Here is a 57,671-nt window from a genome sequence, read left to right as displayed (position 1 = left end):
CGGTTATTTATTTCCGAATACTGCTTACGCGAAATTGAATACAGGGATCTCAACTGAGGTCCTTTGGTTGTACGGGATTTCCTATTTCCAGAATTCGTTTCGCTGGGATCTTTTTTCTTCTCTACTCATTTTTGTCGCAGTCTCTATCCTTCCTTGGTTGGCTTGGAAGAAGAAACCGGGGCATCTTTCCGTCAGTCTAGGAATTCTACTCTATCTTCTCTATGTTTGCAGCATAGGCGGAGATTTCATGGCGGGAAGGTTTATCGCTCTTCCTTTCGTAATTTCTGTTTTTCTGATCTCGGACCTGTTTTCTCCATTTTTACCCAGGATCGCTCTTTTGTTCTTTGTCGCCTTTTCGTTGTTAAACCAAAATTCACTTCTTTATGTGACTAAGGACTATCTTAGGATCCGAAGTGATGAGGAGATCCAAGATGAGAAGGGAGCTTATTTCCGTTCTACAAGCTTCTTGCAGTCGTTTTATGTTTCTGATTTTCCTTCTCATGGTTGGGCAAGATCAGGCAGAGACTATAGAAAGAAACAAGCGGATAAGGGAGCAACAACCTGTGCCACTCTGAACATAGGCTTCTACGGATACTTTGCAGGGCCGGAGCGTAGGATCGTAGATGTTTTTGCCTTAACAGATCCTTTGTTGAGTAAACTACCTACTGTTTCTAATTGGAGAGTAGGACATTTTGCTCGCAATATTCCGAAAGGTTATATGCAGTCGGTTTCTTCTGGAGAGAATCGGATAGAAGATCCGGATCTTAAAGTATACTATACGCGTCTGAAATTGTTAACCGAATCAGCAGATCTCTTCTCAAAAGAGAGACTTGCTGAAATTTTGCGCGAGAACTTGGGCAAAAATCGATCTTTGCTTTCTTCTAACATGACTAAGACTGCTTGGGAAGGAATTCCAGAAAAATTCTACTGCGGTTTAGGTCCAGGTTATTAAGTAATACCTAATTTACCTTGCTCATTCTTCTTTTATTCTTTCTAGCAACTGTTTTCATTTTAATTTCTTGATCCTGTTTATAGGACCTTGATTTTGTTGTTAAGAATGAATGAAGGAAGAAGTTCTTGGAGCGCATCCAAATGGAGAGAATGGTTTTCTGAAGGAGAAACCATCCCTTACTTCCAGCCCATTCTTTCGGTCGAAAAAGATTCTATCTTCGGTTACGAAGCTCTTGGTCGTTTCTTAGACAAGAGCGGTCAAGTACACAGCCTCGGTCCCTTCTTCTTATCCGATATTCCTCACTCACTTTCTTTGTCAGAACGAGAAGAGTTCATAGCATTAAAACTAGAGATAGACAGAAGTATCAGAAAGAAAGCCGTAGAAAAGATCAGTAAGACACAGAGCATTGATCCTAAGGCAAAACTTTTTCTAAATATCTCTCCTTCCTTCATGCAAGACTATCTTGTTTCAAGATCGGATGAGGATCCGTTCACTCTTCAGATCGTAAAGAATTCAGGTATGGATCCTAAGAGGATCGTGATTGAAATGGTGGAGGAGCATTTTGCCGGAGAAATAGAGCAGCTCAAACCTTTGATCAATCTATATAAGAGATCCGGGTTTCTAGTCGCGATTGACGATCTGGGTTCTAAGTCCTCCAACCTGGATCGGATTGGTGCTTTGCATCCCGATATTATCAAAGTGGACTTAGGACTGATTCGTAGCTCTGTTGCCTCCAGAAATTTCCAAGAGATTCTATTTACTCTTTCCAGATTGGCGGAAAGCCTGGGCTGTTCTCTTCTCTTTGAGGGAATAGAGACGGAAACGGAGCTATACAATGCTCTTACTTACGGAGCAAGATTCTTGCAAGGGTTCTATTTTGCGGAGCCAAGCCCGGATTTAATGGATATCAACGGCCTAAGTATTCGTTTCTCCCAATTACATGAGCTATTCTTTAATTATAAAAAGTATCAGTTGCTAAGAAGGATCAAAAAGGAAAGGGAGCTTGAGGACAGACTCGAGTCTTCCGGAATAGAAGTGCTCTCTAATGGAGAGGAGAAGGTCACAATCACTTTAAGAAATTCTTATCTTCTTGAAAAATCCGTCTTTAGAATGTACGTCACAAATAATGAAGGAAGACAACTTTCTCCTAATTATTCCGCGATCTCAGAATCAGGAATGCTCGAAGACGATAGCTTTGTAGGAAGGAACTGGAGTTGGAGGCCTTATTTCCTGGAACAGTTCTATAAGAATGCAAAAGATACTTCCGGAAATTGGTTTGCTAGCAACCCGTACTACGATCTGGAAAGCAATCTGCTTTTAGTTACTTATTCTAAACGATTGCAAGAAGGAAATGTAATCTTTGTAGATGTAAGAATGTGGGACTTCCCGTAAGGAAATTCAATTCGGATTTACTTTCGCGCCGGCATCCGCTAAGAGTCTGTTCACATTGTCGATGAATCTCTTCTTCTCTCCCGGTCTTGCAGAGTTTCCTTCCAAGGACAATCCGATGTATAAATTTCCATCCATATCTTTTGCTACAGATCGGACCACTCCGTATGCGGTAATCGGAGATTGCATCTTGAAGAAGATATCGAAGGTGAATCCTTTTCGTCTTGGGATCTCGCTATTTAGATCCGGATGATTGATCTTTACTCTAAGGCCGCCGGTAGAAAGATCTAAAACAGGAAATCTTTCTTTCACTAGAATGGTATTGGATTCTCTAATCCGATCCACCATATCGAAGGTAAGAGTCTTGATCTCCATCACTTCACTTAAGTCGATCTCTCTTGTTCTATTCTGAGCATGTACATATCCGATAGGGATCGCTTGCTCATCATGATTGATATAAATAACAGGAACGATTAGCTCGGATTTGATCTTTTGATTGGCGTATTCTATGATCTTCTTGCGAACATCGTCCTCGTCGCCTAGCTCGTGTTCGTAATCTATGAAGCCGCTCGGATCAGAAGACTTATAGCTTTCTGGTTTTTGAGTATTAGGAATAAATAATATTTTTCCTGTCTTCTTTACCAGATCGAATTTATCCCCTATGGAATTGAATACGTCTATTTTGATGATATCGTACTTTGGTTTTAGGGTTCTTTCTGTGTCCGCAAAATTCACTTTTACGGATGTAGGAATATTGAACAGATTTGCATCGATCGTAGTTCTACTAGTTCGTAGATTGGTGATCCAGACACTTCCATCTGGAGGCTTGATTCTGGCAAATTTTCTCTCTCTGCTCGCGATAGAAACCGCGTCTACGTTCATAACAAACTGATTATTCGGTCTCTCTTCCATGACCTCGCATTCTAGTTCGACGTATCTCGCGAGCAGTTTGTATAAAACAATATGGGAACCGAGCTTAAATTGTTCTGACATTCGACCTTGGACTAGGATCTTGGTCGCGTCTTTGCTGACGGAAAGCAATTGCACGGAATCGTGACCGTCCGTGTCCCTTACGAGTAGCTCGGTTTTTAGAAGAAATTTTCCAATGAGATGGAGTTTTTTTCCCTCTTCAGTAATGAACTCTTTGTCTCTTTGCTTCCTTTGAACCTTTTCCATTAAATTCCTAGGTCGATCGGATTCCGGCGGAAATTTATCTTGATTCCAGCCTTTGGCTTCGTTTTGATGTAATAGGTAAGGTACACTAATGTCAAACCAATCTTACCGAGACTCCCAATTTTTAGACGGCCTATCCGGCGAAGAACTCTTCAGCATGCAAATCGGGCTTACTTATCGGGACTTTTTAGTCCTGCCCGGTTTTATCGACTTCAATCCATCCGAAGTCGAGTTAGAAACTAGATTCACAAAGAACATAAAACTCAAACGACCTTTCGTTAGTTCTCCTATGGACACTGTAACTGAGTCTTCGATGGCGATCGCACAAGCCCTTATGGGAGGGATTGGGATCATCCATTACAATAATACGATCGACCAGCAAGTATCCGAAGTAAGCAAGGTGAAACGCTTCGAGAACGGATTCATCTCCGATCCGGTAGTGCTCGGACCTAAAAACACTCTGCACGATCTGGACCATATCAAAGAGACCCAAGGTTTTACCGGAATTCCTATCACTCAAGATGGAACAAGACATTCTAAGCTGATCGGGATCGTTACTAATAGGGACATCGACTTTGAAAGAGATAGATCCATCCCTGTAGAGAGAGTAATGACTACTGAAGTGATAACTGGCAAAGCAGGGATCACTCTCAAAGAAGCAAACGACATCATTAAGAAAGAAAAAATCGGAAAACTACCTATCCTAGACAAGGACGGAAAATTGGTCTCCTTGGTGAGCCGCTCCGATCTAAAAAAGAATAAGGACTTTCCGGATTCCTCCAAAGACGAAAACAAAAGACTGAGATGCGGTGCTGCAGTTTCTACTCTTCCGGAATCCAGAGAACGGGTCGCCGCACTCTACGAAGCCGGAGTAGACGTGATCATCATCGACTCTGCACAGGGGAACTCCATTTACCAGATCGAGATGCTTCAATTCATCAAGGCCAATTTCAAAAATCTTGAAGTTGTCGGAGGGAATGTAGTCACCCGAGGTCAAGCGGAGAATTTGATCCGCGCCGGAGCCGATGGGCTCAGGATCGGAATGGGACCAGGATCCATTTGTATTACCCAAGATACCATGGCTGTCGGAAGAGCGCAAGCTACCGCGGTCTACCAAACTGCCGCTCACGCAGCGAAATATGACGTTCCTGTTATCGCAGATGGTGGAATTTCTAATATTGGGGACATCGCAAATGCTTTGGCAATCGGAGCATCGGCCTGTATGATGGGATTTATGTTTGCCGGAACTTCTGAGGCGCCTGGCGAGTATTTTTATGAGAATGGAATTCGTCTCAAGAAGTATAGAGGAATGGCGAGCATTGAAGCCATGAAGGCCGGCGGAGATAAGAGATATTTCAACGAAGGCCAAAAAGTGAAAGTGGCCCAAGGGGTAAGCGGTTCCGTTGTGGATCGCGGTTCCATCTTGAATTTTATTCCTTATTTGAGCCTGGGCCTAAGACTATCCTTCCAAGACATGGGGTTTAGGACGGTCCAAGACTTGCATAAGGGACTGAGAGAAGGTAAACTTCGCTTCGAAAGAAGAAGTGAATCTGCTCAGGCCCAAGGTTCCGTTCATAGCCTTTACTCTTACAGTGCGCCGAGTCTAAGAGCAGAATAAAAAAGGGAAGTTCTCACTTCTTGCCGGGAAGGGAAGGTCTTTGAGACAAATTCGATCGATTCTAGTGATCCTGGTCTTTCCGATCCTACTTGGTGGGGAGATCTCCTATGCGCAGGCTCCTGAAAAGGCGAGGGTCGCTCAGGAATTGGTCGCTCGACTAGACCAAGCCTTACTCAAGTCGGATGGTCTAGTAAAGGCAAATCTAATTCTGATCAAGAGAACTGGTGATTCTTGGACCTGGGACATGAGTGTGTTTCGAAAGGGAGAAGATTCACTTTCCCTTTTCGAAAGTAAAGGACGCGGTCTAGAATATAAGATTTTATTCAAAGAGGATGGAGAGTTGATCTACGCATTCAACGCTCTTTCCAGAAAGATCTTTCGAAAGAACGACGAAGAGAAATACGAAAACCATCTGAATACAGGTTTTAGTTTTGTGGATCTCGCGGGAACTTCCTACCAAGCAAATTATAATCCAGTAGTGCAAAGTGATCTAGACGTTGGCGGAAAGAAGATGAAGAGAGTCGCTCTTCGTCCGATCGTGCCTTATTTTTATTCCAAGCTGATCCTTCTCTTGGAACCGGATACTCTTAGGCCAGTGCGTTTGGACTTTCATGATAAGGATGGGATCCTTTACAAGACCATGAACATTAAATATGGTCCGGTGAAAGTGAAGGCAAAGCAAAAGGTAGGCAAAGAAGATCTGGCGAGTCGTCTCGAAATGTTGGATCTGAACACAGGTGCAATCAGCGTATTAGAATACGTAGAAGTGGACCGAGATGTAAAACCGGATCCTTCTCTCTTCGAATTGGATAATCTAAACCGACTCTAAGATGTCTCTGGAAGAGATTGTATTCTTTCGACCAGGCTTTGTTCCTTCTCCCGAGCTTAAGCTTGAAGGAGAAGAGATCTCTCACTTAAAAGCCTTCCGTGTCTACTCCGAAGAAAAGATTGTGATCCTCAAAGATGGATCCGGAGCAAGTGCTTATTATTCTGTTCCAAGCTCTTCCAAGTCAGGTTCTCTTGTCAGAACGGAGAAGAAGGAAAGACCGAAGCGAGTCTCTGCGATTGCAACGGCTATTCCGAAAGGCAATCGATTGGAATGGTTGATCCAAAAAGGAACAGAGCTTGGGATCACTCGATTTATATTTTTAGTCTTTGCTCACTCCGATAGAAAAGATTTAAATCCGGAAAGGCTTTTGAAAGTTGCAGCAGAAGCTTGCTCTCAATCCAATCAGGATTTTCTACCAGAGATCTTAGGTCCTTATACTCTTCAGAAATTTGTGGAGTCTTCTTCCGATCCGAAAGAAGAACTACTTTTATTGGATCCTAGATCCGAGATTCGAATCGACCCGAAGAATATCGAGAACAAGACCATACTGATCGGGCCAGAAGGTGGCTTTCGTTCAGAAGAATTAGATTTTTTGAAGAAGTACTCTGTGCCTGGAGTGAATCTAGGAGAGTCTATTTTGAGAATAGAAACCGCAGGAATTTTTGCGGCTTCTTTATTTCGATTGGGAAACTTAGACTAAGTTTATTGGCCTACGCCGGAAAGGCCTAGGATCAGAACGCATTCATTCAGATAACTCTTGCAATTGCTCTTGCAACCTTGTTGCATCTGAGCGCAGAAAGTTGCAATGTTGCAGCTAGTCGCACATCCGCTGATGCAAGTGTTGAGTAGAGCAACGTTATCTGGATCCACGGAACTTCCATACTTATTCTCGCAGGTATGTTTGCATGCAGTGTATCCGCCACCCACGCAGTTCGCTACATAGGATGACATTGCATTCCCTTGTACGTCTCTTTCGTGGTCGCAGGAGATCAGTCCGAATACTGCAAAAGCCAATAAAATAAGAAGGAAACGGGTCATATAGGTAAATCGTTTTTGCCCACGGCGGAATGGCAAATCAAAAAACATTCGACTTGCAAGCATTGGAAAATGGAATGAATTGTAATCGACCGAGGTACATGGAATGAAAGTGAATGGAAGAGACCTTTTGCTAGACGAACTTTCTTCTCCCAGCGTATTTGCACTTTTGGAAGCCTTGCGCTTAAAGCCGGAAACAGTCGCCATTCAAAAGAATGGAGAGATCCTAAAACGTGATACATGGTCGGGTATTATTCTAAACCAAGAAGATAAAATAGAAATCCTAAAATTCGTGGGCGGGGGCTAAAGTTCTTGGCTTTTCACCAGAGAAAGAAACACCCCGAGATTTGGAAGGCTCCTGCGTTATACCCCATTTTAGATCTGGAATACTGTTCTAAATTCGAAAAAAATCCTCGCGATCTAGTTGAGCTTTGGAATCGAAACAGGACTTGGATTCCGTTCTATCAGCTTAGAGCTAAGAAAGAAGAAATTTCCAAGATCCGGGAGATTTATAAAAGTTTGATACAGGAATTTCCGGATTTTCCTTTGATATTGAACGATTACTGGAAGGAGGCCTTGGAATGGGGTTCTTTCGGTCTGCATATCGGAAAGGAAGATTACCAGGCTCTCTCTTCTTCGGAAAAGGATCGTTTGCGAAATAGCGATCTGTATCTAGGCACTTCCTGTCATACTTGGAAAGATGTCGAGGAACTGGAGCCAGAGTTCTGGGATTATACCGGTCTAGGTCCCATCTATTCCACTGATTCAAAACAGACTGAGGATCATCCGGTGGGCCAAGAAGGATTGAAAGAAGCGCTAAGGTATGCTAAGATCCCGATCGTCCCAATCGGAGGAATTGGCCCTAAAGAAATAGGAGAACTTTCCGTCCATGGAGCCTTCTTGTATTCTATGATAGCAGGGGCTTCGGATAAGGATCGTTTCGGAGAAGTAATCTCAGTGCTAAAAGATTTGCCTGTTCTTTCTTAAAGGTCTTCCTACGTTTAAATCTAAGTTTCAATTGACTCACAAATTATGTCCAATAAGATGATCCCTATGAAGCAACCAGGGGAAATACGCCATTTATCCGCAAAGGATGATCGCGATTACCTTCTAGATTATCAAACCCTGAATGTGGACGATCTAGAAAAGGCTCCTATTTTAGGAGTGCCTTTCGACAACGCGAGCCTAGACGAGGCGGTCGCAAAGATCTACCATCTCATGGAGGAGAAGGTAAGATTCCATCATGTTCTTCTGTTGGACCCGATCAAGACTATGGCCTTGCGCAAAGGCAAGAAATTGCATCGAATCGCTCAAAAGGCCAGCCTCATTCTTGCAGAAGGAGCCGGACTCCAGTGGGCCGCTAAGAAGCTCGGTGGTGAACTAAAGGAAAGAATTCCTACCATCGCCCTCATGATGGACCTGGTCCGACTCTGCGAGCTCCGAAATTATTCCATCTTTCTACTCGGCGGAAAGGAAGAGATCGTCGAAAAAGTATATTTCAATCTTTCTAGACATTTTCCTGGAGTACGTATCGTCGGTAGACATGCCGGTTACTTGAATACTCAAAGAGAATTACTCGTCAAAGAATCGATTCGTAAGACTAGTCCGAATATTATATTTCTTGCAATGGATTTTCCGGAGCAAGAGATCTGGGTTGAGAATAATACTGCCTTCTTTGGTCATGCAGTGGTGATCGGAGTAGGCGGAGCAATGGATATTCTCTCCGGAAAAGTGAAGAAGGCGCCTAATGTCTTTAAGCTGAAAGGACTTACCTGGTTCTGGAGAATTATTGTCCGCCCATGGAGATTGATCCGCATGAGCCGAATGTTCGGTTTCTTTATTGTAGTCTGGATCAAATCTCTTTTCGTTAAGAAGAAGAAATAATCGTATTTATTTACGAACCAGGTCTTTGATCGATTCAAGCGTAGGAGAAACCCAATCTTCTAAGAGAGGTTCTCTTTTGAGAGCTTCTTTCTTGAATAAAAGGTCCTTATTCGATAAGGAAATCTCGCTTGCCTCGTTGATCTTACGAGATGTCTCTATCGCCTTCCAATAATGTTGCAGAGCCTGCGCGGTATAATTCTCCGCTTCTTGCGCTCCTGCTTTCTTAGAAAGTGTCTCGTAACAAGCCCCAATATTATTATAAGCTGCGATCAATGTCTGGTATACTTCTTGGTGATACGGATCTTCCGTTTTAGGTGAACTCATCTGAGGAAGCTTTTCTTCCATATCGTCTTTTACTCTTAGGAAATAACCCAGAGCAGTTTTGGTCTGTCCAGTATAGAAGAATGCGTTTCCTTTTCCCATGAGAAGAGTAGGATTATAATATTCATCCTTATCTTCGAACCCGGTCCAATCCGCAAGGGCTTTGTCGAAGTCTGAATCCATGTATTCCACCCAGCCCTTATAGAATTTCATTTCACGTAGAAGACTGGACGGAAGTTCTCTTCTCCATTTACGGATGAGATCGAACTGAGGTTCTTCTGCATCTACTAAAGAGAATTCTTGCAATGAATTGCGAAGCTCGTTCCTGCGATTTCGTTTTTCTTCTTCTTCTTTCAGGACAGAAAGGCTTTTGCCATCGGATTCTGAACGGGAGCGGAAAGGATAGATCTTTCTGCCAGGGAATTCCTTCAGAGAATCTTTATCGGAAAGTCCAGCGGATAACAGATAACGTATCTTACCCAGATCAAAATGAATTCGAGCAGGGTTTCCTTCATACAGGGTTTCGTCCTCATCCTTGGAACCGAACCAGCGCATACTTGCCAGATAACGAGAATCCGCTTCTTTCAGTAGATCCTTAGCTTCTTCGAAATTTCCGACTCGAATGGAATGCTCTGCTAGTTCCAACACTGCAAGCCAATGTTTCGGATCTAGAGTAGCCGCTTTCTCAAAGAATCTTCTCGCTTGGATATTTTCCTTTTGAGAAAGATAATATTGCCCTCGTTGGTAATAACCTTCTGCGTAATCCTTTCCTTCGATCTCGGTTCCGGTTCTTTCGTCTTCCATAGATCTTCTGTAGATCGTATCTAAAAGTCGGATTGCGCTTTCTTCTATCTCAATGCCGGAAACTTGATCCACAGGATTGATATTGTATTTAATTCTAAGTTCCTGAGGATCAATGCTCGCATAAAAGGATGCCAGTTTTGAGAGAGTATAGAAGGGGAGTTCAGACTCCATATCCAGGTTATTTCTAAGAAGTCGATGGTGGTTCAGAACGAATTGTGGATCCCCGCTTTCCTTCCACATTTCCAGATAGGTGGAGATCAAACCGGATTGACCTGGAACACTTTTAGGATTCGCTTCTACAATCCTATTATAGAAGGATGCTGCCTTTCCGAATTCTCTACGATTATAATAGATCTTTGCGATCCCTGCGGTAGAAAGCTCGTCATACGGACTTTCTCCGTCTGTGAATACTTTGCTATAATAATCCACAGACAACGCGTCGTTTTTATATCTTCCTTTCTTGCCTTCGCTAGGTTCTGCGAAATCCGGCATGATCTGAGAATGGAACCAGCCTAGATTTCGATACGTATTATTATCATGAGATTTTTCTCTCAATCTCATGACTAAGAAGGCTCCAGGGACAACGACCTTTCTTGCGGTTTTCTCTTGGTCTAAAAGGAATTTAACTCCTTCTTTTCCTTGGTTTACTACCGTGCTGGTCTTGAATTTCTTGTCGCTCCAAGATTCTCCTTGGGCTAGGTGGACCATAGGAGCCTGTTCTCTTTTATTCCAAGAATCTAATGTTCCTGCACCCAGATCAGGCTCTATTCTTCCGAATAATTTTTCGAAAGATAGTTCGTATTCGCCTGCACGGCTGTATTCCACTCCGTATAGGTTCATATATTTCAGATTGTAAGGATCGATATCGAATCCTTTATCATAGGAATCTTCTATGCTAGTAAGATATTTCTTGCGATCTTCTTCACCCAGGCTTCCTGCGAATTTCTTCGCACCCATTTCTCTGATCTGTTCTAGACCAGCTTCATAATTTTGAGCGGCCTGTCTAGGAAGAATGATATGCTTGTAAGTAAAGTATCCCCCGAATCCAAAAAGAAGTGCCGCTGCTACAGCGTAGAAGGTTCTGCGGATCTTCTTTCTTCTTTCTAGATAACCTTCTCTGGTGTAGATCGGGTCGGAGGTAATGATCGGAACTCCGTCCGCCGAGTAGGCACCTGTCTTGTCAGTAAGTGTGACTGGTACTCCAAGTGCAGAAGAAAGGAAGGCAGCAACTTCGTCAGGAGTGCTTTCTACTTTAATGAGTTCTAATAGATCTCTTTGAGCCTTTTTAGAAAGGCGATCCTGGACGATGGATTCGATTACCGTCCTGCGGAGAAGAGGAGGGTAACGTAGGATCTCCTTCTGGATGATCGCAAGCTCTTCGTCCGTTAAGGATTTATCTATATCTTCTTTTTCTTCTCCGCCTAGGGATCTAAGATCCTCTTCGAAAGCGGCAGAGCCTAGATCCGTATCTGTGTCAGCATCCAAGTCCGGTGAGAAGCTTGTGAAATCAGCAGATTCAGGTACGGATTCCATTTCCATTTCGCCGGCAGGTTCTGCGGAGAAGTCTGCGAATGGATCCGATTCTGGCACGGAGGTTGCGCTTGAAAGATCGGAGAATGGATCATGAGCTCCACCTGCAACCGGAGCGAAGTCTGCAAAAGGATCACTATCTCCTGTAGGAGCTTCATCAAAAGAAGAACTGCCTACATCCGAATCGGAAGAGGAATCGTCAAAGCCTAGATCGCCGAAATCAGTTTCACCGGCAGGTGCCGCTCCGAACGGATCTCCTTCGCCTAAACCGAACTCGTCTCCAGGGCTGTCTTCCATTCCCGAAGCATCGAATCCGGAGAAAGGATCTTCTCCTGTAGGAGCTCCTCCACCGAAATCACCTAAATCTTCCGAGACAGAAGGAGAATCTTCTTCTCCCAATCCTCCGAAAGGATCCGAATCGGAATCAGCAGGAGGAGCGCCCAGATCATCCATATTGAAATCGGAAGAGTCACCGAAATCGTCGGAAGCTGCAGGCGTAGGTGTATCAAAATCTTCTAATGGAGAATCTAAGGCAGGACCGGAGTCCAAACCACCGAAAGGATCGTCTCCTCCGAAATCTCCTGTGTCGGCTGGAGCGTCTGTACCAAGATCAGGGGCGCCGAAATCATCCATGCCGGAACTGGAGAATGGATCTTCTTCAGTGGCCTCAGGTTCCGGACTACCAAAATCGCCGAAATCGTCGGAGGCAGGAGGATTTTCATCAAAGCCACCGAATGGATCCTCGCCTGCATCAATGCTTGGCGGTGCATCCTGGGAAGATGGCTCGGTTAATAGTTCGTCTAGATCGATATCATCGTCTTCTGAGAAAGAGAGGGGCTTGGGTTTTTGAATAGGTTCAGGCGCTTCTTCATCGTCTCCACCTAAATCGAATGAATCTTCATCCGAAGTTTCTCCCGAATCAGCGTCCTCATCCTCGATATTGATGGGAACACCGTATCCCATCTTTTCGCGAAATGCGGACAGCATCGGATTCAGGTCTTCCGAAGATTCCGGGTTTTTACTCAATGGTTCTAAGATGGAGCGGATCTGCTCCAACTCTTGATCCGAATAATTTGAAGAAGGCTCGGCCATAAAGTCCTTCCAATAGTATCGGCCGATCCCAGAAAGATCAAAGATTTTTTCCTTATGTCGGATGTAGGAGTTCCTACCAGAAATGCGCTTAGGCTTTCCGGGAAATCCTACGACAATCGGTTTAGTATATGTTTCCGGTAAAGAAAGCCAAGGCTATCGCCTTACTCACCCTTGTGCTGACCTTCGCACTCGCCGCCGAAGAAGCGGAAGATTGGATCGGCGCGTTCCGTTCTGTGGATTACGAAGAAGGAGAGGAATCTCTCCCTGAAGAAAAGATCTATTATTTCTGGCAATTGGAGAACCTAAGAAAGGCAGTCCCTCCCAGATTCATCCGTTTCGTGGATACGGCTGCTTCTCTCAGGACTGGAAAGCTGCTCAACCGTGGGGTCCTGTTCAGCTTTGACGGTCTTTCTAACGATGAAGTAAGCGTCTGTGGAGAATTCAACCATTGGCAATGCATTCCCTTAGAAAAGAATGATAAGGGAATATTTTACGGTGTGGTGGATATTGTTGGGGACGGACTCTACGAAGCGAAACCTGCCTACGAATACAAGTTCAAAGTGGACGGTATCTTTACCCATGATCCCGAAAATTCGGATACGGTAGAAGATGGGGAAGGTTCCCTCGTTTCCAGAATAGCATATCGCCAGGGCGGAGCAAATAAACAAACAAGCACACGTATCCTAGAAGATTCTCCCTATGAAGAGAAGGAATTTCGAACAGTGGAGTTTCGGATTTACCAGCCCCAAGCGGAAATGGTAAGCCTTGTAGGAGAATTCAATCATTGGGATCCAGAGGCCGATTTTCTCGAGAAAGAAAGGAACGGCGTTTTTAGAGTGATCAAAAAATTAAAGCCGGGTGAATACCAATACAACTTCATCGTGGATGGTAAGATCGTACTGGATACATATAATCCCTTAACGGTTTTACGAGAAGATACTGGGGAAATTTCTTCTTCCCTACTGATCCCGGATCGAAATGGAGTTCTAGAAAGAAAGGCGAACTAGTTCCCACACGAAAAAGTTCGATTTCTTTTTTCATTGCTGGAGAACTGAATTTCTGATATAGAGGCGAGGAGCCTCTCCCACTGGGGACCCGCCTCCACCACCCGATGAGGGTGGGGGCCAATTTCAATTCGAGCCGGATCACATTTTGCTTCACTTTGCTCAGCCAACTCTTCTGGAATCTTGCTCCCTATGGGTCGCAAGATTGGGTGGGGGCCATTCTGAAAAGAAGATTGACCCACATAGCCGAGATCAGATTCTTTAGGTCCGTCTATGGAAAAGCTTCGCACCATCGTATATTCGGCGATCGCAATCATAGTCCTTCTGATCGTTTTCACTCTTTTGAAGAGTTGGTTCGTATACGATCGAGGGATCGAGATTGCGAAGACTTCGTCTAACAAAAGCCAAACGGTATACGTAGAGCCTGACGACGACCTGGTAGAACATTCCGCTGTTGCTTGGGGGAGATTCTTATTTTATCCCCTTGGCTTAAATCGAGACAGAGAGAATTTCGGGGTCAGAAAGACCTTAAATCATGCACAGAACCTGGTTTTTGTGGACTTGCAAACCGGTAGAAATCGAAAGGTTTTCACTAAAAGCGTTTATATCTGGGATTATTTCTATGGGGCAGAGCCAGAGAAATCTTCTTCCGATCTGGAGAATCCAGAGCTTCTCTACGCAAATATCTTTCCGGGACTAAAAACGGGAAAGAAATTCGTGATCATCGGAATGCCCGAAGACACAAATAAAGACGGGTATCTGAACCAAAAAGATTCCAAGAAAGTATTCGTATACGATCCTGCATTGGATGAGCTAGCTCCCGTCCTTCCCAAAAAATATTATTTGGAAAAGATCCTTCCGGATTCTCCTGAAAACAAACTGGTGATGATCGTAAAAAGGGAGGAAGAACAGGCAGCGAAGAAGAAGCCGAACCTTCCTACATTGTTCATTTATGATACTCTTCAGAGGAGAGGGCAGATCGTAGAGCGCCCTTAGCCCTTAGTATTTTCTAATATTCTAATAAACTAGACTAAGTAGATTTTCATATAAGAAGAGGCGGTTTCCCGCCTCTTTTGCTTTCTATTCTTCTTGTGCTTCTAACCAGCGTTCTGCTTCCAGAGCCGCCATACAACCGGAGCCGGCCGCGGTGATTGCTTGTCTATACACCTTGTCTTGCACGTCTCCAGCAGCAAAGACTCCATCCACACTGGTCTTTGTAGTACCAGGAACAGTCTTGATATAACCGGATTCGTCTAGGTCCAGCTGACCTTCGAAGATTTCAGTATTCGGCTTATGACCGATTGCGTAGAAGAGGCCTCCTACAGGAAGTTCAGTCACTTTCCCAGTGTTTACTTCTTTTACGGAAAGGGAAGTGAGCTGGTTTCCATTTCCCTGAGCGCCTTCGACCTGAGTGTTCCAGATGATCTGGATCTTAGGATGAGTCGTCGCGCGTTTTTGCATGATCTTGGAAGCGCGGAGGCTGTCCCTTCTGTGGATCAAATATACTTTGGATGCAAACTTAGTGAGGTGAGCCGCTTCTTCTACAGCAGAGTCTCCTCCTCCTACAACGGCTAATTCTTTATTTCGGTAGATAGGAAGTGCCCCATCGCAGACTGCGCAAGCGGAGATCCCTTTCTGCCAATAGGAATCTTCTCCAGGGATGAACATTCTCTTAGCTGTGGCACCAGTCGCAATGATTACGGTTTCTGCCTCGATTAATTCGTCGTCCGACCAAATGCGAAACGGTCTTTTAGAAAAATCTACTTTTGTAATGGTCTGGGTGAAGATCTTAGTTCCGTATTTCTCGGACTGTTCTCTGAATAGAGTGGTGAGCTTCGTTCCGTCGATTCCTTCCGGAAAACCTGGAAAGTTTTCCACTTCAGTGGTGGTAGTCAATTGTCCGCCGGCCGCGATTCCTCCGGCCATAAAGCCTTCGTACATGACTGGATTCAAATTTGCTCTGGCAGAGTAAATTGCCGCTGTATGACCTGCAGGCCCGGATCCTATGATAACTACTTTGTGGGGCATGGCTTCCTCAAATGTTTAGAATGATTCTAAATTGAATTTATTTTTAGACGGACGAATTGTAAAGTAGATCTTTTTTTTCTTTTAGGATCAACCAAGATTCGGCCAGGGTTTTAGGAACGAATTGGCTTGCCACCCAGGCCAGAGTCCAAATTCTTTCCAGTATTCATGGATTTTGCGAAAAAAGCGCTTCTGGCCTTGCTTTTCCTTGCAATCGTCTTTTTCGGAACAGAAGCCGGCCTGACATTCTTACGTAGTCCTTCCTTACAATACTATAGAGATCTAAAACTCATCCATAGTTTTCATCCCGAGTACTTTGTTGCCTTAGAGCCAGGTGAGTCCAGGTATGTGCGCCATTTCGCAGGAAAATGGGAAGGACAGTTTACCGTAAACTCCTTGGGACTTCGCGGGACTAACGAAGCGATTCCCGGAAAACCGAAATTACTTTGCTTGGGAGACAGCCTTGTAATGGGATTCGGGGTCAGCGATTCTGATACATTCTGCCAACTCTTGGACGGGCTTGTTCTAAATGGAGAAGAAAGACAGGCATTGAATCTAGGAGTAGACGCCTATGGATCCAGAGGCTCTTACTATCGCTTGAAAGATATCAGCGCAAAGCTGGATAATATTAAAGAAGTCTTATTCTTTATTTCTCCCAACGATTTCGATATGCCTGAAGCATTAGCGGAGAAGGGGATATTGCCGGATGATCAAACGGACGCTCTTCGGGAGAAGGACCCGAACTACGCTCGTAATTTTAAATTACAATTTATTTTAACAAGAATTTCTTATACACTTCAGGCACTAAAGCTTGCCTGGGAACAAATCCAGGTCACCTCTGCGGTCACTAAGCACGCAGTCAAGAATGAGATCAAGAGTGCGGGTTTCTCTAAGGATTCAGGTCCTGATGAAAATCTGAAAACTTATTTTAAAGGTTCCTTCTTTAGATCCGTAAAAGGACCGGATTGCGATCCTAAATCCGAGAAGAAGGAAGCGACGGTTGCAAGTCTTGGACCGATCTGTCCCGAGCCGATCCCTTCTCATGTAAAATGCGTGGATTCTATTCCAAATTCGGAAAGCCTTTCAGTCTTGCCGGAACTTACTCAAGTGTATTATCAAAAGATGATAGAGTTATCCAAAGAGAAAGGATTTCGTTTGGTTCCTGTGATTCTTCCTATTCAGATAGAGGAGATCTATTGCTATAATAATGGAAAATATCATCCTCTAGAGAATTATGCGATCCGTGCTTCTTCTTTTTTTGAGAAAAGAGGAATAAAGGTGCTTCGCTTCAAACAGGAAACGGCTGCTATGTGTGGAACGGATGCGCAAGGAAAAAAATTCGGCATCCTAGATCATTATATTCCTGAAGACGGACATTTTACGAAACGAGGAAATTACTGGGCCGCTGAATCATTGAGAGCCAAATTGAAGGAGTTCCAACTTGCTCTTTAATTCCCTGCAGTATTTATTCTTTGCTCCTATCGTCATTTCAGTTTACTTTCTGATCCCAGCGAGATTCCAGCAGTTTTGGCTACTCGTCACTAGTCTGTATTTCTACGCGGTATTCAGAGTCCCGTTCATCTTACTATTGATCTATTCCATTGTGATCACTTATTTTGCGGTGGTATGGATGGACAAGGCTCAGTCTAGGGCCGGAAAATTATTTTTTCTGAATATAGCTATTTTTGGGAATTTGCTCTTTCTATACTTATTCAAATATCTGGATTTCTCTTTAACCGTCTGGAATACGGTTTTGGGTCTGGAGCCTTGCGAGCCTCATTATGCGAGTCCTTCTGGGATCCTATTGCCTATGGGGATTTCCTTTTTTACTCTACAAGCGATCGCTTATGCGGTGGACGTTTATCACAAGAAGGTCGAAAGAGCACAGAGCTTATTCCAATTCGGACTTTTCTTGAGTTTCTTTCCTCAGCTTGTGGCGGGACCTATCATTCGCGCTCAGGATATGCTGCATCAATTCCTGGAGACCTACAAATTTAAAAAGGAAAATCTTCTTCCGGGGATTCGTCAACTTGCTTGGGGACTCTTTAAGAAGACATTTGTGGCAGATCCGATTGCTGCAGTTGTGGACCCAGTGTTCGCGGATCCTATGCATTATGGTTGGTTCTCCTTAGCGATCACAGGCTCTCTCTATATTATACAAATGTACTGCGATTTTTCTGGATATTCCGATGTGGCAATCGGGACCGGAAGGATTATGGGCTTCCATATTCCAATCAACTTCAGACAACCTTTCCTGTCTCAAACAGTATCCGAGTTTTGGAGACGTTGGCATATTTCCTTTAGCTCATGGCTGAAGGAGTATGTGTATATTTTTCTGGGTGGAAATAAGAAAGGAATTTCAAGAACGTACTTAAACTTATTCTTAACTACTTTCGTGAGCGGGATCTGGCACGGAGCGGATTGGAACTTCGTAATCTGGGGTTTTGTTCATGCAAGCTTGATGGTCATTGAAAGATTTGCATTCTCTTTCGAAAGAATTAAGAACTTCTGGGATAAGATCCCTAGTACTATCAAGGTTGCGTATCCATTCACGATCTTTGGTCTTTCTATGTATTTCTTCCGGGCAAGACCTGTAGAAGGAGTTGGAAACAGTGTAGAAGTCGGCTGGGCAATGGTCAGTAGAATGTTCATGGGAGTGAGCGGGGACCTGGTCGTATCCGTACCGATCTCCGTTCTGGGAACAGTGTTCTTGCTCATGTTTGGGGATTATCTCATGGAGAAGGAAACTCCTTGGGCCAAAAAGCTTTTCGAAAATCGAGTCTGGGTTTACGGAGTTTCAGGCGTATTGATCGCGATCTGTTTTATCTTATATAGTGTGACTGTAAGCCAACCGTTCCTGTATTTCCAATTCTAAGGATTTCGGATCTCTTTCGCTAATATGGCTGAGATGAACCCATACAGATATTCGTTCGGATGACCATCCAAGGGGAGAAAGATTTCTTTTCTCTCCTTCTTCCAAAGATCATAGATTTCCTTCTGAAGATCCAGAACTCTGGTATCCGAATCCATTGCGATCTCTCTGACTTCCTTTACAAGTTCGGAATCCACAAATGGCTCGTAGTTTCCCTTCGGTTCGGGAAGAAGGACTAGAACAAGAGGAACTCTATGTTCTTTAGCAAAGTTAAATAAAGAAAGTAGGGCGAGTCTATGAGGATGATCCTTGCTTAAAATCGATCCAGAAGAAGGGATCACTAAATTTTCAGCACTTTCCGGCTTATATCTTTCGTACAATACCTTTAGAGAATTATAGGTTGCGCTGTATCTGGATAAATAATAAGAAACTTGAACTAAGATCCTTTTCTTTTCGGATCCTATAAGTCTTTCCTCCTGAAAGGAATCCGTAAAATCGGAGATATGATAGATCCAATACGCCGTTTTAGGAGGATTAGAATTCTCTAATATCTCCTTCAACCTTTCTTGAATGCCAAGACTACCTACTGCATCCACCGCTAGATTTCTCACCAAGAGGTCTTGACCCTTATCCTTTAGATCTTTTTGTAAAATCCAGGGTAAGCTATTCTCGTCGAAAACCAAATAACCCATGGCCACAGAGTCTCCCAAGATCCAAATTTGCTCTTGGTTAAGGGAAGCATTTTTCTCAGCTGTTATTCTTTCCCCTAGAGAGTTCGTTCTTACTCTATACATTCTCTTTTTTTCCGGATGAAACAGAGTAATGTCCTGGTTCGGACATAGTCTCATCCAAGGAATGTATTCTTTCTTGAAACGATCCGAGAAAGAGGATATTAAATTCTTCGGAGAGGGAGATATAGAGATTGGCGCCGACAAACAATGCAATTGCTTGTCCTTCAATCTGAATTCTACAGATGGAAAGAAAGGAAGCCTGAGTAAGATCTCAAAAAATAAGAAGAAAAATGCGCTATATAAGGAAAATCGAATGAATGAAAAAGACGGAGATCTCCTATGAATAGAGAGATCCTTGGAGCTTATCATTTCGGATGTGCTTCCTCATATACTTTTTCTTCACATAATTTGAATAAACGAGAGGAGGCAGGGTTTGAGAATGGAATACGATTTTCTTGAAAACGTTTTCTCTCGGATGGATTTTTCTTGGATTCCAGAATGCAAGAGGTAAGAAACTGAGCTAAACTCTCTCTATCCTTGTCCCAACTCTCTGAAAAGCCTTTCAAAACGGAATCGGTCTCCGCTTTGGAGCCCGCCTTCAAATAAATCTCCAAGAGATAGAGAAGGATTTCCGGGTTTTTCGGATCCTTCTTCAATGCTTTTTCCAAATAGAGAGCTGCAGATCCAGGTGCTTGTCCACTTTCTGCGAGTAGGATCCCTAAATTTTTATTCGCAGTAAAATTTTCAGAATTTTCTCTCAGAGCAAGATCGTAGTAGTAAAGTGCCTCAGCAGTATTGCCTTGGGATTCTTTTTCTCTTGCTCTACTTGCTAATTCCCCAGAAGAATCGCAATTCAATGCAATTTGGGACATAAGCAAAATTATGGCGTATCGGAACTTCTGTCTCATTTCCGTAGTTTTTTTTCCCTTACGGGATAAGAAAAAGGACGGTTTTTGATTGGTACCGTCCGTCGAATTTGTACAATTTACGGGCCTTCTCATACCGCAATCTTAAAAAAGTTTCAATCTCAGGGGAGAATTTGTCCGAAGGATTTAGTACTGTAATACTCGGAAGCGGGACTAAGAAAGTGACATCTTCTCATAAGAATCTACTCCAAAATTTTCAAGAATACCTCTCGGTTGAGAAGGGTCTCAGCGATAATTCCATCTACTCGTATGGATACGATCTAAACAAGTTCAAGAACTTCTTGGAAAAAGAGCATATCGATTTCCTCGAAGTCCAAGCGAACGACATTGTTCGCTTTCTGAACGAAGAACGAAATCGAAAGATCTCCGCGAAGACGATCGCTCGCGAAGTGGTAGCGATCAGGCAATTTTACAAATTCTTAAAAGACGAGAAGAAGCTGGATTCCAATCCTACGGAGAAGATAGAAACTCCGGAAGTGATGAGATCCATTCCTGATTATCTGACCCAGGAAGAGATCGAGCAATTATTCACCGTAATCAAAGAAGACAATCTCTACGAACTCAGAGACAAATGCATCTTCGAATTACTCTATTCTTCAGGACTCAGGATCTCCGAGGCTTGCAATCTTAGACTCACTGACATGGACATGGCTGGAATGACCCTGACTGTGGAAGGTAAGGGCGGAAGACAGAGACTCGTTCCTTTCGGTGAAAAATCCTTGGACATCTTAAATCGTTATCTGAAACAAAGCAGACCTTATATCTTGAAGAATAGAAACTGCGATTATCTTTTCGTTTCCAAAAAGGGATCCTATATCAATAGAAAATCCGTTTGGAGACTTCTGAACCATTATATCAAGCGAACCGACATTAAGAAAAAAGTGACTCCTCATACTCTGAGACACTCTTTTGCAACTCACTTGTTGGAAAACCATGCAGACTTGAAATCCGTTCAGGAACTACTCGGACATATCGATATTTCCACCACTCAGATCTACACTCATATGGCGAATAAGACTCTGAAGGAAGTTCATAAGAAGTTCCATCCCAGAGGTTGATCGTTTAGGTTAGGCGTGGCCGACACCAAACAAGTCAACTATTCGAATCAATTTCGGATACAAATCCCTTCTCATCCGCGTTATGTGAGCGTAGCGCGGAATTTCGTTTACAATCTTGCCAGAGAATCCGGTTTTTCTCTCTATGATGCTGCCGACCTGAAATTAGCGGTTGGGGAATGCCTTTTAAACGTGATCAAGCATGCCTACTTGGGCAAACCAAATTATCCGATCTTCTTGGAGATCACTCTTTTAGAAAATAGAATGGAAGTGCGTATCCGCGACTTCGGAGTTCAAAAGAATATTTCAGAGATTCGAGGCTATGATCCGGGAGACTATAGAGAAGAAGGGTTGGGACTCTATCTTGTACGAAAACTCACGGATCACTTCTATATAGATCAGTCTGGAAAGGGAAATCGTCTCATCCTTACCAAGATGAAATAATCGATAAAAATTTCTTTCCTCAAAATATTCCTAAGATAACGACTTGCAGAATATTCCCTGAGTGAGTCAATTTTGCATATTCTTCATGGCTTCTTTGCGAAATCTCTGAAGGATCGGATCCTAAAAATCAGAATTACTACTCATGAAATTTTTTCTATCACTCTTGATTACTTCTACTTTATTGATCGTAGGCTGCAGAAAGGGACCTTCTCTCAGTAGAGAAGAAGTCAAAGACCTAAGCCAAAGCTATATTAGAGAATTATGTAAAAAAAATTTGGAATGTTCTGCGGAATATATCGAGGCACTTCCTTCAAAGGATCAGGATTCCGCTAAGTCGGGTTTTTCCTCGTTGGACCAGTGTATGATCGATCAGAAAGATCAGACCATTTTGCCGGACGAATACGAAAAAGTAACGGATGAGCAGATCGCTAAAGTGAAACGCTGTATGGATGATCTGTTAAAAACTCCCTGCACCGAAATGGAGCAGTCCGGTGGAATTCCTTCTTGCCGAGACCTTTTTCCGGACGAGGGCTGATTAAGAGTTTGCGGGGTTTTCCGTTTCGGAAGCTTCTTCTTGCAATAGGCCCAAACGCTTGGGCTTTACTTTAGAATGGGCGATTTGTCCGTCTCCGCCCAAATATAAATAGGAAGGGCCGGGGATATCCTTCAATTTTACGCTGAATTTCTTGTTCCTACCTAGATTCACTTCTACTCCAGGATAGATCTCTCTTTCGACTTCTACAAAAGAATTTCGGTCCGGATCAAAGGATAGAAGTGCGGATTGTTCCTGCGCGAATAGATTCTCCAAGATGGAATTGTATTTTTGACGAATTGCCTGCAATTTAGGGATACTTTCTTTTTCATCAGCGGTTAAGGCTCTTCTTTGAGAGTCATCGTTTAACTTCTGAATACTCGTATCCACTTTCTTCAGTATGTCCTGATTTTTTCTGATTTCCGATTTCAATCCTTCTAATTCGGAAAGAAGTTCGGGAGGCATCCCACAGCTCAGGACGGTTCTTGTTTCTACAATGGCGCCTAACTTAGAGCAAGCGATCGTCTTTCCGGAAACACATTGTCCGCCGATGATTTCTCCTCTTCCTCCGCGAACGACTATGGCTTCGCCGGCGATGAGCTCGGAATGCATGGCAGCCTCTTCTATAAAGATGGAATTCTTGGCCTGCATTTTTCCTTGCTCTACGAATTTGGCATAGATGTCGGAACCGGATTCGATCATTCCTCCGTTCCTGCCCATGAAGCCACCGGAGAGAACGATATCTCCTTTCGCTTTCAAGAATACCTTACCGACTGATTTCTTTACTATGATGGAACCGTCCGTTTCTAAGGTAAATCCGTCCGCTATCGATTCTTCTACAATGATAGTTCCTGGGAAATTAATATTGCCTGTGGAGAAATCCACGTTTTCTAGAAGACAAACCTCATCTACTCGGATCAGACCGAAACGATCGATGATCGGTCTTCCGTCGATTAAAGCGAAGATAACGTTTCCATCTTCCGAGGTCTTGATATTCGGGCCAAGTTTCCATTCTGCAATCTTGCCTTCTTCGTAACCTAAGACTTCTCCTTTTACATTCTTGCCTGCTTTTCCCGGAGAAGGAGAAACTTTCTCGGCCAGTTTCTGGTTCTTTTTTACGCTCTGGATGATCTGTATATTTTTGAAGTCCACTCTTCCGAATTCGTCTTCTTCTAAAGTGGGAGTGCCAGGATGTTGGAAGAGGATGCGAATATCTCCATCTTTTCCTGGAATCGGAGGTTCTCCATTCGCGACTAGGATCCTTTTTCCGTATTCTTCCGCTTCGGAGATCTTTTGAACGGATTCATCAAGAATTCCGAATATAATACCTTGCGAATTTAGTTGGGAAAGTATCTCATCCTTTGTGAGTAACCTTCCTCCGAACTTAGGAGGGTGCAGTATCCCGAAGACCTGCATTTTATCTTCTGTGATCTTTAAATCCAGAGTAGAAGGCTCCGGTTTGCCAGGCCATTTCCCGACCAGATGAGGCTCTGAATCCTTGGTCTTTAGAACTCGCTTGATCTCATCTTCCGAGACTCCGCTGATCTTGAACACGTCCAAGCGTTTTAGGATTTCTCGATACTCTACTTCTTTTCCTTTTTTGCCTGCGGGGAAGATTGTGAGGTAGGCGAGGCCATCCAGGTTTTCGACTTTGAAGAAGCCGTTTTCATTCTCTTCTAGATCTTTTAAAAAGGATTCTGTAAAATTGCGGATCGAGTCGCTCATCCTGGGGGGCCGTTGTTGGAGAGTAAGTCCCATCCTATTTTTTACAATCGAAAAGCGGGAAAAAGACTTTAGGGTTTCCGGAGAGAAAAATCCGAATTTCCTGTAGTATCTTCGACGGCCGGGAAAGGACTCCGGGATTATTTCGGTCCTTTTTTCCAAAATTATGTCCTTGAAAAAGACCGAAAACGGCCGATGATCCTAGGGAAACTATGGCATTTAATCCCTTCTCCATTTTGACCCAGGTCCGGGAATCCATTGACGGCATTTTGGGAAATCTTCCCCCGAAAACCGTCAAGATGATCGGAAGGGCCGCTCTCGCCTTAGCAGTCTTGATCGGTGCAGTTCTTGCTTGGTTCAGTTTTCAGAGAGGTTTGGCTCTTGCAGGAGAGGAAGATCAGGCCAAGGAATTGGATCGAAAGGCATTATTCTTAGAAGATATTGAGAGAGAATACAATCGAAAGAGAAAGGAGATCCGCTGGAGCGACCCGAGTTATTCGGACGCAGGATCTTCTTCTTTGGATTTGGAAAGATATTCTTTGGACAAGCCAAAGGAAGGACCGAATTCTCCCAAGCCTGAGTTAGAGGAAACGGATACGATCCGAAATTCTCGTCGTAAGGAAGGAGATTCGAAGGTATTCTTTCCTACGGAAAATGAAAGACCACCAAGAGAAGATTTGGGTCGTCCTGGGGCGAGTGATGCTGATTCTCCTAGATTGGAACCGAGCACTCAAAGGCAGCCTAGTTCAGAGCCAAAGGCGCAAACGGACGATTCAAGATTGAGTCGACCTCCTCGCAAAGAACAAAGACCTAAGATGGGTGAATAAGGATGAAGCGATCTCTCTCCTTTGCAATACTGCTAATATTATTTTCTATAACAAATATCGATGCTGATTTTCCTCTTCCTTTTCCGGAGAGAATCGATCTTTCGGAAGAGGTCCAAGCTTCTAATTTAGAAGCTTCCGATACAAATACTGGTATTTCAAATTCTTCTAATGTTCAGGAGATTTCTTCGAATTCAGCAAGTGCTTCAAGTAATTCCGTAGAAATGCAGAGTGCAAATAGCTCTGAAAGTACGTCTCCTTCTTCTGAAAAAACAATCGGAGAAGAAAAGAAATTCGTAGCGAAAGAGAAGAAGACCCAACTCCCGAATCTTTCCGAAAAAAAGGAAAAGAAAAACGGCAAGAAGAAAGATGTCCAAGATCCGAGTAAGGCCGCATTCGATCGAGGGCTCTTGCGTTTGAGGAACGGGCAAAAAGATGCCGCTAAAGAAGAATTCAACAAAGCAGCCACCACAGAAGGGAGCGCGAGCGCCCAAGCAAAATTAGAATTATCTAAATTAGAAGATCCTAAGGCCCAAGAAGTAGAAAGCTCCGGCGAAGAAGACGATTCCAAATGGAAGACTTCTCTAGAGTCTGCGAGATCCATGAGAGCTCAAGGAAAGAATACAGAAGCGGAAGCAGTTCTATTGCGTGTCGCTACGGAAGGAAGCGGAGAGTTTCGCTCAAGAGCTCTTTTGCAATTAGGCGATATGCTTTTTCGTTCCGGCCGATATGGAGATGCCAGAGGATATCTGATGGATTTCTGGAGTCGTTTCGGTAAGACTTTTCCGAATGCAGAAGATCAAAATTCCAGAGAATTCAAGAGACAGAGAGAAGAAAAAGAATTGGGTGCCTATCTTTTATTCAAGGCAAGCTATAAGGCCGGAGAAGGGGAATGGGCCAAGAGATTCTTGCGCAAATATTTGGATAAAACCGTTTCTGAATCCGAAGGAGTGTATTCTCCCCTTCGTTCAGAAATGGAAATGCTCGCAAAGAGCAATCTTTAAGAAAGTTTAAAGTTTAAGTTAAGGAAACGTTCACTTCCAATTTTCCGAATTTGGAAAAGAGGCTGATCCCAAGCGCTTGCTTCTTAGGAATCTTGATCGTTTCATTTTTTGCGTCTACGATATTGGGAGCGGTGATCTCAATAGACTGACCTGCAGTTGCGAAAATATTCATCGCATTTCCCGTGGTCATGTTTGCGATCTCTCCCAATATGTCTTTGTATTCGTTTTTGATATCATCATCGCTCATGCCTGGCATGAGTTTTTTAGCGATCTTATAGGCCGCATCATAGTTCAGACCGTACACAACTTCACCATTGAAAGTTCCAAGAACTCCGATAATGATCGCGAGTTCCAGGGTGGTTTCGGCAGTGTCCTTGATCCCGATCTTACCGCGGATCAAATCTGTTTGCAGTATGTCTCGGAAGACGATTGTGGCTGCTTCCAAGAACGGATTCACTAACTCGGCGCGGATTTGCATTATTCCTCCGAAGCGGACCTCGCTAAACGTTCCACGGTAATATCATTCTCTAAAGACTGAGGGATTTCCATTAATATTCCGCTGACAACAGTTGCAGAATCTCTAATTCTTAAGAAAGAAGGATCGGATGCTCCGAACTGAAGTTTGGAGAAGGCAACGATCGCGTATTTGTCTCCGTCCCTATAAGGTCCGATATTCTTCTTTTGTGCAAGTCCTGGGGTACTCAGATCCTGTAGGAACTTCGCATCGGAGAGCAAAGAGAAATTGTCCTTACCAGAACTCATTTTCTTCAGTTCTCCAAGAGGTCTGTTTCTCAAAGAAACCGGCGCCTTGCCCAAGAATTTTGCGATTTTTTGTAAGCCGTCAGGCTCGTTTTGTAAAGCGATTAGTTTTGCTTTTACGGATTCCAAAGCGTTTTTACGGGCTTCTACTTTGTATTTCCCTCTTAGGACCGTTTTTCTTTCCTCGAAAGGTAGAGGCTTGCCGTCTTTTCCTTTCGGAGAATTCGGATCTGCGATCTCTTTCTGGTAGAGTTCCTGCAATTGAGCGTCTGTAGGCTCCAGGCTTTGTTCGGCCAATTTAGCAAGATCTTCTTCCGAATAAATTACTGCATCCAAATCAATTTTAGCTCCGGAAGCTTCGGACTGTACTTCCAATTCTCCGTCAGTACGACGAAGATCGGTTTGTAAAAAATTCTGCTGAACGGTTTGTTGCACGGTGGCTTCTATCCGAAAACGAAGCGGGGCTTCTTGAAGAAGTTGACGGTAAATTTGTTCCGGTTTCTTCAAATCTTCTTCAGAATATCCTGCTCCGCGGTAGGAATTCTTGGAATTTTTTTGAGCTTCTTCCCAGAGAGCCTGGCGAATTCCTTCCTCCGAATAGGTATAACCGACACCTTGTGCAAGTTTATTCAGGATATGAAATCTCTTGAGGATCATAAAGGCACATTCGGCCAATTGACCTTCTGAACCTTGTCCGCCGAAATACATATAGCATTGTCTTCTTGCGGCATTGAAAAAATCCATGGGAACGTCAGATCCGTCGATCTTACCTGCACTGATATTGGCCTTGCCTGTGAGCATGTCCAATCCGGCCTGTTCCACATCTGGTTTTAAAAGCATGATGATCAACATGAGGACTAGAATGCCTAGGAAAATGGCGGACCCCACCTTGAATAAAATATCTCTGATTGAAATTCCTTCTGGCTTTGTCATAAAACTACGTTTCAAGGAAGCCTCACCCGCGCCAGGAATCTGTAAAGGAGAAAAACCCTCCGAAAAATGCTTCAGAAAGCCGCGATTTTGATAGATACATATAATGATGCTCTATATTGCCTTAGCTCTGATTTTGGTGGGAATTCTCTGTTTTATTTACGTGTCCTTCCAACCTAATTCCAAAACCGAGCCGAGCTCGGGCGGATTTTCCAGGTCGAATTCCATTTCGAATAGAGAGAAAAAAATTTCCCAGGATGCGCTTGCTTCTATGAAGAAGCCAAGTCGTACAGAAACGTACGCTCAGATGGATTTGGCATTTGCAGAAGAGAGAAAGATCCGTCCTTCTTTTCCAAGACAAGAAGAAGAAACCTTTTTGCAAGGATCCGAAATGTACGAGAAGACTTCTTCAGAAGAGATCGTTACTCGCCCTTGGGAAGAAGAACCGAAACCACAGGTTCGAGAGGTACATACTCAGCCGGAAGAAATTCATTCTGCGCCTAAAGAAGCGGAATGGTCCATGGAAGGGATCTTGTTTTTGGATCTTTCCGGAAGATTGCCGTACGAATCCTTAAAAGAAAAATTAAAACCTGAAAGCTTGAAAGGTTTTAGAAGAATGGGCAAGGGAAGTATCCGTGAGATCCCGGGCGGATTTAGATTCCAAGCCAGCAATTCAGAATTCAGTTATAAATTGAGCGAAGTAGAAAAGATCGTCTTTTACGATGAAGGCTTCGCTCTTCTTCCCCTGAAAAGGGAATATCCTACGCCCGTATTTCTCACCAAGGATAGTGAGAAGTTTAAGGCGTATTTGGAATATACTGCAGGCGCTTGATTTCAGGCTTCTCCGAAAGATCGGAGAAGCAAAATAGAAAGCTATTTATCTTCCTTCAACCTGCAATAGTTTCGTAGTTTTAACTAAGATACGAATGGTCGCGTAGAAAGCAGCTCCGGCGCCGAAGGCCCAGATCTGAGGCTCAGTGATCGCTTCCCAAGGTTCTTGCCAGGAGAAGAATCCGTTTAGATAATTTGCTCCGAAATCGAATAATACAAAGATTACCACGATCCCGAAAAGGCTCGGATATTCTCTCTTGAGTATATTGCGGATCGAAAAGCCTAATTTCGGTTTCACATATCCGGAGAATTTAGGCAGGAATGCAGGGATCTTATTTGCCCAATCCAGATAATCGTTCCCGAATTTATCTCTCAGAAATTTTTCTTCTGCGAACATTATTCTTTCGTAATAGATTCCGAAGAATAAGCAGAATACAAGAGTCAATGGAATATCTCTAAAATAGAGAACAGGTCCTAGATACATCAGGAAGTTGCCTAAATAGAGAGGATGGCGAACCAAGGAATAAATTCCTTCTTGGTTGACTACATCGGCAACTTGTTCCTTGGTATTTCTGCCGGAAGTGCGAGCCGGTGCATAACCGATCACGAAGCAACGGACTGCGAGTCCTAAGAAACTTACAGCAAAACATACTGCTACGTAATAGAGATTCGTTTCATAAGAATCGTTCAGGAATTTAAAGTCTTTTAGAGAATAAAGGCAGAGGAGGAGAATGAAACCTGGGATATAGGATCTCCAACGAAATAGAAAATTTCCTTGTTTATCCAATTCTTCGATCAATGCCATATAATTTCCTTTTTGGTAAAGATGTATTAAGGAAGGAAACTTTGGTCCGGTCTATGTGTCAACCCATTGATTTGGCTTCCGAGTTAAGACTTAAAAGCTCTTATTTGTAGGAAGAGTTCTTGTAGCGAATTCCGAGAGATCTTTCTGAAGGATAGGATCCAGATTCCAAGGATCCAAGATCAATTTGTATCCTAGATCTTTTTTCCGAAATACGAAACTTCCTAGTTTCGTAACACCGATCGGAGAAATGATATAATGATCCGTGCTTGTCTTAATCTCTATTTTGAAATCCTGTTTGGGAGGAAGTGACTGGATTTCTTCCGCTTTATCTAAGATGACTTCGTCCGCATTTAGTTTCTTAATGCTTTGGATAAATGCTTCGGCCTCTTCTGGATCTGCTTGGATCTCTTGGCCTGAAACTTTGAGGACCCAATTCTCTCCGTCTGCGACTAAGGAAAACATTTGTGCTCTGGACGCGCTGGAAACATTCACTTCTAATACGAATTCTCTTGCAGGGAAATCAGGGATTAGATTTCGGCTAATGAAGAAATCCTGTTTTCCGGCACCGGTTGCTAATTTTAAATTTTCTTTAACTAGCCAGATCCGATTCTTTTCATCCATCACGTACGTCCCGGAAGACTTAGGCGCTCTTGCTCCTAATAATATTTTCCCCAGCGAATTTCCGGAGACATCTTTAAATTCCAAAATTGGCTCGTCTCCATCCAATCCGAATTCTTCTAAAGGAGAAGGTTGTGAATTGGAGTCGGAAAGTAGAGTGAACTTTCTCATGGAAAGACAGGTGCGTATTAGCTCTTCTATTCTGGCCCTGTCTCCAGGTGCATTTTGGTCCTGGGCGAAATGAACTGTCCATCCATCAAGATCTCTATTGAGTATGCTTTCTTGGCCCTTTCTTCCGCTAATGATGGTTTGTATCTTTTCAGGATCCAGATCGAAGAAAGGATCCGCGTTTGCATACGTATTTTGAAATTTTCCGAACGGATCTCTGACTAGAAGAAGTAAGATTCCCAAAAATAGATTCAGTAGGAATAGACTGATCCCTGGATAGTTTCGGATCCTTTGCAAATTTGATCCTAAAAGTTCCCTCCATTTCATAAGATTTGTTTATTCCTCTTACGAAGCCTTCTGAACGCATAGAGAGAGAGTAAGGCAGGAATTCCCAATAGATGAAATAGACTGATTGTAGTCTCCCATCCGAAGGGCAGGGGCTTCATCTTGAGAATGGCAGATTGTTTAGAACGAGCCTGGATCAGATCCGTTTCTCCTCTCAATAAATCGATAGAATTCAATAGAAATGGAATATTCGAATTTTTTAAAATTTCTAGAAATTCAGGAAAAGCTAAAAGATCGGATGCCAAATAGGGAGAACCGAAGACTAAAATCTTGGAGACTTGATTCGGTTTTGTTTCGAGGATCTCCTGCTTGGATCCTTTCGGGATTAACATCTTTTTATCCGAAAAATAAGAACTGAATTTTCCTTTGGCCAATGCAGAGAGAATGAATGGGCCTCCGTTTGCTCGGATTGGAGCGGAAAGGATCTGCTTTTCTCCTAAGGAAATCGGTTCCGTTCTTGCTTCTGCATCTGGACCGCTATGAGCCAGTGCTTGGAGCTTTGCCTCTTTTTGTTTTTCAGGAAGAAGAGTGATGCTAGACGGCCAAGGGAAAAGAAGGCTTGCTTGGTTCTTTGTAAACTGGCTTTCGGGATCCAAACTGTTTGTCTTTCGTTCCGAAACAATCCAAGGAGGGTAAGGGTATTTCCCTAAGACGCCTGGTTCTATTTCGATCAAGGAACCCATGGGAAGAGAATTATCCGGATCTAAAACAATATCATGGTTAATTCGAATTCCATAATGTTCTAAAAATCGGATCAGATCTTCGGACTCCGGATCTTTTTGAGCGAGCCCCGGTGCTAATTCTCCGCTGAGTAATCCGAATCCTCCTCTCTTAGTTCCTGTTTGGAAATCCATGCTTTTGGCAAGAAGAAGAAGACTTCCTCCTCCCATTAAGAATTGGTCCAGCCTCCAAGCGGCTTGGTTGGATAGAGGACCAGAGCCGGCCCAGAAGAGAAGTTCTACTCCTTCTGGAATTTCTTCGGTCTCTAGATCGATCTCGGAAATAGGACCATATTCAGCAGGAAGGATCTGTCTGAAAAAAATCCCGATCCTGTCCTTAGGAGAATCGTGTTCTTGGAGAGAAAGAGAACCTTTGGTTCGTAGGAGTGCGATCCCGGAATCTTTATCTCGTCTAAGCATTTTTCGTAATGCGTTTAATATTTGGTATTCTAATTCTTCTGTAAAGAATGCGAGAGGAAGGACTTCCGTTTTATGGCCTAGAGTGAGCACGATCCCAAGAAATGCCTGCTTGACAGAAGCGGAATCTCTCGAAGTTCTTTGCAATATCTGAGGTTCTAAACCTAACTCGATCGCCTTTCTGGAATCTTCCTCCGAATGATCCGGATCATGAAATCTAAGAGAAACATTTTCCTTTCCTACAGACGCGATCTCTTTTAATAGTCCTTTCGTTAACTCGAGTCTGGATTTGTATTCTCCAGGAATCTCGGAGGAATAGAATGCATCTATATACAATGTGGAATCCAGATCGCTTAATACTTTCTTTGTACTCTCCGTGATTAGGAATCTTCCTGAGCGAGAAAGATCTGCCTTACATCGGAAGGAAGAGAAGATCCCGTTCAGAAGAAAGAATACAAGGATTCCATTTAGAAAGAGAAACCAAGGACGATCGGAGATCTTGAATAAGGGCTGTAATAACTCTCTCACGGATATTTCCTCCGTAAGAAGAATACGTTAGAGAAGAGATTCGCTAGAATGAAACTGAGGAAATAGAATATATCGGCTCCGTCTATCAGTCCCAATCGAAAGGATTCGAAGTGAGAACTGAGGGATAAGAAGGATGCGAGACTAGAGAAACTTCCCCCCAAAAATTTCAATACGGGCTGTGTTCCCACTAGAAAGAAGAATAAACAAACTAGAAGAGTTAAGATATAAGAACTGATCTGATCCTTTCCGAAAGAAGACAAAAGAGTTCCTAGGCTCAGATAGGCTCCTCCTAAAAGATAGCATCCTAGATAACCTGCAAATACGATCCCAAGATCCAGATCTCCGATTGCCCAAATCGAGAAAGGGATCGGTAATGTAAGAGATAGAATGAATCCTAAAAAGGTCCAGGCAGCTAAGAATTTTCCGAAGGCAATCTCTAACTTTCCTAAGGGCAAGGTGAATAGAAGCTCTAGAGTTCCGGATTTTTTTTCTTCTGCCCAAAGTCTCATGGTGAGAGCTGGGATGAATACAACGAATAGAAGAGGGGTCCAAATAAAGTATTCTTCCATTCCTGCAACCTTTCTGTCCCAGAAAGAATCTTCCCCCAATCCGTAGAAGAATAGAAAGGAAGATAAAAACAAATAGAAGATGGAAAACACGTATCCGATCTGAGTATTGAAGTAAGCAGACCATTCTTTTCTAAAGACAGACAATAGATTCGAATAGAAACGATACAAGTGAAAAGATTGCATTAGGGAGAAACAAGCTCCTGAAATACGGTTTCCAAAGAACGCTTTGCGATCTTGAATTCTAAAACGGGAAAGGGAGCGGAGCGAATGAGCTCAAAGATTTTCTCCGGAACTAAAGAAGAAGATTCTAGTTGGAATTCGGCTCCTTCTTCCAAGAGAGAGATGAGTTTTACTTTTACATCCTGATTCTCAAAGATCTTTTCTAAGGTTGCAAGGTTTGTTCTTGCGGTAAGAACGATAAAATTTCCTCGTTTCAGGTCGGTAACCGGAAGATCCGCGATCAGATTTCCTTTATGCAACACGAGCACATGATCGCATATCTCTTCGACCTCGGACAGAATATGAGTGGAAAGAAGAAGAATTTTATCTTTTGCTAATGTACGAATGATATTTCGAAAATGCTGTATCTGAATCGGATCTAGGCCGGAGCTAGGCTCATCTAGAATAATGAGCTCAGGGTCATGTAACAATGCTCCTGCAAGCGCAAGTCTCTGCTTATAACCTTTGGAAAGAAATCCAGAAGGAGAATGCAATTGGTCTTTTAGATCACAGAGATCTAAGACCTCTCTCTTTCTTTTTTTAAGAGTGGTCTCATCCAATCCTCGAGCCTGTCCTATAAAATCCAAATATTCGGAAGCACTCATATCCGGATACACTGGAGCGGATTCAGGGAGATAACCTAGTTTTTGTTTCACGGAAATCGGATCGGTTTCGAGTGAGACCCCATCCAAAAATACAGAACCGCTATCCGGTTTTAGGAAGCCTGTTAGAATTCTAAGAGCAGTAGTCTTTCCCGCACCGTTTGGTCCGAGTAAACCTGTGATCCTGTTTTTTGGGATTTCGAAACTGAGATTGGAAATAGCGATCTTTCCGGAATAGATTTTGGAAAGATCCGTAACTTGGAGAGAAGCCACAAGAGTTATCCTCTTAGGACTTTCCTCTCCTGCAAGTTCTTTTCCCGAGATTAGGCGCGAATGCGGAGCATTGCATCTACTTTGAATTTTCTGAGAACGTCTAAAAGACCGGGTTGCAAGTTTACTACTTCTAATTTCACACCGAAATGATCTAGAAGATTTCTAAGTGTGAGAAGTTTGGCTACCCCGCTAGAAGTGATCTTCTTAGTAGGAGTCAGATCCAGGGTAAGGTTCTGCAAGTGAGCCTTGGAAGCTTGCTCGGAAATTTCATCAAAGACTTTCTCGTACCCGTCCAGAAGTTGATTCTCAAAGCGAACGATTCCGTGTTTATTTTGTATCGTTAATTTTGCCATAAGCATTCGGCGCTATTAGGAGAGACTCCTAAAACGGGCTCTTCCCAACAATAAAACCTCTTCTTTCTAGGATTCGGCCTTTCTGGATTTTACTTAGAGTTTTTTCTGCAGAGAAAGTTCCAATAATTCGCCCTAGAGGAAACCTTCCAAGAAGCATAATCCGAACCGATCCCTAGGATAGTAAAGCCTGCACCTTCTAATAAGGATTTCCAAATTTCTAATGGATAGGCCCGGTGAAAATGCTCTTCCACCCCGGAAACTTCCGGACCGGTAAAATGAAGACTGGTCTTTAGTACACTGGATTCGGGGTCATATTCGTTCTCCCAAACTAGTTTTGTGCTTCCATGAGTCTCTTTGAGAGTCCTTCCCCGGAAATTTTTTTGAAAATTTCTTTCCGTACTCACATCGAAAAAGAAGACCCCATCCTCGGAAAGAATTGCCGAAGTTTGGGCGAAGATCCTTTCGATTTGGGCCTCTTCCAAAAAGTAATTCAAGGTATCATGGATGGAGAAGGCCAGGTCAAAGTTGTTTGGTAAAGGGGGGAAGGAGAGTAGGCTTCCTTGGACCCTGGTGCCTCTAATTAGCTTAGAATCGGCGATTTGAAGCATTTCAGCTGAATCGTCCATTCCCCAGAGTTCCGATTCAGGAGGAAGGTAAGGCCAGATTTTGCAAGTGCCGCAGCCCATGTCGAAGATACTACAAGGAGGAAAACTCCCGGTGCCAATCTGGTATCCTTCTAAAATCATAGAGGCCCAATCCGAGTAAGGAGCCTCTCTCATGACCCGGTCGTAAAGGGCCGCAAATGCGCTATAAGGCCTTTTTTTGGGGATTTGAGAAATAATTCTTGATTTATTCCCCTGGTCTCGAGTATTCCTATCCATTTGATGCGACATAATTCTATGAAAGGGCTTCTTCACAGAATCTTCTAAAAACTCAAAATATGGGCCTAGAACTCCTTTTACCTTTTTTAGCCAGTGTAGGCATTACAATCCTCCTTCGCAGGATGGACAAGTCGAATTATAAGCTCAGCCAAATCAAACGCTATACTGGAAAACTCCAAGAAGAGCTGCAAGAGATTGCGTTAGAAAAAGTCCAGTCCGTTAAGGATTCCGGAATAGAGTTAGACATCACTCTCAAACAAACTCGCAAACTCGCAGAAGATGTGAAGGCGTTAAACGAAGAGTCCAGGCAATTATTAGATACCATTCGTTCTAACCGTGATTTCTTGAATGCAGTCACTTTGGATTTGAAAGAAGTAGTTCATTTATCCTCCGATATCCGCCAAGAATCCCAATCCATCCAAGATGGGCTTGGTAGACTTGAGTTAGGAAAGAAAGAAGTTCATGCAATCGGTACAAGGATCCAGGAGATCCGTTCCGAGGCGGAGATCCTCTTGGAAGCATTCCAAGAAAAACTAAATTTTCGTTCTGATGATATTTTACAATCTCTCGCTTCTAAGATCGTTGAGTTAGAAGGTCTTCTCGAAGCCAAAGCGGATCGAATCGAGTCCGGCTTAGGTGAACTTGGAGAGGCTTTCAGACAAAAACTGGAAACTCAAACCAAATCATTGTTCAGCGACACTGTCGGTAAAGTAGATCTCGCAAGAGAAGAAATACGTTCCCTTCTCGAATCGGTAGAAGCAAAAGAAGAAGATCTGGATGCAAGAACCGACAGAATGCAAACTGCTTTCTTAACTGTTTCCGAAAAGATAGATCGTTTAGAAACAAGAGTAGATGAAAAAGCAGAACTTGCTGATCGTAAATTAGAAGAGACATTCGCAAGAAACGAAATGGCTCTATTACAAAAATATGATCAGGTCCTAGAACAGGTCATTCATTCTAAGGAAGCATTCTTAAACGGAGTCAGGATCGAAATAGAAGCCATTCGTAAAGAGATAGAAGGGATGAGCCTAGAAACTCTGACAAGAAGGGACGAGATCCTAAACGAGACTCGCAGACAGGCGGAAGGAATTAACGATTCCATCAATATCTTCCAAGAGAAGTATCTAGAAGCCGAAAATAAACTCTTAAAGCAGGCAGATTCCCGCAAGGCCGAGCTCATGCGTCAGATCGATACGTTCGAAGATGAATTCAATCGGATCAGTAGCGGTTTACGTAGCGAAGCAGAAGATTTGAGAAAAGAGATCCTGACCGGACTCAAGGAATTCCATTCCGCATTAGAAGTCTCCCGTTCCGACGAGGAAAGAAAATCCAGGTCCCGAATTGAGCAGATCCGCGAATCTCTCGAAGAAGAATTAGGAAAACTGCATGCTTCTAATACCGATCGCTTCCGCACTGAATGGGAAGAGATCCGAGAGAATATCAGAGGATTTAATGTCCAAGTTTCCACGCGTATGAAGGAAATGGACGATTATGTGAAAGGAGTTCGCTCTTCCTTGGAGGAAGAATTGAGAGCTCTTCACGCGTCCCATTCAGAACGCTTTAGAGGAGAATGGGAAGAGATCCGTGAGAATGTAAGGGTCTTCGATGTCCAGGTTTCTACACGTATGAAGGAAATGGATTCCTACGTAAAAGATATCCGAGAAGCTGTAGAAGGTTCTGCAGCTGATATTATCTCCGAGGCAGAATCCAAGGTGGGAGATATTGGCGGGATTATCGAAGAAGAGTTTCGCAAGATGGACAGAAGGTTCGAGCATTTCTCTCGTTCTTGGGAAGAAGAAGTTCAATCCCAAAAAGGTCATACTATGGATGCCATCAAAGGTCTTGAAGAGAGACTGGGGCAGATCCACTTTAAAGGTGCAGAATATCTGGAAGAATTCTCCAAATCTTATTCCGAGCAAAAGGATAAGATCGAAGAATTTGTCTCTAAGTACAAGGTGAATTTCAAGAAAGACGGAGACGAGGTCAAAGAAGAACTCCAGGCTCGTTATCGAGAACTGAAAGCAGAAGCGCAAAACACCGTCGATTTAGTAAAAGTAGAATATTCTGCAGTCGGAGAAAGATTGGAGAATCTGATCCGTAAGAACGAAAAAATCCTAGAGATGCAGGCGGATCGAGTTCGTACTGCTACAGAATCACAACTAGAAAAAGCTTCCGATCAGGCCAAAACAGTATTAGAAAAACTGAAAGAATCAGGCCAAGAATTCTTCGAAAGACAGGAAGAGAAGATCGATCGTTTGAACGATACTATCGATTCCAAGATCAATAAGCAATTATCAGCACTCTTAGATAAGGGCCAAGTCCAACTAGGCCAACTAGAAGATAGGATCGCAAAGCATCTTGCCGACGTGAAACGCAATTTGGAAGATGCTCTTTCTTCCGGATTGAAAGAAAGCGAAGGACAGATGAAGGATTTCCAGAACCAAGTGAAGGGACTCTTAAAAGAGACCCAAACTTCTTCCGAAGAATTCCTACGCACCGGAAGAGAAGAATTCCAGATCGCTCAGAAAGAATACAGAATATTGCAAGTGGATCTGCGCAAGGATTTGGAAGAGATCCGAGATGCGAAGCAATCCTTATTTACTGAACTGGAAGAAGAGGCGGAAAAGCTTCGTTCTTCTGTGGATGATGTTTCCGAAAGAATGCAAGAAGCGGAGAGACGTTCCGCGCTCTTCTTAGAAGTAAAAGAAGTCATAGAACGTTCCGAAGAATTCGTTTCTCAAATGAAAGAAGGACTCGAGGACGCAAATCATTCCGAAAAGATCTACGAGGATCTGGACTCGAATATGAGCCGTCTTCGCAATTTGCAGGACAACCTGGAATCTCGTATTTCCAAGGCAGAAGAAAGAGAAGCCGAAATACTTTCTATAGAAGAGAAGGCCGAAGCCTTAAAAGAAGAATTCGGCCGAATGATGGAAGAATCTTCTCAGTGGAACGATACTCATCGCAAACTTGTAGAAGCGGGAGAAAGAGCCTTCGAGATGGAATCTCGCTTCTTGGATCTGGAAGATCGCTTAGGAAGAGTGATCGCAGTTCGAGAAGAGATCCGTCAGTTGGATGAGGATTCCCAGGATCATAAGGAAAATGCAGGCAAGGTCGCTCAAAAGATCCGCGAGATGGAGAAAGAGATCTCCGTACTTGAGACTCGTGAGAAGGAAGTCGCCGAGACTCTACGCCGCACTGATGATAGATTAGAAATACTTGCAGGAAGAAAAGAAGAGATCCTTTCCGTAGAAGCTAAGTTCGACAAGATAGAAGATTTAATGTCGGAACTAGGAGAGCGTCATAAACAGATCAGCACTCTTCAACAGAGATTAGATGATATGAAAGAAGGTGCTCTAAGCGTTAAGGAAGACTTAGAAGGATTGTTAACCGAAGCGGAAGACACCTTTGAGAAGCTTTCTACTTTCATGGATGTAGTACAGACAAATATTTCCAAGTCGGGAAGCGGTAAGTCTGGAAAACAAACGGAGAAAGATCCTCTAGTAACTCGTAAAAAGGCCACTGTCTTAAATTTATTTCATAATTTCCATTGGGCTCCCGAGACAATCGCGGAGAAATTAGGACTAGAGACTTCTCTAGTGCAGACGATTATTCAGAATGAGGCGGTCAAAAAGGGATGATTTTTTTCTTGACCCAGGATTTTTTCCCCAATATGTCTCGTTCCCACTTGTATTATACGATATGCAAATAGTTTCATGGAGTACAACTTTTCGTTTTTAAGAAAAGAATGAAATTATTGAGAGCTAATCCGAAAATGATTCCTTTTTTCGAGGGCTCTGGAAATGTATCTTAAGTCAAATTCGATACGTTCCGGAAAGTCTCGGGATGGAGAATAAGGAGAAGCTCCCAAAGCTCGTTCGTATGGTACAAAAAAAGAAAACTACTGTTAAGAGGAAGAATTCCATGGCTCAAAGCGCTGAAAAGGATACCCTCATCGTCGCAAGCAAGGTAAAAGCTTATATCAAATCTAAAGGCTTTATGACTTCCGGAGACGCAGTCGACGGCTTAAACGAAAAGCTGTACGGACTGATCGACGATGCACTGAAACGTACCGAGGCGAACAAACGCACTACGGTTAGACCAACCGACTTCTAAGAGAGTCTTGATCTACATCAAGAACAAGACCGAAATCGAGAAAATGAGGGCGGCCGGCAAATTAGCCGCCGCACTTCTGGACTATATATCCGGTTATATCAAACCGGGTGTTAGTACTCTCGCTATTAACGATCTCTGCGAAGAATTCACGAAAAAGAACGGAGGAAAATCTGCTCCTCTGGGATATAAAGGTTTTCCGAAGTCTGTCTGCACTTCTATTAACGAAGTAGTGTGCCATGGCATTCCGAAAGCAGTCGACGTCTTGAAAGACGGGGATATCGTGAATGTGGATGTGACTCCGATAGTGGACGGTTATCATGGAGATAGCTCCAGGACCTTCATTGTCGGAGGCAAGGCAAGTCCCGAAGTAGAGCGTCTAGTCCAAGACGCAGAAAGGGCAATGTGGGTCGGAATAGAGCAGATTAAGCCCGGCAATCGGATCAGCGATATTGCAAATGCAATCGACGATTATCTGACTCCGAAAGGATACGGGATCGTTCGTGATCTAATGGGTCACGGGATCGGCCGAGGTTTTCATGAAGAACCTCAAGTTCCTCACTATCGTTCCAATCGTAAACTTACCAAATTAGAACCAGGCATGACGTTCACAGTGGAACCCATGGTGAATCTAGGCACTTGGGAAGTCATCTTCTCCAAAAAGGATGGATGGACTGTAACCACTCGAGACGGAAAGTGGTCTGCGCAATTCGAGCACACGATTTTAGTCACAGAAAAAGGCTATGAAATTTTAACCCTGCCATAGTAAGCTGGCGGGCATGGATTTCGTTTGGAAATATCTTTCTGTATTAGGAAAGGACCTTGCCTTCTTCGGCTTAGGTTTCTTCATCTTTTATATCGGTAAAAAGATCAAGGACTGGACGGAGCCTCGTAAATTGGACGAGGAATTAGTCAAATCCGACAATAGCGCTCTTGCCTTAAATCTTTCCGGATATTATTTAGGCATCATCGTCATCTTTATCACGATCGTTTCCCATCCTGGAGGCGGGAACGATTTCTTAAGCGATCTATTCCAAGTGGCAGCGTTCTCCTTTCTAGGAGTAGTTCTACTGTTGATCTCCCAAAAAATCAATGATGGACTCATTTTAGGTGGAATAGACGCGCAAGAAGAAGTATATGAAAAACGTAATATGGCAGTTTCTTCCGTACTATTTGGTGGAACGATCGCCAGTGCATTCTTTATTACTGCTGCTCTGAACGGAGACATAGGGGAGAAAGTATTTCCGAACGGACTTGGGCTTGCGGTCTCTCCTGTTTTGGAAAAGACTCTTATCGGTTCCATCCTTTCGATCATATTCTTTTCGATTGGGCAGATCGGAATGATCTTATTCGCATTTTATTATAAACTATGGATCCCTTACAGGCTTAGAGTAGAGTTAGAAGAAAAACAGAATGTTGCTGCCGGAGTTGCGTTTGCAGGTGCACTTCTTGCGATAGGGATCTTATTGACTCGCGCTTTATTCAGAGAATTCGAATCCTTATGGCATACTGGGATCTTACTTCTTCTGGATCTGGGACTTTCTTTTATCGTGATCCCTGTTTTGCATTTTTTTGCGGATTGGGTTGTTCTGCCTGGTTCTACTCTGAAAGAAGAAATAGAAAGAGATCAGAATTTCGGGGCGGGTTTGCTGGAAGCGGTAGTACTTGTTTCTTTCTCTGCGATCTTATTCTTTGCAGTTTAATTAGAATAGCTCGTGAGAAGAATAGAGTTTCCATTCTAAGTGATATACTTTCTTGATCCCGAAATTGCATGCCTCTTGTAGGACGAGTTTTTCATTTGGTTCCTCAGAAAGAAAAGTATAGACTTCTGTAAGTTCCTCTGCGATCTCTTTGAAGATATGTTTATGTGTGGGAAGGAATGGAGAAAGTCTTCTTTCTGAAAATCCACGAAGAGCTCCGAGGAGTCCAGCAAGAAGGATCCTACCTAATGGACGGGTCCTTTCCTTAGGAAGATCGAGACCGGCTTCTTTTGCGGCCTCTAATAATTCTGCGAGAGGAATCCCTCCCGAAAGAGAAAGTAAGGATGTTTCTTTTCCTTCTTGCATAATGAAAGTGTACGAGTATGGTTCTCGAAAGTAAAGAACTTCTAAGTGATCTTCGCAATATTGCAAGTGCGAACGGATTCCAATTGTTTGGAGTCGCAAAGGCTTTCGTTCCGAAATCCGATCAAGAGAATATTCTGCATTGGGTACAGGAAGGCCGTCATGGAAAGATGGATTGGTTTCCTAAAAACATGAATCTGCGATTGGAACTGGAAGGTCTGGGATTCAAACCTGAATCAGTGATCGCGTTGGGTGCTTTGTACAATGATCCTGAATATGATGCTCTCAATCTCCCATATCGTTTTTCTAGATACGCAATGGGAGAAGATTATCATTCCGTTCTGCGCAAAAAGGCCGCGGACTTACTGGACTTTCTTCGCAAGAATTATCCGAATCAAAAATTCAGACAGGGAGTGGATTCTCTTCCTGTTCCTGAAAAAATTTTAGCTAGAGAAGCAGGTCTTGGTTGGATCGGCAAGAATACGAATCTCATTCACGAAGAGTACGGATCTTTTTTCTTTATCAGTTTGATATTTACGGATCTTCCTTTGCAATACGCGGCTTCTATTGCTAAAGATAGATGTGGTACTTGTAGAGCTTGCATCGACTCCTGTCCCACCGGAGCCTTGGAACCATATCGGATCGACGCTCGTAAGTGCATCTCTTATAAAACCATAGAAGATAGATCCGAGACTGTGGATTCTTTGCATGGCTGGGTATATGGTTGCGATATCTGCCAAGAGATCTGTCCTTGGAACCAAGTGAAGGCTCGCAAGAAAGGTTGGAAGACAGAGATCGAAGAATTTAAGATCCGAGATCTATTCAAAAAAGATAAACTTTCTACTCTTGAGGAGAAAGAATTTAAAGCCTCCTTTAAGGATTCCGCAGTGAGTAGGATCTCCTACAAACAGATGAAAAGAAATCTAAGTAGCGTAACCGGATTGAAGCCGGAGTCCCCAGACAATTTGTAGGAATTCCCATAAATCTCATCCGAAAAACTCCTTTTCTCCCTGGAGTAAAAGGCTTGGATAGTCAGATACATGTCCGCAGGTCTGAAACGAAAAGATCCGAATCAAGAGGTCCATGAGTTCGATCCTAATACGAACCGCAAGCTCAGAAATTGGTTCGTCCGAGAAAAGAGAGATCTTCCTTTCAGAAAGAATCGTACTCCTTACTCTACTTGGGTGAGCGAGATCATGCTGCAGCAAACAAGAGTAGCTGCCATGCTTCCTCTATACGAAAAATTCATGAATCGATTTCCAAACCCTGTAGATCTTGCTGCTGCAGAGGAAGAGGAAGTATTTCGCTATTGGCAAGGGCTTGGATATTATTCCAGAGCTAAGAATCTTCTAGCGGGAGTTCGTAAACTAGTGAACGAGTTTGATGGAGAGTTTCCTAAAACTCTGGATGAAACTCTTTCACTTCCTGGGATCGGTCCTTATACTGCTCGGGCAATTTTATCTATTTCTTATAATTTACCTTTTGCTGTTTTAGATGGAAATGCTAAGAGGGTTCTTTCTAGACTCGTCATGTTTCGAGAATCGGGGCCGAAAGCGGATTCTACGTTGCAGAAGATTGCGGATTCTTTTTTGAACCAGGACTTTCCAGGCGACCATAATGAAGCAGTTATGGAGTTAGGTGCAAGGATTTGCATTCCAAAACCTTTATGCACCCAATGTCCTTTGCAAACGGATTGTATCGCTTATCAAAATGGGGTTCAGGAGAGTATTCCTGAAACGGAAAAGAAGAAAAAGGAAATTCCTTTAAATATCCGATTCTATGTTTTAAAAGGAAAGCAGGGGATCCTGCTAATACGTTATCCCGAAAGACGATTCTTTAAAACGATCTATTCCTTGCCATTTTCCTTTGAGGGACAAAATCCATATGAGCCGGATCCAGTTCTGCATTGGGACTTAAGTGCCTCCGATCTTGGCATCAAATTCAAGCATACGATCACTCATCATAAGATCCAAGGTTTCGTATCCGAAATCCAACTAGATACAAAGGTTGAAAAAGAAATCTTAGAGAATTTTCGCAAGATCCGTCCTTCTATTGAGACCAAATATTGCGAATGGAAAGATCTGGAGACTGAGTTTCCTTCTTCCATTGCAAGAAAGATCAAGCAAGCGTTTTCAAAACAAGAGGTTATTCTTCCTGGTTTGGAAGCAAAGACCTCTTCTTCTAAAAGGAAAAGTAAATGAGCATTCGATCCACCGGAGATTTTATCCGAGAACTTTCCCGAAAAAAGGAACTGTTAGAGATCAAAGAAGAAGTGGATCCTATTCTGGAGATAGCGGAGATCCAAAGAAGGGTAGTAGCTAAACGAGGCCCGGCTCTGTTGTTCTCGAACGTTAAGGGATCTCCTTTTTCTGTAGCAACGAATTTGTATGGCTCTGAGAATCGAATCAAAATTGCTTTTGGAGAAGAGCCAGAAAAGTTTATTCAAAAATTAGCATATTCTGCGAAACATCTCATGCCTCCCACTCCTAAGAAAGTTTGGGAAGCGAGATCCTTGGCTTGGACTGCTCTTAAAGTAGGTCTTCGCAAAGTAACAAAGGCTCCCGTCCTAGAAACGGAATTAGAAAATCTGAATGTTCTTCCCGCTTTGAAATCCTGGCCTAAGGATGCAGGTAGATTCATTACTCTTCCTTTAGTATATACGGAGAGCCCTAAGACCGGAAAGGGAAACCTCGGAATGTATCGGATCCAATTTCACGAACCTAAATTGACTGGGATGCATATCCAGATCCATAGGGGCGGGGGATTCCATTACTCCGAGGCGGAGGCAGAAGGTAATGCATTGCCAGCTCATATTTATGTGGGTGGACCTCCTTCACTAACGATCTCCGCAGTTGCTCCTTTGCCGGAAGAGATTAGCGAGTTCTTACTTGCTTCTCTTTTGATGGGAGAGCGTTTAAAGATTACTAGAAAGAAAAATCTTAGCTCTTTGCCGATCGTTGCGGACGCCGATTTTGCTCTGATCGGAAAGATCCCGCCTAAGATCCGTAAGCCGGAAGGTCCTTTCGGGGATCATTATGGATATTATGCTTTGAAGCATGATTATCCTGTTTTTCAAGTGGAGAAAATCTTCGCTAGAAAGGATGCAATCTGGCCTGCCACAGTTGTAGGACGTCCTCCTCAGGAAGATCATTGGATTGCAGAGTATCTACAGCATCTTCTTTCCCCTATGTTTCCGATTGTGATGCCCCAGGTAAAAGGAGTCTGGGCATACGAAGAATCCGGAGTGCATTCTCTCGCTGCTGCCATTGTCAAAGAAAGATATAAGAAAGAAGCCTTTATGGGTGCTCTTCGTATTTTAGGAGAAGGGCAACTTTCTCTTACTAAGTTCTTAGTAGTGACGGACCAAGAAGTTCCTCTTCAAGATTTCAGAAAGACTTTCGTAGCTGCTCTTGAAAGATTTCAACCGGAAACGGATCTGCATATCTTCTCAAATATTTCTCAGGACACTTTGGATTATACCGGACCCAAGGTGAATGAAGGAAGTAAGGCGGTTCTATTAGGCGTAGGACCTAAGACCCAAAAACTAAAAGAGAAGATCACTGGAACATTAAAAAATCCTAAATTCAAGCTTCCTAAACTATATTGTCCGGGAGCCTTAGTCGTCTCTGGACCTAAATTCAAGAGAGGAGATGGCGCAGCGAAAGCCCTCTTGAAAGAAGACATCGTGAAAGGATTTTCTTTCGTGTTTATTGTAGATAGTTCTGAAGAAGCGGTTCGATCAGATCACGACTTTATTTGGAATGTGTTTACTAGATTCGAACCTGCAGCAGATATATATGGGGATACAGAGACTGTGAGAAATCATATTTCATTTCGCGGTCCGATCATCATAGACGCAAGATTAAAAGATTGGTACCCTCCTGTTTTGGAGGAAGATCCAAAAATCACGAAGCAAGTGGATTCTAGATTTGGTAGACTAATTGATTCGCTTTGATCGAATGGAGAGAGTATGTCGATGAAACGTGTGATCGTTACCGGCGGGGCCGGGTTGATTGGAAGCAATATCGTTCGTCTTTTGAACGAGAAAGGAATTTCGGAAATCTTGGTTGTGGATCATTTAGGAACTTCTTCTAAATGGAAGAACCTTAGAAATCTAGAATATTCCGATTATCTTGAAAAGGAAGAATTCTTAGAAAAAGTCCAGAAGGGAAAGATCGTAAAGGATTACACTCATATCTTTCACTTAGGGGCTTGTTCTTCTACCACCGAGACGGATGCTTCCTATCTGATCCGAAATAATTTCGAGTACACCAAGATCCTTGCAGAAGAGTCGCTTCGCAAGAAGGTGAAATTCTTATACGCTTCTTCTGCGGCCACGTACGGAGATGGAAAATTCGGTTATGATGACCAGTCCGATATTCATCCGCTAAAACCGCTGAATATGTACGGTTATTCCAAGCATCTATTCGATCTTTACGCTCAAAGGAAAGGATTCCTAGATAAGATCACTGGAGTGAAATATTTCAATATTTTCGGTTTCGGAGAGGCTCATAAGGAAGATATGAGGTCGGTTGTGCTAAAAGGATACGAGCAGATCCTATCCGAAGGAAAGCTAAAGCTTTTTAAATCCTATAGACCCGACTACAAGGACGGAGAGCAGAAAAGAGATTTTCTTTATGTAAAGGATGCAGCAAAGATCAGTCTTCATCTATTAAAGAAAAATAAATTCGGTTTATATAATGTGGGAAGGGGAGTCGCGGAAACCTGGAACGATCTTGCTGGAGCACTCTTTAGCGCTTTAGGAAAGCCTGAAAACATAGAATATATGGAAATGCCGGAGACATTGAAGGCAAAATACCAATATTATACGAAAGCAGAAACTGCAAGATTATTGGAGACTGGCTATCAGGAAGGTTTTACTGACTTGAAAACCGCAATAGCGGATTACGTTTCTTTGTTAAGGAAAGAGGAAGAGTAAGAGGGGTTCTGTCGAACCCCCGCAGTTCATATATTACTTAGAAAAGATCTGAAGTAAGGATTTTGCAAAAGCTTTGAATTTAGCGTCTTTAATCGAGTAGAAGACTTGGTTAGAGACTTTTTTGCTACCTAGGTATCCGGCTTCTTTCATTTTGCTTAGATGTTGGGACGCTGCTGATTGGCTGATGCCTAACGCATCAACTAACTCGCCTACGCTGTGTTCTTTTTTAGAAAGATGAAGTAATATTTTCAATCTGTCTGGATGCGCTACCGCTTTCAAGCCGCGGATAGTAGAGTCCAGATGAGTTTTTTTAATGTCTAACTTTTGGGCTGCCATAGTCTGCCTTCTGTTGTATTTGAATCCATTCTACTATATCCTAGGAAATTTACAAGGATTTACGAATTGAATCTCAAATTTTTGTAAAATTATAATTCGTGTAAATTATGATATAATTATGGAATTGAGAATAAAATAATTTATTACCTAAATCTTCAATCAATGAGACTGCTCGACCGCTTAAGATAAATATAAACAGCCGAGTTTTATTATATTTGCATATTTCTTAGATGATTCTTTAAAAAAACGAAAAATTCTATATTCTAATTTAGAAATAAAGCGAGAAGACTATTAGATTCTTTGAATTTACGAGAAAGATAATTCAACGTTAAAGTTACCGAAGGCTGTAACCGGTTTTTAGGACTAATTAGATTAGAAAAATTGAAAATTGAAGGCAAAAGTATGGAAGGCGGAATGGTGTCTTAGGGAATATGCGGATTCCCTAAGACGTTAAGCGAATTAGATCTTTACCCCTCCGGATATTTCTAAAACCACTCCGTCCACCAAATCGTTTTGAGCGATGAACACAGCGGTGCTGGCGATCTCATCCGGTCTTCCCAGTCTTCCGATTGGGATTTGAGCCTCCCATTTTTTGAGGGCTTCCGGATTCATGTCTTTCATTACCATTTCTGTAGCGATGAATCCTGGAGCGATTCCTGCGACTCGGATTCCATATCGACTGAGTTCCTTGGCCCAGAGGCGGGTCATAGCTGCTACTCCCGCTTTGGCAGCGGAATAATTGGTCTGCCCTGGATTTCCGTGCATGGATACCGAAGCAATCGGGATGATCACTCCCTTGATTCCGTTATTGATCATTTGAACGGCAGCTTCTCTACCAGTTAAGAAGACTCCTGTTAAGTTTACGTCGATGACTGCTTGCCATTCCGCCAAAGAAAGCTTGGACGCTACCTTTCCGGTTTGTTTGTCAGCCTTAACGAGGAGACCGTCTCTCAATATCCCTGCATTCAAAACCGCAATATCTACGGAACCAAATGCGGAGACTGCATCTTGCATCAGTTTTTCTGCATCCTTTTCCTTGGAGACGTCCGTTTGCACTGCGATGACTTTCGTACCCAATGCCTCGATCTCTTTTTTAGCGATTTCTAATTTTTCCCCGGAGATATCGGATAATACGATATTGGCTCCCAATTTGGCGAAATGGATCGCCATTTCTTTGCCTAAGCCTCCGGCCGAACCGGTGACTACGGCAGTCTTATTTGTGATTTCCAACTTGGTTGATTTCCTTACTTCTAATGGTTACGTATTTATCAGAGAACGGGATTTCTACTCGAGCCACAGTTTCAGAAGCTTGGGTTTGGATCCTAAATAGGTTCGGATCAATATTCTCGCTCTTGAGAAGGATCATGATAAGAGCGATCCCTAGTCCCGCTCCTTCAGTATTATCCATATTGTCCATGTAGAACTCGGCAATATCGTTGTACTCCATTGCCTTTCTCATCTTCTCCCTCATACGGACCTCTTCGATCTCGATTACGGGAGTATTGTTTATGACCTCGACGACCAATCCTTCGGAAGCGTAGATTATATTGATTTTGACAAAGACGCCCCGAGCCAAACAGCGTTTTCCGTATTCATCCGCCATCTTCTCGGAGAAGTTCTCTTTGAATTGAGCTAGGCCCTTATCATAATGTTCGTGATTACGAATATCTAATCCTAAGTCTTCGAAGAAGACCCGCTTCTGATTTGCCTTCACTCCGTTGATCGCCATCTCTTTTGTGATGGTATAAAGCATTTCGATATATCTGGACTGTCCTAGTTTTTCCAAAACTTCCGTTAGGATTCTCAGAACGTACTTTTCCAATTTGGAGTTCATACGAGAGGATTGAACGGAGATGCGGGAACGGTTGCGGATGTAGTCAGAGAGCTGGGCGTCTAATTGTTTAAAGCTTTTTGCCATGCTCGTCCTTCGGAGGAGAAAATCGAAACCTATTCTTTCCTCTCGTACGAATCACGCAATCAAAAATCCGATTTCTGTGGATTCAGCGCAGTCTCAGAGCCATTTCGCGCTTTGCATTCCCTAAGAAACTTGTTTGTAAAGTTTCTTTAAAATACTCCTTCGCTCTTTCATTGGAGATAGAGCAAAATAAATAAAATACTATACAAAAAAATAGTTTACAAAAATTAACAAGTAAACGAATATTAAGGTATAAATAAGGGGGCTCTATGCTTCAAACGCTTTCTATTCGAGATTTTGCTCTGATCGATTCCGCTCAAATTGATTTGAGATCCGGCCTAACTGCGATTACAGGAGAGACCGGTTCTGGTAAGTCCTTACTCTTGGACGCAATCTCCTCTTTGCTTGGTGGCAAGAGTAGTACCATGGATATCCGTACTGGCTCGGACAAATATTGTCTAGAAGCTGCATTCGATGTCTCCGGAAATCCGAGTGCTAAGCATTGGATGGAGGAACATGGATTTCCACTGAACGGGCATTCCATAGTGATCCGAAAAGAATTCTCCCGGGACGGAAAAACTAAGATCCAGATCAATCATTCTCTTTCTTCTGTGCAAGTGCTGAGAGGCTTAGGAGAATTACTTTCCGAAGTTCATAATCAGAATGATCAGATCTTACTGTTGGATAAGACTCAGCAATTGGACATACTGGATTCTTTTGCAGGCCTTGTTCCTCTACGAGGAGAAGTGAGAGAGGGTTTTCTTACGTACAAAAGCCTGAAAAAAAGGTTAGAAGAGCTTGAGATGAATCATGCGGACAAGAACCGCAAGAGAGAGATCTTACAATACCAAATTGAGGAGATCCACGGAGCGAATCTGAAAGAAGGAGAGAAGGAGGAGCTTAGCAAAGAAGAACATCTTCTTACTCATGGAGAAAAGCTGGCAGAGAACCTAGATATTATTACTGGGTACTTGCAAGAAAGTGAATCTTCTATTCTAGGTGCTTTTCCTAAGATACTCGCCGCTTCAGATAAGATCAAAACATTAAGTAATTCTTTAGAAGAAATAGATTCTTCTCTCAAAGAAGTGTATGTAACGATCCGAGAGATCAATACCAGTGCACAAGACCAGAAAGAAGAAGTCTTCTTTTCTCCGGAGAGGCTTTCTCATGTGCAATCTAGACTAGACCTCATTCAAAAGTTAAAGAAGAAGTACGGCTCTTCTATTCAAGAGATCTTAAATACCAAGAAAAAGGCCGAAGACGAATTGGCAGCCTTGGAGCAGAATCTGGATTCTAAAGCTTCTTTAGAAAAGGAGAAGAAACGAGCGGCAGACAAATTGACGCAACTCTGCTTGCAATTATCTAAAGCGAGAAGAGAAGTCTTAAATCGCTTCGAAACCAAGCTAAAGTCCGAGTTAGAAGTCTTAGGCATGCAAGGCGCCGGCTTGCAAGTGGTCCTTCGATGGGAAACCAGTTCGGAAGGTGAAGTAGAAGCACAAGGAAAATCTTATTTAGTAAATGAATATGGATTGGATCAGGCCGAATTCTATTTCAGTCCGAATCCGGGAGAAAAGCCTAGGCCTTTGCGCAAGATAGCTTCTGGAGGAGAGATTTCGAGAGTGATGTTGGCCATCAAGAGCGTATTAGGTTCCAATTTTGATGGAAAAGTTTTAGTTTTCGATGAGGTTGACTCCGGTCTGGGTGGAGAGATTGCTTTGGATGTGGCCAAGAAGCTAAGAGCTCTATCCAAAACGCATCAAATCATTCTGGTAACTCACTTGCAACAGATAGCAGCAGCAGCAGATCACCATCTTTTAGTGAGCAAACATGTGAAAGACGGTCGAACAATCTCCGATGCAGAATTCTTGGGAATGGAAGAGAGGACTTTGGAACTTGCGAGGATGATCTCGGGTCAGAACATATCTAAAGGCGCTCTGAATCACGCGAAGGAATTGCTGAAAAAAAAGGCGGTATAAAATGCCGCCTTTCTCGCATTTTCACTGGATGGATTTTTCCATACGGTCAAAAAGAAAGCATTCCTTTTAAAAATCGTTTGGCAGGGACAGCCGAGTTGGAAACCCTACTCCTTGGAGAACCTAAGCCCACATGATCCTTGCTAAAACAGATTCTTTGGTTTCCATTATTCCACCGGAAACCATCCCTATTTTGATCCTTCTTGTTTCTATTATAGGATTTACAATCATCATTGAAAGGCTGATCTTCTTCTCTCGTTGGAAGTCCATTTCTCCGGATGATTGGAGAAGAGTGAAAGATCTCTTAAGAGAAAAGAATTTAGATTCTGCAGCGGATCTAATGCGCAGTCTGAGCCAAGGTCCTGTATCTCAGGTTTTGCAAGCTGGAATTGCTCAGTATAAGAGAAGTGCTGCTTCCGTAGATGATGAATTTATTACACAAGGATTGAATCAAATCCAGAGAATGGAAAAATTCCTTTCTCCTCTTGCGACTATCGCAACGATCTCTCCCTTACTTGGGGTATTAGGAACTGTATTAGGGATCATTCGTTCCTTCGCAGAAGGATCCGGAACCAGAGGAGCAGAGGTAGGGATCAGTGAGGCATTGATTACTACTGCTATGGGCCTTGGGGTTGCAATTCCTGCTTATATCTTTCACAACTTCTTCCAAAAAAGAAAAGAAGATGCGATCGCTGAAATGGAGAGTTTCTCCGAGCAAGCACTTAGGTTTTTGAAATAATCATGAAATTTAGAAAGTGGAGTCGGGGAGAAGGGAGTATAAGAGCAGGCCAGATCGAGCTTGCTCCGATGATCGACGTTATTAGCTTCATCGTAATTTACTTTTTGATGAACGCCACTTTAGAAAAAGCCACTGTGATCAAGGTGGAGCTCCCTAGATCTTCTAATTCCGCTCAGGAAAAGAAGAAAGATGAACTAGTTATCACTGTAAATAAAGACGGCAAGATCTTCCTTGATAAAGATACTGAACCGGTCCCATTAGAAAAATTAACAGAGAAGATCAAGATCTTCAATGGCGCAAACAGTGGTGAGGACAAGGACAAGAAGGACTCGAGTAAAAATAGAGTAATTATTCGCGGGGATGGCGGAGCAAATTACCAAACAATTGTAAAAGTGATCGATAAAGTGAATGAAGCCGGTGTTACAAGATTTAATCTTGCAATGGTACGTCAGCCCGGAGGTCAGTGATTCGCTTTCCTGAATCGAAAGACCTCGTGAGTAAATAATCCATCACCACAAGCTTTCTATAAAATTGTAAAGTAGGCCTGTTGGCGATCTCTAAAAGACTCTTGAAACGAAAAGCACAGATCAGTAAGTTATTCGCCGTATTTTGTTTAACGGGTTCCTTCTTTTTCTCCGGCGAAATATCCCAATTGCTCTCTAAGAAAGGCGATTACTTCGGTAAGATCGTTCGAGAGATCAAATTTATAGGGAACAAGAACACTCCCGATCCAGAAATCGATGCAATGATCGAACTGAAAGTGGGAAAGACTCTCACTCGCGGAATCATCGATAGAGACTTAAAGACACTTTTTGCTTCCGGATTCTTTTACTTCATAGATATCCAAGCAGAAGAAATCGACGGCGGAGTCCGCATCCTAGTAGAATTAAAAGAGCGTCCTCGCGTTAAGGACGTGGAGTTTGTGGGAGCAGACGAAGTATTCCCCGCAGACTTAAGAGAGAAGATGCCTCTGAAAGAGAACGAGGTAATCACTCCTCAGAAAGTGGCAAAGTCTAGAGATTTGATTCTCCAAAAGTATAGAGACGAAGGTTTCTTTCTTGCATACGTTAAGGTAGAATTAGGAAAGCCGGACCCGAAAACCAACTTGGTGAGAGTCCGATTCATCATTGACGAGGGAGAAGAGATCCCTGTCGCAAAGATCAATATCTACGGAAACGAGACTGTCGAGACTTCTGAACTTTTAGGAATCATGGACCTAAAGGAAGAAGGATTGTTCGAAGGTGGAAACTTCAAAGAAAGTTCATTCGAAAAAGATAAAGAAGTCGTTCAAGCTTACCTTCGAAGCAAAGGTTACTTGGATTCTGAGATCATTCGAGAGGGAACAAACTGGGAGATTCACTGGGAGAATCCGGAAAAGAAAAACCGACGGGTGATTATCGTAAACATCAAGCTCTATGAGGGGCAGGTTTACTATTTTAACGGATATACTGTTAATCATGATATGACGACGGATCCGGACGGCAGGCCTATTTTCTTGAACAAGGAAAATAACCCGATCGATACTCCTAAAGATAAATTAAAGCCTCTCTTTACCGTCGCTGAATTAGAGAAAACTCTGGATTATAGCGAAAAGGACGTTGGAGAGATCTTTGACGAGACCGTATTCTCTCGGGATAGGGGAGCGATTAACGAGCTCTACGGTTCCAAAGGGCATATTTTCGCTCAGGTGATTCCTCGTCGTAAGGTGGTTTCCTTAGACGAAGAGAGTTTGCAATACTATGAGAACTGTTATTCGCGCCGGTCAGATCTGGAAAGAAAGATCTGCGAGGAAGAATATAGACAATTAAGTATTCGTAAATTAAGAGAAATTTATAATAAGAACCCCGAGCTGCGCGGAAGAAAATTCGTGCATGTGGACTTTACCGTTCGAGAGAACAACCTTGCTCAGATCGAGAACGTGATCATTAAGGGAAATAAGAAAACCCAGGATAAGGTGATCCGAAGAGAACTTTTATTTAAACCGGGAGATCTATTCGATTCCACTCTAGTCAACAGATCTCGGGAAAGGATCTTTAACTTAGGTTACTTCAAGGAAGTAAACTTTAACATGAGACCCGGTTCGGACGATACCAAGATGAACTTGGTGATCGAGGTGTTAGAGCAGCCGACTGGAACGGTTTCCATGGGTGGTGGTTACGGAACGATCACCGGATTTACCATCTTTACTGAGATTGGAGAGAACAACTTGAACGGAACCGGGCAAAAGGTTTCGGGTCGTTTGGAGTTTGGTCCGTATCGTAGGTCCTTTACTTTATCTTGGACAGAGCCTTGGATGAATGATACTCCATGGTCTCTATCTCTTTCCATGTTCTACTTCTCGAGGACGATCTTTCTAGGATCCACTTCTACCATCTCCATCTCGGATAGCACGACTGCGCCTACCGTGGAGAATGCTACATACGACAACAATGGTTTGGGATTGACCTTTGGACTCGCACATAGATTGGGAACGAACTGGACTCACTTCCACAGATATACTCCTGCATTCTATTCTTATTCAAATCCGACGGCTCTCGTTTCGGATACGGTACTTGCGAACGTTAGGAGAGGTTGGCAGTTCCGCTCCCAGGTTACGAACGGTATTTCTTACGATATCCGCGACAACGTATTTGCTCCTACTAGAGGATTCGACGTTCTCTTTCAGGTGGATAACGTGGGTCAGCTCTTAGGAGGAACGTCCCACTTCGACCAGTACAGGGTCCTTGGAGAGTATTATCATACTTGGTTCGACTTTACCTTCGGAGGTTTAATCCGAAACAACGCACTTCGTAGATGGAGAGTCGTTCAAGAATTTCGATCTTCTAATACGTTTATTTTTCAAAGGGCTCCTTTGCACGGATCTAAGAGCCAGGACCCAGTGCAGAACCCATACATTTATCCGCAGGATTTACTCATTATCGGTGGTTATGAGTCCTTGAGAGGTTGGTATTATAACGATCCTAAATTCCCATCTGAATGGAGAGACGGTGCGCAAAACCGTATTCTATTCGATTCAGAGATTCGGGTCCCGATCGAGCCTAGCTTACTTTGGTTGGTTGTCTTCTTAGATGGAGGAGCCTTGTATGAGCAGGTGAACCGTTTCACAGGGACCAAGAAGGACTATTTCGAAAATTATGATAAGAACAAAGAAGCGGCCATTCAGGCGAATCCGCTTGGTTGGTACATCCAAAACAATTTCAATACTTCAAACGGACGTAAGGCGGACGTCACTTACGACGACTTGAATAACCCGGCTAGACTTGTTCTCTCGGCGGATAACGTTGCTTTTGATCGAATGAGATATTCCTGGGGAGTCGGTTTAAGGATCCAGATCCCGGTTCTTCCTTTGCGTATTTATTTCGCACAGAAATTAAGGCCTACGGGAAACTTCTGGGCACCGTTCGCTCAATACGAATCTGACCATGCGTTCCAATTCGTATTCGGTATCGGGGATTACCGGTTCTAGGCCTCTCCGTGTTAGATCTATTAGAAGGATTGAATGAACCGCAGGCAGCTGCGGTTTCTCGTTTAGAAGGGCCAGTTCTGATTCTTGCCGGAGCAGGTTCCGGAAAGACCAGGGTAATCACTCATAGAATCGCGAACCTAATTCTGAACAGAAGGACAGATTCCATCTGCGCCTTGACATTTACGAATAAGGCCGCCGCGGAAATGCAGGAGAGAGTGAGCCATCTCGTTCCTTCTTTGCCGTTTAATGTCCAGATCAAGACATTCCACTCTCTTTGTTTGTATATTTTGAGAAGGGAAACTTCCTATCTGGGAATGAATTCAGGTTTCACGGTTTACGATTCCGTATTACAAGAATCTCTAATTAAGCAGGTGATCAAGGATCTTCACGAAGATCCTAAGCAGTACAAGCCTTCTTCTCTAGTTGGGATCTTTTCCTCGTGGAAGGATTCGATGACCGATCCGGACGGATATGTGAGAAAGGAAAATTTCTCACATCGTTCTCAAATGATCTCTTCCATCTATGAAGAATATGAGAAGAGAAAGAAAAAGAACCAAGCTTTCGATTTCGGAGATCTGATCTTACGCACTGTGCAACTATTCCAGGAATTTCCTGAGCTTCTAAAGAAATATCAGGATCGTTGGAATTATATCATGGTAGACGAGTACCAGGATACGAATAAGACCCAATATACTTTGGTTAGACTTCTCTCCGGAGAGAGAGGTAATTTATGCGTGGTAGGGGACGATGATCAGTCCATCTACTCCTGGAGAGGCGCGGATATTTCGAATATTCTAAATTTCGAAAAGGATTTCCCGAATGCATTCGTAGTGAAGTTGGAGGAAAATTACAGATCCACTTCCAGAATCATTCGAGCTGCTTCGAAAGTAATTTCTAATAATAGCGATCGAAAAGATAAGGAACTATTCACTAACAATGAAGAAGGAGAGACTATCTCTCTTTCAGAGTTTGAGAACGAGAACGAAGAAGCTTACGATACGGTTAGAAAGGTCCGATCCGGTTCCGCAAGAGGAGCTGAATATAAGGATTTCGCGATATTCTATAGAACGAACGCACAATCTAGATATTTTGAAGAAAGTTTGAGATCTGCAGGAATTCCTTATAAGATCTTCGGAGGGTTTCGGTTCTTCGATCGTGCTGAGATCAAGGACATGATCGCTTATCTTAACGTGGTCGCAAATCCATTAGATTCGACTTCTTTATTAAGGATTGTAAATACTCCACCCCGAGGCATCGGTGAGGCAAGTCTCGAAAAAATCAGAGAATTCTCTATCAAAGAAGGAATCTCATTTTTAGAGGCGATAGGACATCCAAGTCTTCCTTTGAAGAAAGCAAGTTTAGGCAAGGCAAAAGAACTTTATCATCTATTCCAAGATTTGATCGAGAAAAAGGAAAAAGGCGAACTTCCCTCTAAAATCGCGTTAGAGATCGTTGAAAGAAGCGGTTGGGTGGAATACATGGAGAGAAATTCCCATGACGAAGAAGCGATCTCCAGAGTGGAGAACGTGAGAGAATTCGTGAACTCCATCGAAGAATACGAAACTAGAGAAGATTCCCCGAATCTCGAAGAATATCTAAATCAGATCAGCCTTTTGACTTCCGAAGAGGACTCCGCTCAGCTCACGGACTATGTTCATCTCATGACAGTGCATAATGCGAAAGGGTTGGAATTTCCGACAGTATTCATCACGGGTTTAGAAGAAGGAACCTTCCCCCATTTAATGAGTTTAGAAGAACCAAAAGGTGAGGAAGAAGAGAGAAGGCTTTTCTATGTGGCTTTAACGAGAGCGAGAGAAAAGCTTTATCTGAGTTATTGTAGGAACTCCAGAAAATTCGGCAAGGTGGAGCCTAGAATTCCTTCCCGCTTCTTGCCTGAAATTCCAGGAGAATGTTTCGGCGAAGAAGGAGCTCTTTCTCGTAAAGGGGTGAGACGACCAGAAGGACCTCCCACTGCCTCGGCGGGCGCCTACCAGAATTACCAACCGAAGGCAAAGGAAACCTCTTTCTCTGCGCCTGAAAATTCCGGCAGCCCCTTGGGAGAAGAGGCAGAAATCCGGGAAGGCGATAGGGTCAAGCATGCTCAATTCGGGGCAGGAATCGTGGTTTCAGTGCAGGGAACCGGAAAAAACCGGAAAGTAAAAATAAGGTTCGGGGGGCTTGAGAAAAACTTTTTCCTTGCATATACTCCCTTAGAGAAATTATAACTGGGGGGAAAGTTCGCCCCTGAGAATACCGATACTATATTCAGGAACATAGGAGAAACAATGAAACGGATCGTAATACTGGCCCTGGCAATCTGCTTGGCGAGTCCTTTGTTTGCTGGCAAGGTCAGCGGTTTAGTAGAGGAATTTAATAAGATCGAAGAGTTCAATAAGAACAGAAAGATCTCCGATTCCGCTAAGAAGGCAACTCTCGAAAAGAACCTTCTCTCTGCAGTGAAATATAGTCTTCACCGCAAATATCTGGATTATAAGGAATACATCAAGGATCTCAAGGCGGATTCCATTCAATACGAGCCGCAAAAGGGAACCTTCGGAGTATATGTAAAATACAAAACGTATATTGTATATTATAGTTACTTAATGGATCCGGAGATTTATCTTCAAACTCCGATCAATGAAGTGTTTTATGTGCGTCCGGATAATTTGGACGAAGAGCCTCACAGAGACGAGAAAACCGGCCAGCCCGGCGGAAAATAATCATTCTATAATGCGATTTCCGGAAGAAGCGGAGACCGTTTCTAAACTTGTTCTGGAAGCCGCAGACGAAATCCTGTCCATCTACGGAACGGATTTCGATGTGATGGAAAAATCGAAAGGAGATCCCTTGACCCAAGCGGATCTTCGTGCTAATGAGATCATTGCGAACGGGATCCGAAATCTTTTAGGCGATCCCGTTTATTCAGAAGAAGAATCCAACTTTTCCCCTAAAGACCAAACATCCGATCGGATATGGATCCTAGATCCAATTGACGGTACAAGAGAATTTGTCGCTAAGAATCCTGAATTCGCAATTAGCCTAGGCCTCGTGGAGAAGGGTGAACTTACCTTTGGGATCGTGATGAATCCTGTCACCGGAGAATTTTTCTGGGGAAAAACAGGGATAGGATCCGGATTTGAAATATTAAAAAATTCTTATAAAGACCGCAAAATCTCCTGGGATATTACTTCTAAATATTTAGAAGAAAGCAAGGAAGAAGGACCGAATTCCGTTTTAGTCTCCGTTTCAGAGACAAGAGATGGTCTCTTCAAGAATATTCGATACGGAGAAAGATTTCTTCTAAAACCCAAGGGATCGATTGCATATAAACTCGCTCTAGTTGC

53 protein-coding genes and 1 pseudogene (2 of these 54 cut by a window edge) are annotated in these 57,671 nt (G+C 43.1%); 34 read left to right on the top strand and 20 right to left on the bottom strand.

The window, feature by feature from the left end; all coding sequences use genetic code 11:
* Both EHO59_RS12005 and EHO59_RS12000 read left to right on the top strand, forming a co-directional pair.
* Nucleotides 1-952: the 3' portion of a hypothetical protein gene (locus EHO59_RS12005; RefSeq protein WP_135588307.1), read on the top strand. It extends 698 nt beyond the left edge of the window; only the last 952 of its 1,650 coding nucleotides appear in the window; its start codon lies beyond the left edge, outside the window; it ends in the stop codon at nucleotides 950-952.
* A gap of 105 nt (nucleotides 953-1,057) precedes the next feature.
* Nucleotides 1,058-2,344, top strand: coding sequence for an EAL domain-containing protein (locus tag EHO59_RS12000; RefSeq protein ID WP_167882118.1), 1,287 nt, complete (start codon nucleotides 1,058-1,060; stop codon nucleotides 2,342-2,344).
* A 6-nt stretch (nucleotides 2,345-2,350) separates the two neighbouring features.
* Here EHO59_RS12000 and EHO59_RS11995 read toward each other — a convergent pair whose 3' ends face one another.
* A complete protein-coding gene (locus EHO59_RS11995) occupies nucleotides 2,351-3,517 on the bottom strand; it encodes a DUF1577 domain-containing protein (RefSeq protein ID WP_135588305.1) in 1,167 nt (388 codons plus the stop codon).
* Nucleotides 3,518-3,605: 88 nt separating this feature from the next.
* Between EHO59_RS11995 and guaB the strand changes: the two genes are divergently transcribed.
* From guaB to EHO59_RS11980, 3 genes are all read left to right on the top strand, one after another.
* Nucleotides 3,606-5,132 (top strand): IMP dehydrogenase, encoded by a 1,527-nt coding sequence (guaB, locus tag EHO59_RS11990; protein WP_135588303.1) that lies wholly within the window; start codon nucleotides 3,606-3,608, stop codon nucleotides 5,130-5,132.
* Nucleotides 5,133-5,202: 70 nt separating this feature from the next.
* On the top strand, nucleotides 5,203-5,961 hold the full coding sequence (locus EHO59_RS11985) for an outer membrane lipoprotein-sorting protein (RefSeq protein WP_246052931.1): 759 nt from the start codon (nucleotides 5,203-5,205) through the stop codon (nucleotides 5,959-5,961).
* Nucleotide 5,962: 1 nt separating this feature from the next.
* Nucleotides 5,963-6,661 carry a 16S rRNA (uracil(1498)-N(3))-methyltransferase gene (locus EHO59_RS11980; RefSeq protein ID WP_135588299.1) on the top strand — a complete coding sequence of 233 codons (699 nt, stop codon included), beginning with the start codon at nucleotides 5,963-5,965 and terminating at the stop codon, nucleotides 6,659-6,661.
* Between the two features lie 2 nt (nucleotides 6,662-6,663).
* Here the strand turns inward: EHO59_RS11980 and EHO59_RS11975 are convergent, their stop codons facing one another.
* On the bottom strand, nucleotides 6,664-6,999 hold the full coding sequence (locus EHO59_RS11975) for a hypothetical protein (protein ID WP_135588297.1): 336 nt from the start codon (nucleotides 6,997-6,999) through the stop codon (nucleotides 6,664-6,666).
* Nucleotides 7,000-7,102: 103 nt separating this feature from the next.
* On the opposite strand from EHO59_RS11975, the gene thiS reads away from it, so the two are divergent.
* The 3 genes from thiS (at nucleotide 7,103) to EHO59_RS11960 (ending at nucleotide 8,880) form a co-directional block, all read left to right on the top strand.
* Nucleotides 7,103-7,303 (top strand): sulfur carrier protein ThiS, encoded by a 201-nt coding sequence (gene thiS, locus EHO59_RS11970; protein WP_135588295.1) that lies wholly within the window; start codon nucleotides 7,103-7,105, stop codon nucleotides 7,301-7,303.
* Between the two features lie 5 nt (nucleotides 7,304-7,308).
* A complete protein-coding gene (locus EHO59_RS11965; protein ID WP_135588293.1) occupies nucleotides 7,309-7,983 on the top strand; it encodes a thiamine phosphate synthase in 675 nt (224 codons plus the stop codon).
* A 66-nt stretch (nucleotides 7,984-8,049) separates the two neighbouring features.
* Nucleotides 8,050-8,880, top strand: coding sequence for a WecB/TagA/CpsF family glycosyltransferase (locus tag EHO59_RS11960; RefSeq protein WP_135588291.1), 831 nt, complete (start codon nucleotides 8,050-8,052; stop codon nucleotides 8,878-8,880).
* A gap of 6 nt (nucleotides 8,881-8,886) precedes the next feature.
* Here EHO59_RS11960 and EHO59_RS11955 read toward each other — a convergent pair whose 3' ends face one another.
* Complete coding sequence (locus EHO59_RS11955; protein ID WP_135588289.1) at nucleotides 8,887-12,627, bottom strand: tetratricopeptide repeat protein; 3,741 nt, start codon at nucleotides 12,625-12,627, stop codon at nucleotides 8,887-8,889.
* A gap of 128 nt (nucleotides 12,628-12,755) precedes the next feature.
* On the opposite strand from EHO59_RS11955, the gene EHO59_RS11950 reads away from it, so the two are divergent.
* Both EHO59_RS11950 and EHO59_RS11945 read left to right on the top strand, forming a co-directional pair.
* Nucleotides 12,756-13,634: an early set domain-containing protein gene (locus tag EHO59_RS11950; protein WP_135588287.1), complete on the top strand. Its 879-nt coding sequence runs from the start codon at nucleotides 12,756-12,758 to the stop codon at nucleotides 13,632-13,634.
* A gap of 270 nt (nucleotides 13,635-13,904) precedes the next feature.
* On the top strand, nucleotides 13,905-14,627 hold the full coding sequence (locus EHO59_RS11945; protein ID WP_135588285.1) for a hypothetical protein: 723 nt from the start codon (nucleotides 13,905-13,907) through the stop codon (nucleotides 14,625-14,627).
* A gap of 84 nt (nucleotides 14,628-14,711) precedes the next feature.
* Here the strand turns inward: EHO59_RS11945 and trxB are convergent, their stop codons facing one another.
* Nucleotides 14,712-15,659, bottom strand: coding sequence for a thioredoxin-disulfide reductase (trxB, locus tag EHO59_RS11940; protein ID WP_135588283.1), 948 nt, complete (start codon nucleotides 15,657-15,659; stop codon nucleotides 14,712-14,714).
* A gap of 165 nt (nucleotides 15,660-15,824) precedes the next feature.
* Between trxB and EHO59_RS11935 the strand changes: the two genes are divergently transcribed.
* Together EHO59_RS11935 and EHO59_RS11930 are read left to right on the top strand one after the other, a co-directional pair.
* Nucleotides 15,825-17,108: an LA_2490 family SGNH/GDSL-type esterase gene (locus EHO59_RS11935; protein ID WP_135589121.1), complete on the top strand. Its 1,284-nt coding sequence runs from the start codon at nucleotides 15,825-15,827 to the stop codon at nucleotides 17,106-17,108.
* Complete coding sequence (locus EHO59_RS11930; protein ID WP_135588281.1) at nucleotides 17,098-18,531, top strand: MBOAT family O-acyltransferase; 1,434 nt, start codon at nucleotides 17,098-17,100, stop codon at nucleotides 18,529-18,531. The genes EHO59_RS11935 and EHO59_RS11930 overlap by 11 nt, the downstream gene beginning before the upstream one ends.
* On the opposite strand, the gene EHO59_RS11925 is transcribed toward EHO59_RS11930, so the two are convergent.
* Together EHO59_RS11925 and EHO59_RS11920 are read right to left on the bottom strand one after the other, a co-directional pair.
* The gene (locus tag EHO59_RS11925; protein WP_135588279.1) at nucleotides 18,528-19,628 is read right to left on the bottom strand and encodes an LA_2486 family SGNH/GDSL-type esterase; all 1,101 of its coding nucleotides are present in this window, start codon (nucleotides 19,626-19,628) and stop codon (nucleotides 18,528-18,530) included. The genes EHO59_RS11930 and EHO59_RS11925 overlap by 4 nt on opposite strands.
* Nucleotides 19,625-20,167 carry a tetratricopeptide repeat protein gene (locus EHO59_RS11920; protein ID WP_135588277.1) on the bottom strand — a complete coding sequence of 181 codons (543 nt, stop codon included), beginning with the start codon at nucleotides 20,165-20,167 and terminating at the stop codon, nucleotides 19,625-19,627. Before EHO59_RS11920 ends, EHO59_RS11925 begins: the two co-directional genes overlap by 4 nt.
* A 179-nt stretch (nucleotides 20,168-20,346) precedes the next feature.
* On the opposite strand from EHO59_RS11920, the gene xerD reads away from it, so the two are divergent.
* From xerD to EHO59_RS11905, 3 genes are all read left to right on the top strand, one after another.
* Nucleotides 20,347-21,243 (top strand): site-specific tyrosine recombinase XerD, encoded by an 897-nt coding sequence (gene xerD / locus EHO59_RS11915; RefSeq protein ID WP_135589120.1) that lies wholly within the window; start codon nucleotides 20,347-20,349, stop codon nucleotides 21,241-21,243.
* A gap of 15 nt (nucleotides 21,244-21,258) precedes the next feature.
* Nucleotides 21,259-21,684 carry an ATP-binding protein gene (locus EHO59_RS11910; protein ID WP_135588274.1) on the top strand — a complete coding sequence of 142 codons (426 nt, stop codon included), beginning with the start codon at nucleotides 21,259-21,261 and terminating at the stop codon, nucleotides 21,682-21,684.
* Between the two features lie 142 nt (nucleotides 21,685-21,826).
* Nucleotides 21,827-22,219 carry an LA_2478/LA_2722/LA_4182 family protein gene (locus tag EHO59_RS11905; protein WP_135588272.1) on the top strand — a complete coding sequence of 131 codons (393 nt, stop codon included), beginning with the start codon at nucleotides 21,827-21,829 and terminating at the stop codon, nucleotides 22,217-22,219.
* Here EHO59_RS11905 and EHO59_RS11900 read toward each other — a convergent pair whose 3' ends face one another.
* Nucleotides 22,220-23,941: a flagellar assembly protein A gene (locus EHO59_RS11900; protein WP_135588270.1), complete on the bottom strand. Its 1,722-nt coding sequence runs from the start codon at nucleotides 23,939-23,941 to the stop codon at nucleotides 22,220-22,222.
* A gap of 209 nt (nucleotides 23,942-24,150) precedes the next feature.
* Between EHO59_RS11900 and EHO59_RS11895 the strand changes: the two genes are divergently transcribed.
* Both EHO59_RS11895 and EHO59_RS11890 read left to right on the top strand, forming a co-directional pair.
* Nucleotides 24,151-24,765, top strand: coding sequence for an LIC_11485 family protein (locus EHO59_RS11895; RefSeq protein ID WP_135588268.1), 615 nt, complete (start codon nucleotides 24,151-24,153; stop codon nucleotides 24,763-24,765).
* A 2-nt stretch (nucleotides 24,766-24,767) separates the two neighbouring features.
* Nucleotides 24,768-25,766, top strand: a complete 999-nt coding sequence (locus EHO59_RS11890) for a tetratricopeptide repeat protein (RefSeq protein WP_246052875.1) — start codon at nucleotides 24,768-24,770, stop codon at nucleotides 25,764-25,766.
* Between the two features lie 13 nt (nucleotides 25,767-25,779).
* Here the strand turns inward: EHO59_RS11890 and EHO59_RS11885 are convergent, their stop codons facing one another.
* Nucleotides 25,780-26,244 carry a chemotaxis protein CheX gene (locus tag EHO59_RS11885; protein ID WP_135588264.1) on the bottom strand — a complete coding sequence of 155 codons (465 nt, stop codon included), beginning with the start codon at nucleotides 26,242-26,244 and terminating at the stop codon, nucleotides 25,780-25,782.
* A complete protein-coding gene (locus EHO59_RS11880) occupies nucleotides 26,244-27,458 on the bottom strand; it encodes a hypothetical protein (protein WP_135588262.1) in 1,215 nt (404 codons plus the stop codon). Before EHO59_RS11880 ends, EHO59_RS11885 begins: the two co-directional genes overlap by 1 nt.
* Before the next feature lie 106 nt (nucleotides 27,459-27,564).
* Here EHO59_RS11880 and EHO59_RS11875 point away from each other — a divergent pair, with 106 nt between their 5' ends.
* On the top strand, nucleotides 27,565-28,287 hold the full coding sequence (locus tag EHO59_RS11875) for an LIC_11490 family protein (protein ID WP_210413083.1): 723 nt from the start codon (nucleotides 27,565-27,567) through the stop codon (nucleotides 28,285-28,287).
* 45 nt (nucleotides 28,288-28,332) lie between these two features.
* Here the strand turns inward: EHO59_RS11875 and lmtA are convergent, their stop codons facing one another.
* The 7 genes from lmtA to EHO59_RS11840 form a co-directional block, all read right to left on the bottom strand.
* Nucleotides 28,333-29,091 (bottom strand): lipid A Kdo2 1-phosphate O-methyltransferase, encoded by a 759-nt coding sequence (gene lmtA / locus EHO59_RS11870; RefSeq protein ID WP_135588258.1) that lies wholly within the window; start codon nucleotides 29,089-29,091, stop codon nucleotides 28,333-28,335.
* Nucleotides 29,092-29,181: 90 nt separating this feature from the next.
* Nucleotides 29,182-30,204, bottom strand: a complete 1,023-nt coding sequence (locus EHO59_RS11865; protein ID WP_135588256.1) for a DUF4340 domain-containing protein — start codon at nucleotides 30,202-30,204, stop codon at nucleotides 29,182-29,184.
* On the bottom strand, nucleotides 30,201-31,886 hold the full coding sequence (locus tag EHO59_RS11860; RefSeq protein ID WP_135588254.1) for a GldG family protein: 1,686 nt from the start codon (nucleotides 31,884-31,886) through the stop codon (nucleotides 30,201-30,203). Before EHO59_RS11860 ends, EHO59_RS11865 begins: the two co-directional genes overlap by 4 nt.
* Nucleotides 31,883-32,638: an ABC transporter permease subunit gene (locus EHO59_RS11855; protein ID WP_135588252.1), complete on the bottom strand. Its 756-nt coding sequence runs from the start codon at nucleotides 32,636-32,638 to the stop codon at nucleotides 31,883-31,885. Before EHO59_RS11855 ends, EHO59_RS11860 begins: the two co-directional genes overlap by 4 nt.
* Nucleotides 32,638-33,549, bottom strand: a complete 912-nt coding sequence (locus EHO59_RS11850) for an ABC transporter ATP-binding protein (RefSeq protein WP_135588250.1) — start codon at nucleotides 33,547-33,549, stop codon at nucleotides 32,638-32,640. Before EHO59_RS11850 ends, EHO59_RS11855 begins: the two co-directional genes overlap by 1 nt.
* A 50-nt stretch (nucleotides 33,550-33,599) precedes the next feature.
* Complete coding sequence (locus EHO59_RS11845) at nucleotides 33,600-33,902, bottom strand: STAS domain-containing protein (protein ID WP_135588248.1); 303 nt, start codon at nucleotides 33,900-33,902, stop codon at nucleotides 33,600-33,602.
* 89 nt (nucleotides 33,903-33,991) lie between these two features.
* Entirely contained in the window at nucleotides 33,992-34,795 is an 804-nt protein-coding gene (locus tag EHO59_RS11840; RefSeq protein ID WP_246052873.1) for a class I SAM-dependent DNA methyltransferase, read from the bottom strand.
* A 47-nt stretch (nucleotides 34,796-34,842) separates the two neighbouring features.
* On the opposite strand from EHO59_RS11840, the pseudogene EHO59_RS18395 reads away from it, so the two are divergent.
* The 5 genes and pseudogenes from EHO59_RS18395 to EHO59_RS11820 form a co-directional block, all read left to right on the top strand.
* A pseudogene (locus EHO59_RS18395) lies at nucleotides 34,843-36,177 on the top strand (SpiroCoCo family coiled-coil protein); the annotation flags it as partial.
* A 78-nt stretch (nucleotides 36,178-36,255) separates the two neighbouring features.
* Complete coding sequence (locus EHO59_RS18390; RefSeq protein ID WP_425460238.1) at nucleotides 36,256-38,424, top strand: SpiroCoCo family coiled-coil protein; 2,169 nt, start codon at nucleotides 36,256-36,258, stop codon at nucleotides 38,422-38,424.
* 241 nt (nucleotides 38,425-38,665) lie between these two features.
* Complete coding sequence (locus EHO59_RS11830; RefSeq protein WP_010515511.1) at nucleotides 38,666-38,899, top strand: hypothetical protein; 234 nt, start codon at nucleotides 38,666-38,668, stop codon at nucleotides 38,897-38,899.
* A gap of 7 nt (nucleotides 38,900-38,906) precedes the next feature.
* Entirely contained in the window at nucleotides 38,907-39,662 is a 756-nt protein-coding gene (map, locus tag EHO59_RS11825) for a type I methionyl aminopeptidase (RefSeq protein WP_135588244.1), read from the top strand.
* Between the two features lie 13 nt (nucleotides 39,663-39,675).
* Nucleotides 39,676-40,599, top strand: coding sequence for a DUF350 domain-containing protein (locus EHO59_RS11820; protein WP_135588242.1), 924 nt, complete (start codon nucleotides 39,676-39,678; stop codon nucleotides 40,597-40,599).
* Here EHO59_RS11820 and EHO59_RS11815 read toward each other — a convergent pair whose 3' ends face one another.
* Entirely contained in the window at nucleotides 40,600-40,962 is a 363-nt protein-coding gene (locus EHO59_RS11815) for an LIC_11502 family protein (RefSeq protein WP_135588240.1), read from the bottom strand.
* A 17-nt stretch (nucleotides 40,963-40,979) separates the two neighbouring features.
* On the opposite strand from EHO59_RS11815, the gene queG reads away from it, so the two are divergent.
* The 4 genes from queG (at nucleotide 40,980) to rfaD (ending at nucleotide 45,898) form a co-directional block, all read left to right on the top strand.
* Nucleotides 40,980-41,930, top strand: a complete 951-nt coding sequence (queG, locus tag EHO59_RS11810; protein WP_135588238.1) for a tRNA epoxyqueuosine(34) reductase QueG — start codon at nucleotides 40,980-40,982, stop codon at nucleotides 41,928-41,930.
* A gap of 69 nt (nucleotides 41,931-41,999) precedes the next feature.
* The gene (locus tag EHO59_RS11805) at nucleotides 42,000-43,160 is read left to right on the top strand and encodes an A/G-specific adenine glycosylase (protein ID WP_135588236.1); all 1,161 of its coding nucleotides are present in this window, start codon (nucleotides 42,000-42,002) and stop codon (nucleotides 43,158-43,160) included.
* Nucleotides 43,157-44,914 carry a UbiD family decarboxylase gene (locus tag EHO59_RS11800; RefSeq protein ID WP_135588234.1) on the top strand — a complete coding sequence of 586 codons (1,758 nt, stop codon included), beginning with the start codon at nucleotides 43,157-43,159 and terminating at the stop codon, nucleotides 44,912-44,914. Before EHO59_RS11805 ends, EHO59_RS11800 begins: the two co-directional genes overlap by 4 nt.
* A 15-nt stretch (nucleotides 44,915-44,929) precedes the next feature.
* Nucleotides 44,930-45,898 carry an ADP-glyceromanno-heptose 6-epimerase gene (gene rfaD, locus EHO59_RS11795; RefSeq protein ID WP_210413070.1) on the top strand — a complete coding sequence of 323 codons (969 nt, stop codon included), beginning with the start codon at nucleotides 44,930-44,932 and terminating at the stop codon, nucleotides 45,896-45,898.
* Nucleotides 45,899-45,931: 33 nt separating this feature from the next.
* Here rfaD and EHO59_RS11790 read toward each other — a convergent pair whose 3' ends face one another.
* The 3 genes from EHO59_RS11790 to EHO59_RS11780 all read right to left on the bottom strand — a co-directional run bounded on the left by EHO59_RS11790 (nucleotide 45,932) and on the right by EHO59_RS11780 (nucleotide 48,152).
* Nucleotides 45,932-46,234, bottom strand: coding sequence for an ArsR/SmtB family transcription factor (locus EHO59_RS11790; protein ID WP_100769362.1), 303 nt, complete (start codon nucleotides 46,232-46,234; stop codon nucleotides 45,932-45,934).
* A gap of 459 nt (nucleotides 46,235-46,693) precedes the next feature.
* Entirely contained in the window at nucleotides 46,694-47,464 is a 771-nt protein-coding gene (locus EHO59_RS11785; RefSeq protein ID WP_135588232.1) for an SDR family NAD(P)-dependent oxidoreductase, read from the bottom strand.
* A complete protein-coding gene (locus EHO59_RS11780; protein WP_135588230.1) occupies nucleotides 47,448-48,152 on the bottom strand; it encodes a histidine kinase in 705 nt (234 codons plus the stop codon). Before EHO59_RS11780 ends, EHO59_RS11785 begins: the two co-directional genes overlap by 17 nt.
* A gap of 266 nt (nucleotides 48,153-48,418) precedes the next feature.
* Between EHO59_RS11780 and recN the strand changes: the two genes are divergently transcribed.
* From recN to EHO59_RS11745, 7 genes are all read left to right on the top strand, one after another.
* The gene (recN, locus tag EHO59_RS11775) at nucleotides 48,419-50,125 is read left to right on the top strand and encodes a DNA repair protein RecN (RefSeq protein ID WP_135588228.1); all 1,707 of its coding nucleotides are present in this window, start codon (nucleotides 48,419-48,421) and stop codon (nucleotides 50,123-50,125) included.
* 130 nt (nucleotides 50,126-50,255) lie between these two features.
* The gene (locus tag EHO59_RS11770; protein WP_135588226.1) at nucleotides 50,256-50,861 is read left to right on the top strand and encodes a MotA/TolQ/ExbB proton channel family protein; all 606 of its coding nucleotides are present in this window, start codon (nucleotides 50,256-50,258) and stop codon (nucleotides 50,859-50,861) included.
* A gap of 2 nt (nucleotides 50,862-50,863) precedes the next feature.
* Nucleotides 50,864-51,328 carry an ExbD/TolR family protein gene (locus tag EHO59_RS11765; RefSeq protein WP_135588224.1) on the top strand — a complete coding sequence of 155 codons (465 nt, stop codon included), beginning with the start codon at nucleotides 50,864-50,866 and terminating at the stop codon, nucleotides 51,326-51,328.
* 101 nt (nucleotides 51,329-51,429) lie between these two features.
* Complete coding sequence (locus EHO59_RS11760) at nucleotides 51,430-54,327, top strand: BamA/OMP85 family outer membrane protein (protein ID WP_135588222.1); 2,898 nt, start codon at nucleotides 51,430-51,432, stop codon at nucleotides 54,325-54,327.
* A gap of 8 nt (nucleotides 54,328-54,335) precedes the next feature.
* Nucleotides 54,336-56,552, top strand: a complete 2,217-nt coding sequence (locus EHO59_RS11755; protein ID WP_135588220.1) for an ATP-dependent helicase — start codon at nucleotides 54,336-54,338, stop codon at nucleotides 56,550-56,552.
* Nucleotides 56,553-56,612: 60 nt separating this feature from the next.
* Nucleotides 56,613-57,047, top strand: a complete 435-nt coding sequence (locus tag EHO59_RS11750) for an LIC11625 family surface-exposed protein (protein ID WP_135588218.1) — start codon at nucleotides 56,613-56,615, stop codon at nucleotides 57,045-57,047.
* A gap of 10 nt (nucleotides 57,048-57,057) precedes the next feature.
* On the top strand, nucleotides 57,058-57,671 hold the 5' portion of the coding sequence (locus EHO59_RS11745) for a 3'(2'),5'-bisphosphate nucleotidase CysQ family protein (RefSeq protein WP_135588216.1). It continues 241 nt past the right edge of the window; the window shows 614 of its 855 coding nt (coding positions 1-614); the start codon lies at nucleotides 57,058-57,060; its stop codon lies off the right edge, out of view.

The organism is Leptospira semungkisensis (assembly GCF_004770055.1).
GTDB classification, from domain to species: domain Bacteria; phylum Spirochaetota; class Leptospiria; order Leptospirales; family Leptospiraceae; genus Leptospira_B; species Leptospira_B semungkisensis.
The sequence above is the reverse complement of the archived record's forward strand: the minus strand, read 5'-3'. Positions and strand labels throughout refer to the sequence as shown.

Coding starts and splice junctions, on each gene's coding strand:
- EHO59_RS12000 (WP_167882118.1), top strand. CDS start 1,058: ATGAATGAAGGAAGAAGTTCTTGGAGCGCATCCAAATGGAGAGAATGG.
- EHO59_RS11995 (WP_135588305.1), bottom strand. CDS start 3,517: ATGGAAAAGGTTCAAAGGAAGCAAAGAGACAAAGAGTTCATTACTGAA.
- guaB (WP_135588303.1), top strand. CDS start 3,606: ATGTCAAACCAATCTTACCGAGACTCCCAATTTTTAGACGGCCTATCC.
- EHO59_RS11980 (WP_135588299.1), top strand. CDS start 5,963: ATGTCTCTGGAAGAGATTGTATTCTTTCGACCAGGCTTTGTTCCTTCT.
- EHO59_RS11975 (WP_135588297.1), bottom strand. CDS start 6,999: ATGACCCGTTTCCTTCTTATTTTATTGGCTTTTGCAGTATTCGGACTG.
- thiS (WP_135588295.1), top strand. CDS start 7,103: ATGAAAGTGAATGGAAGAGACCTTTTGCTAGACGAACTTTCTTCTCCC.
- EHO59_RS11960 (WP_135588291.1), top strand. CDS start 8,050: ATGAAGCAACCAGGGGAAATACGCCATTTATCCGCAAAGGATGATCGC.
- EHO59_RS11955 (WP_135588289.1), bottom strand. CDS start 12,627: ATGGCCGAGCCTTCTTCAAATTATTCGGATCAAGAGTTGGAGCAGATC.
- EHO59_RS11950 (WP_135588287.1), top strand. CDS start 12,756: ATGTTTCCGGTAAAGAAAGCCAAGGCTATCGCCTTACTCACCCTTGTG.
- EHO59_RS11945 (WP_135588285.1), top strand. CDS start 13,905: ATGGAAAAGCTTCGCACCATCGTATATTCGGCGATCGCAATCATAGTC.
- trxB (WP_135588283.1), bottom strand. CDS start 15,659: ATGCCCCACAAAGTAGTTATCATAGGATCCGGGCCTGCAGGTCATACA.
- EHO59_RS11935 (WP_135589121.1), top strand. CDS start 15,825: ATGGATTTTGCGAAAAAAGCGCTTCTGGCCTTGCTTTTCCTTGCAATC.
- EHO59_RS11925 (WP_135588279.1), bottom strand. CDS start 19,628: ATGATAAGCTCCAAGGATCTCTCTATTCATAGGAGATCTCCGTCTTTT.
- EHO59_RS11920 (WP_135588277.1), bottom strand. CDS start 20,167: ATGAGACAGAAGTTCCGATACGCCATAATTTTGCTTATGTCCCAAATT.
- EHO59_RS11905 (WP_135588272.1), top strand. CDS start 21,827: ATGAAATTTTTTCTATCACTCTTGATTACTTCTACTTTATTGATCGTA.
- EHO59_RS11900 (WP_135588270.1), bottom strand. CDS start 23,941: ATGAGCGACTCGATCCGCAATTTTACAGAATCCTTTTTAAAAGATCTA.
- EHO59_RS11895 (WP_135588268.1), top strand. CDS start 24,151: ATGGCATTTAATCCCTTCTCCATTTTGACCCAGGTCCGGGAATCCATT.
- EHO59_RS11890 (WP_246052875.1), top strand. CDS start 24,768: ATGAAGCGATCTCTCTCCTTTGCAATACTGCTAATATTATTTTCTATA.
- EHO59_RS11885 (WP_135588264.1), bottom strand. CDS start 26,244: ATGCAAATCCGCGCCGAGTTAGTGAATCCGTTCTTGGAAGCAGCCACA.
- EHO59_RS11880 (WP_135588262.1), bottom strand. CDS start 27,458: ATGACAAAGCCAGAAGGAATTTCAATCAGAGATATTTTATTCAAGGTG.
- EHO59_RS11875 (WP_210413083.1), top strand. CDS start 27,565: ATGCTCTATATTGCCTTAGCTCTGATTTTGGTGGGAATTCTCTGTTTT.
- lmtA (WP_135588258.1), bottom strand. CDS start 29,091: ATGGCATTGATCGAAGAATTGGATAAACAAGGAAATTTTCTATTTCGT.
- EHO59_RS11865 (WP_135588256.1), bottom strand. CDS start 30,204: ATGAAATGGAGGGAACTTTTAGGATCAAATTTGCAAAGGATCCGAAAC.
- EHO59_RS11855 (WP_135588252.1), bottom strand. CDS start 32,638: ATGCAATCTTTTCACTTGTATCGTTTCTATTCGAATCTATTGTCTGTC.
- EHO59_RS11845 (WP_135588248.1), bottom strand. CDS start 33,902: ATGGCAAAATTAACGATACAAAATAAACACGGAATCGTTCGCTTTGAG.
- EHO59_RS11840 (WP_246052873.1), bottom strand. CDS start 34,795: ATGTCGCATCAAATGGATAGGAATACTCGAGACCAGGGGAATAAATCA.
- EHO59_RS18390 (WP_425460238.1), top strand. CDS start 36,256: ATGAAGGAAATGGACGATTATGTGAAAGGAGTTCGCTCTTCCTTGGAG.
- EHO59_RS11830 (WP_010515511.1), top strand. CDS start 38,666: ATGGTACAAAAAAAGAAAACTACTGTTAAGAGGAAGAATTCCATGGCT.
- EHO59_RS11820 (WP_135588242.1), top strand. CDS start 39,676: ATGGATTTCGTTTGGAAATATCTTTCTGTATTAGGAAAGGACCTTGCC.
- EHO59_RS11815 (WP_135588240.1), bottom strand. CDS start 40,962: ATGCAAGAAGGAAAAGAAACATCCTTACTTTCTCTTTCGGGAGGGATT.
- queG (WP_135588238.1), top strand. CDS start 40,980: ATGGTTCTCGAAAGTAAAGAACTTCTAAGTGATCTTCGCAATATTGCA.
- EHO59_RS11805 (WP_135588236.1), top strand. CDS start 42,000: ATGTCCGCAGGTCTGAAACGAAAAGATCCGAATCAAGAGGTCCATGAG.
- EHO59_RS11800 (WP_135588234.1), top strand. CDS start 43,157: ATGAGCATTCGATCCACCGGAGATTTTATCCGAGAACTTTCCCGAAAA.
- rfaD (WP_210413070.1), top strand. CDS start 44,930: ATGTCGATGAAACGTGTGATCGTTACCGGCGGGGCCGGGTTGATTGGA.
- EHO59_RS11790 (WP_100769362.1), bottom strand. CDS start 46,234: ATGGCAGCCCAAAAGTTAGACATTAAAAAAACTCATCTGGACTCTACT.
- EHO59_RS11780 (WP_135588230.1), bottom strand. CDS start 48,152: ATGGCAAAAAGCTTTAAACAATTAGACGCCCAGCTCTCTGACTACATC.
- recN (WP_135588228.1), top strand. CDS start 48,419: ATGCTTCAAACGCTTTCTATTCGAGATTTTGCTCTGATCGATTCCGCT.
- EHO59_RS11770 (WP_135588226.1), top strand. CDS start 50,256: ATGATCCTTGCTAAAACAGATTCTTTGGTTTCCATTATTCCACCGGAA.
- EHO59_RS11765 (WP_135588224.1), top strand. CDS start 50,864: ATGAAATTTAGAAAGTGGAGTCGGGGAGAAGGGAGTATAAGAGCAGGC.
- EHO59_RS11750 (WP_135588218.1), top strand. CDS start 56,613: ATGAAACGGATCGTAATACTGGCCCTGGCAATCTGCTTGGCGAGTCCT.